Origin of the sequence: Tessaracoccus caeni (assembly GCF_029211185.1) — a bacterium.
In the GTDB taxonomy this organism is placed as follows: Bacteria; Actinomycetota; Actinomycetes; order Propionibacteriales; family Propionibacteriaceae; genus Arachnia; species Arachnia caeni.
In genome coordinates this window covers 264146-321816 of record NZ_JARGDO010000001.1, presented here as the reverse complement: position 1 = coordinate 321816, position 57671 = coordinate 264146, and the positions used below count along the sequence as shown (strand labels likewise).

The window sequence follows — 57671 nt, the reverse complement described above, 5'->3', positions numbered from 1 at the left end:
GGGGTGACGCTGGTGCCCGAGGTGAACCTCGTCGGCGTGACGCTCTAGTCGCGGCATTCTCAAGGCGGTCGTGATCATGACTGGAGTTTTTCCGCTGCGCCCTGTCCTCAAGGACTACCACTGGGGATCGATCTCCGCGATCCCGGGGCTGCTCGGCATCGAGCCTCCCGGGCTGCCGCTGGCCGAGCTGTGGCTCGGTGCGCACGGCAACTCGCCGTCCCTGATCGGCGACGGCCTCCCGCTCGACGAGTACCTCGCCGGCGGCAAGGCTGAGGGGGGACGCTACGCCGGACAGCTGCCCTTCCTGATGAAGATCCTCGCGGCCGCATCGCCGGTGTCCATCCAGGTGCATCCCAACCGGACCCAGGCGGCCGAGGGGTTCGCCAGGGAGGCGGGCGGGGGGCTGTCCCCGAAGGATCCGGCCCGCAACTACCGGGATCCGCACCACAAGCCCGAGATCCTCGTCGCGCTCACGCCGTTCAGCGCGCTCTGCGGGCTGCGCGAGGCCTCCGATAGCGCGCTCCTGCTGCGCGACCTGCTCGGCGCTCGCGCGGGCCGTGGGGTGGCCGCGAGGCTATTGGCCCACCTCGACGACGGTGACCTGAGCGGTGCCGTCGACCTGCTGCTCTCGGGTGATCCCGCCGTGCCCGGACTCGCGTCGCTGATGGCCCGGCTGGCCGACGAGCGACCCGGGCCGCTGACCGACACGCTCACCTATACCTCGAGCCATCACGGCGCCGATCCGGGGGTCGTGGTGGGGGCGCTGCTGAACCGCGCCGATCTCGCCCCGGGCGAAGCGGTGTTCGTCGAGGCCGGCCAGTTGCACGCGCACCTGCGCGGCGTAGGCGTGGAGGTGATGGCACCGTCCGATAACGTGTTGCGCGGCGGTCTCACCCGCAAACGCATCGACGCGCCGGAGCTGCGGCGCATCGGGGTGTTCGACGCACACGAGCCGACGATCCTCCGAGGCGACCGGCACGCCGTGCGCGGGCTCACCGTGACCAGCTATCGGCCGCACGTCGAGGAGTTCGAGGTGCATCGGCTGGAGGTCGCCGGTCCGGGTGCCTGCCTGGCGTTGGGAGGATTCGGTTTGGCGATCGCCACCAAGGGCTCGGTGCGGTTCTCCAGCGGGCAGGATCAGCTGACCGTGCCGATGGGCGGCTGCGTCTTCCTCGACACCTCCGACGAGGTGAGCGTCGACGGCTCTGGCGAGGCCTATCTGACCACCTCCCCAGGGCTCTCGGTTCGCGAAACCAGCTCAAACCGCCTATAGTTTCTTCGTACCGGTTGAAACTCGGCAATGTCGAGCCGCGCCCTCGGGGCGGAGAAATCGGTGAAGGGTAGTAGCTCAACTGGCAGAGCAGCGGTCTCCAAAACCGCAGGTTGGGGGTTCGAGTCCCTCCTGCCCTGCTCTACAGCCCTCCGGGCTGTCGGTGCCTTCCGGTCCTTCTGGGGAGGCGTTTTTGTTGTTAGGCGAAGGGAAGAAGAGCGTGAGCGACGAGTCGCCCGACTCTGACAAGAGCACCGGCGAGGGCCAGCAGCCCGCGACGGGGGATCCCATCGTCCGCAGGACAGCGAAGGCGCCGGTGAAGAAGAGCGCCCCCACCCGGACTCGTGCAGAAGCTGAGCGGGAGCGGGAAGAGGTCGATCCGTACAAGGCGGCCAACCCCGCGGAGTTCGTGAGGCAGAGCGCGGGAGAGCTCAAGCAGGTCGTCTGGCCCACCTGGCCAGAGCTCACCACCTACTTCCTCGCGGTGCTGATCTTCGTGCTGTTCGTCATCACGTTCGTCGGCCTGCTCGACACGGGCTTCGGCTGGGGCCTTCTGCAGCTACTCGGACTACTAGGCTAGGGACGAACTGATGACTGAGAACTTCGACCAGAACGAGGGTCAGGAATTCGAGATCGATCTCGGGCCCATCGAGGATCTTGCTGCTGGCGACGAGGTCGAGATCGACTTCGGCGCCGGCGATGACACCGTCGACGCCGACGACGAGGATGTGCTCGTCGTCCTCGACGACGATGAGGACGAGGCCGACGAAGCCACCGCTCAGGACGACGACGCGGTGTCCGCGGCCGTCCAGTCCCTGCGTGAGGATCTGGAGTCCAAGTGGGGCGAGTGGTACGTGATCCACACCTACTCGGGCATGGAGAACCGGGTCAAGCAGAACCTCGACTCCCGCGTGCAGTCCCTCAACATGGAGGACTTCATCTTCGAGACCGTCGTGCCCACCGAAGAGGTGGTCGAGGTGCGCAACAACACCCGCAAGACGGTCACCCGCTGCGTGCTGCCCGGCTACGTGCTGGTGCGCATGGAGCTGAACGACGAGTCGTGGGCGGCCGTCCGTCACACCCCGTCGGTCACCGGCTTCGTCGGACACGGCCAGCAGCCCGTCGCCTTGTCCATCGACGAGGTCGTCAAGATGCTCACCCCTTCCATCGTGTCGAAGGTCGCGGCCGAATTGGCCGGCGCCAGCGCGCAGCGGAAGCGGAAGGTCGAGGTCGTCGACTTCCAGGTCGGCGACTCCGTCATGGTCAGCGACGGCCCCTTCGCCGGGGTGCACGCCACCATCACCGAAATCAACGCCAACACCCAGCGCCTGCGTGCGCTCGTTGAGATCCTGGGCCGGGAGACCCCCGTCGACCTGGAATTCAAGCAAGTCACGCGAGTCGGCTAGGATTGTGCGTCGCGCCGGTTCGCCGGCGCATCCAGTTAACAGATAGGTAAAGGACCCACCCATGCCTCCCAAGAAGAAGGTAGCTGCCCTCGTTAAGGTCGCCCTTAACGCCGGCGCTGCTACGCCTGCCCCTCCGGTCGGTACCGCGCTCGGTCCGCACGGCGTCAACATCATGGAGTTCGTCAAGGCGTACAACGCCCAGACGGAGTCCCAGCGCGGCAACGTCATCCCCGTCGAGATCACCATCTACGAGGACCGCACGTTCACCTTCATCACGAAGACGCCGCCGGCCTCCGAGCTGATCAAGAAGGCCGCGGGCCTCACGTCGGGCTCCGACAACCCGTTGAAGAATAAGGTCGGCAAGCTGACCAAGGATCAGGTGCGCGAGATCGCCACCACCAAGCTGCCCGACCTCAACGCCAACGACGTCGAGGCCGCCATGAAGATCATCGAGGGCACCGCGCGCTCGATGGGCGTCACCACCGAATAACTCATCACCCTCTGGGAGGGGACTGTTGCTCCCCGCACCAGAACTGGTCGACCGGCCCCGCGCCGGCCAAACAACAAGGAACCAGCATGAAGCACAGCAAGGTCTACCGGAACGCCGCCGAGAAGCGCGACGCCGGCCAGGCATACACCCCCGAGGAAGCCGTTCGCCTGATCAAGGAGATGGCCTCCGCCAAGTTCGACGAGACGATCGACGTGTCCTTCCGTCTCGGCGTCGACCCCCGCAAGGCCGATCAGATGGTCCGCGGCACGGTCAACCTTCCCCACGGCACTGGCAAGACGGCACGGGTCCTCGTCTTCGCCTCCGGTGAGAAGGCTGAGGCCGCGCTCGCGGCCGGCGCCGACGAAGTGGGCACCGACGATCTGATCGAGAAGATCCAGGGCGGCTACCTCGACTTCGACGCCGTCGTCGCCACGCCCGACATGATGGGCAAGGTCGGCCGTCTGGGTCGCGTCCTCGGCCCCCGTGGCCTGATGCCGAACCCCAAGACCGGCACCGTCACCATGGACACCGCCAAGGCCGTCTCCGACATCAAGGGCGGCAAGATCGAGTTCCGCGTCGATCGCCACGCCAACCTGCAGTTCATCATCGGCAAGGCCTCGTTCTCCGACGAGCAGCTGCTCGGCAACTACTACGCCGCCATCGAGGAGATCCTGCGTCTCAAGCCGTCCTCCTCGAAGGGCCGCTACCTGCGCAAGATCGCCGTCTCCGCGACGATGAGCCCCAGCCTGCTCGTCGACACCTCGGTGACCAAGCCCGCCGTCTGATCGGCACCAGCTGACGCTGAGAGGGCCCCTGCTCGGATCTCCGAGCAGGGGCCCTCTTGCTGCTTCTCGACTCGTTCCTCGACCGCCTCCACCTCACTCCCAATCCCTACTCCCCGCCCTCCCACCCCGCACCTCCATCCCCGCACCTCCATCCCCGCCCTCCCACCGCCCCAATCCAGGAAAATCGGCCAATGGCCGATTTTTCGGTGTCTAATGCCGAGAATCGGCCACTACCCCTGGGTTCGTGGGTTGAGCTGCCCGTCAGCACCTGTGGATTTCGATTGAGTGGGCAACTCGTCCTGTGGAAAGCGGGAAATCCGGCTTGTCGCCGCCAATAAAGAGACATGAAGAGACGGACTCCAGTGCCGACGTCGCTCCAGTTGGTTGCTCGAACACAGGGCGGCGCATTCACGCGTTCCCAGGTGCTCGCTCATGGCGGCACACAGGCGGTGATCGACCGGCGTCTGGACACGGGCGACTGGGTGCGCCTCGGGCAGGGTGTGTACACGGCTAGTCAGCGCCCGAGCTTCCGGACGCGCTGCTGGGCCGGACTGCTGCTCGCCGAAGGCCCTGCGTGTGTAGGTGGCTTGGCTGCTGCTCACCTCTACGGGATCGTCGACGAACCATCGTCGATCACCATCTGGGGCGATCGTTCGCGAGCTCAAGGGCCCTGGCGGTTCCGCCGAGGTGATAGAGCTGGAGTGGGTGAACTCGCGCGATTGAGAATCGAGGATGCGGTCCTCGACGCGTGCTCCGAGAGTGACGGTGACGACGTCATCGAGGTGCTTGCGAGCTGCCTTCGGAATCGGCTGACCACTCCCGAAAGGCTGCGCTCCCGCGCTCTCGACCTTGAGACGTTACGGCACCGCCGAGTGATCCTCGGACTCCTGCCCGACTTGGGGACCGGCGTCGAAAGCACTCTCGAGAGCTACTTCCTGCATAACGTCATTCGTCCTCATGGTCTGCCAGAAGGCATACGGCAGATCTCGGTCTCCGATGGCACCCGCAGCGATGTCGTATTCGATGACTTCACCACCATCATCGAGTTGGATGGTCGACGCGGGCATGAGGGGGAAGGGAGGTGGCGCGATGCGCGACGTGACAATCGGCACCTTCTCCTGGGCTACGTGACGCTCCGATTCGGGTGGCATGACGTGGTGCTACGTCCGTGCGTGGTGGCATCGGTTGTCGCTGCTTTGCTTCGTAAGCGAGGCTGGAAAGGAGCCGGCAAACGTCCCGTGGGACGGTGTGGGCGACGCTGCGCGGTTGAGGAGCTACCGGCTGTCTCTCCCGTACAGGTGGTATGACAGGGGCGCGGTGATCGAGCTGGCTTCTATGGGCCGGTAGGCGGCCGGTCGTTATCCGTGTACGTCCCGATGACCGTGGATGCTGCTGCTGTTCTTGGATGTGTTCGAGAGGGTGAAGAGGCCTTCATGCTACGGATCCGCGGCATCCTGGAGCTCGAAGGAGGGCCATCGCGAGCATGCCCAGGCATGCCACGACGGAAAGCCGGCTGGAGCCGTGTCCAGCGGACCGCCTTCTGACAATTCGTCGGCGGACGGGATCTCGAACACGGTCGCCTGGCGGAGGATGTCGTCGTCAGACATCCAGTAGGTGTCTAGTGGATGACTGGCGTAGCGGGCCTCGATACGTCTGCGTCGCTCGCTTTCCTCGATCTCGAGGTAGTGAACGACGCAAGCGAAATCGGCATCGGCGGCAAGCGCACGCAAAGCGGTCCGTTCATCGCGCGCCCATAAGCCGAAGTCCACGATCACGTCGACGCCGGCGCGGAGCACGTCGAATCCCAAGGCGAGAAGGCGCCCCTCCAACACGTCATGCTCTTGGTCTGTGTAGGTGCTTCCGAAGAGGGGGAGCATCCACTCGTCGGGGCTCAACAACACCGCGCGACGTTCCGTCAGGAGACTGTGCGCGAGGGTGGTCTTGCCAGAGCCGGGCAGGCCGACCAACAGATGGAGCGTGGCTCTTGTCACCATCGCATTTTAGGAGGCTGGTTCGGCGTCGTCGCTGACTGTGACCCCGACCTGGACTGTGGCCGATTTTCCTGGATTGGAAGTGGTGTTCTGCTACTCAGGACGGGGGAGGGCGCGAGTTCGGGCAATGGCGGCGTACAGTTCCTCTGGAGTCGACCCGGTCTCGGCGAGGATCGCGGCGGCGTCGGAGCTGAACGATGCGGGGGCATCACGTAGACGACTCACGCCGGGCAGGAGACCCTTCTCATTGATCGCCCACGCACCGCACACGGCGTGCCAGCTATGTGCGAGCAGCATCACGGCATTCGTGATGCACAGACAGACGTAGGCGGTGTCGCCCGCGCCCGCTGCCTTGGCGGCACCGTCGAGGTGAAAGTCCACCTGCCAGAGGTTGTTCACTAAAGCACGGCTCAGGGCCTCAGGATATGGCGTGATCGACGCGGCGAGGCGAGCGTGCACCGCCTCGTCGTCGACGAGCGGGATGCTCAGCGCGACCTCGCCGGCGTAGGCGATGTCAAGGAAGCCCAGCGGGTGGCCGGGTTGATGGTGGAACGCAAACTCTCCGCGCGTCGCCCGGGCGCATTGCTCGGCAACACGAGCGACATCGCGCAGGATGAGATCCACCGCAGTGTCGGCGATCGTGATCCACGCGCCGCTGTCCACCCAAGGGCCCCACGAACCGGCATCGCCGATCTCAACTGTGGAACCATGCCACCGCTTTGCCACGCCTGAGAGGGCGGGCCTGTCGACATCGGCAGTTACATACAGGCCGAGGTCGACGTCGGAATCGGGGTGGTGCGTGCCGCGTGCACGACTGCCTCCGAGAACGACGGCGCACACCCCGGGAACGGCGGCAAGCTCGTCGGCCAGCCGTCGCAGTGTTGCTTCCGAGATCATCGCTCGACCCTACTCTCACCCTCCTAGTGACGCCACTGTCCCTCGTCGGGCAGGGTGTTGGCCGATTCTCGGCATCAGACGCCGCAAAATTGACCATTGGCCGATTTTCCTGGGTTGATTTGGGGGAGGTGGGGCGGGGAAAGCGGGAGTGGACCAGGATGGGGGCATGGGTGAGGTTCTCTTGGAACGGCGTGGCGCCATCGCGATAGTGACGCTGTCGCGGCCGGACAAGCACAACTCGATGACGGCGGCGATGTGGGACGCCGTTCCCAAGGTGTTCGCAGACATCGATCGCGACGACGACGTGCTCGTCACGGTGCTGCGCGGGGCGGGTGATTCCTTCTGCGCCGGCTCCGACATCAGCGCTCTGGAGGGAAACGCGCATGCATCCCAGCCCATCCGGGCCGAGCTGGCCATCGCCGCCAGCCCGAAGCCCGTCGTCGCCGCTATCGAGGGGCACTGCCACGGCGGCGGCTGTGAACTTGCCTTGGCCGCAGACATTCGTGTGGCAGGGGAGGGAGCGACGTTCTCCGTTCCGCCGGCGCGGCTGGGCATCGTCTATCCGGTCTCGGCGACGCAGCGGATGATCGATCTGATGGGGCCGGCGATCACCAAGGAGCTGTTGTTCACGGCGCGCCGGATCGACGCCGCCCGCGCGGTCACCGTCGGAATGGTTAACGAGATGGTGCCTAGTGGAACGGCCTTCGACGCGGCCATCGCCCTTGCCGAGCAGATGACCCGGCTGAGCCAACTCACGCTGCGGGCGTCGAAGGACATCGTCGACCGTCTCACGGCGCGCGATCTGGACGCGGAGACCGCGATCAGCTGGGTGCAGGAGGCCGCCGAGGGCCCGGACCTGCAGGAAGGCATCGCAGCCTTCGCTGAGCGACGCCGCCCGCAGTTCCAGTGGCGATCGGGCGCCGCACGATAGCGAGCGACCGAGAACGAGGAGACAGTGGCCGATTCTCGGCATCAGACACCGGAAAATCGGCCAATGGCCGATTTTCCGGGATGGGCGATGGCGGTAGGGGGACCGGGAGCGGGTAGCTGTGTGATGGGCACAAACGGCGGGCTAGGGTCTGTTGCGGAAGTGGTGGCCGTAGCGAGCGGCGTCATGGTGCGTCAGATGCAAGGCGCAGGAGGAAAACGCTAGCGGGCCCTAACGTTGACGAGTGCAACGAAGCAGATGGCGTGCCAGGGCGTCGCGTAGTAGGCCATTTCCACTTTCGTAACAGGCCCTAGAGCACCTTGGCGAAGAAGTTCTTGGTGCGGGGCTCCTGCGGGTTGTCGATCACTTCGGCTGGGGTTCCCGCCTCGACGATCACTCCGTCGTCCATGAACACCACCTTGTCGGCCACTTCGCGGGCGAAGCCCACCTCGTGGGTGACCACGATCATCGTCATGCCCGACTCGGCGAGGTTCTTCATCACCTGGAGCACCTCGCCGACCAGCTCGGGGTCGAGAGCCGAGGTGGGCTCGTCGAAGAGCATCAGCTGCGGATCCATCGCCAGCGCCCGTGCGATGGCGACGCGCTGCTGTTGACCGCCGGAGAGCTGCGCGGGGTAGTGGCTCATCCGGTCGCCGAGGCCGACCTTGGTGAGCTCCTGCCGGGCGCGCGTCTCCGCCTCCGACTTGGAACGGCCCAAGACCTGGCGCTGGGCCTCCATCACGTTGCCGAGGGCCGTCATGTGGGGGAAGAGGTTGAAGCGTTGGAACACCATGCCCACGGAGCGGCGCTGGCGGGCGATCTCCTTGTCGGGGAGTCGGTGCAGGATCGTCCTGCCGTTCTTTGTCGCCTCGCGCAGCCCCATCAGCTCGCCGCCCACGAAGATCCGGCCCGCACTGATCTGCTCCAGCTCGTTGATGCAGCGGATCAGCGTCGACTTGCCCGAACCCGACGGGCCGAGCACGACGCACACCTCGCCACGGCCCACCGTCAGGTCGACCCCCTTCAGCACGTGCAGGTCGTCGAAGAGCTTGTGCACGCCGCGCACGTCAACCATCGGCTTCACGGGGTCACATCCAGGTTCGGGTCGCTGTGGACGGTGTGGGCGGAGAGGATCGCCTGCTGGCGCTTCGACATGCCGCGCGGCTTCTTACCGGGGTTGTCCTCGTCGAAACCCTTGCCGTAGTAGGCCTCGAGGCGCGCCTGCCCCACCATGAGGATCGACGTGATCACGAGGTACCAGATCGCGGCGACGAGCAGCAGCGGGATGGGGAGGAAGGCCTTGTTGCCGATAGCGTTGCTGACGAACGTCAACTCCAGCGAGAACGGCACCGCCAGCACCAAGGAGGTGGTCTTCAACATCGAGATGGTCTCGTTGCCCGTCGGAGGCACGATCACCCGCATCGCTTGAGGAATGACGATCCGTCGCAGCGTCGTTGAGCGCTTCATGCCGAGCGCCGTCGAGGCCTCCCACTGGCCCTTGTCCACGGAGTTCAGGCCCGAGCGCACGATCTCAGAGAGGTAAGCGCCCTCGTTGAGCCCCAGGCCGAGCACGGCCGCCACGCCGGCGTTGAACACGTCGAAGGTGCTGAACTCGAAGAGCTCGGGCCCGAAGGGGATGCCGAGGCTGAGCTTCGGATAGAGGACTCCGAGCAGGCCCCAGAACGTGAGCTGGGTGTATACCGGGGTGCCCCGGAAGAACCAGATGTAGGCCCACGAGACGCCCCGCAGGATGGGGTTGGTGCCCATCCGCATGATCGCCATGGTGACGGCCATCACGATGCCGAGCAGCATCGCCGCGACGGTCAGCAGCAGCGTCCAGCCGATGCTCTTGATAATCCGTGGGTCGAAGAGATGCTCGGCGACGACGTCCCACCGATAGTTCGGGTTGGTGAGCAACCCGTGGACGAACATCGCCGCCAACACCAGGACGATGCCCGCCCAGATCCAGACGCTGGGCCTGGGGACTGGGCGAGCTTGGATCAGTTCGATCCGCTCGGTCATGGCGAGCTTAGGCGGACGGGTTCAGCTCGGCCGTGGTGAGCGCGCCCTCCACGCCCCACTGGCCGAGGATCGCGGCCCAGGTGCCGTCGTCCATGAGGTGCTGCATCGCCTTCTGAACGGCTTCCGTCAGCGCCTGGTCATCCTTGGAGACGACGATGCCCTGCGGAGCCGAGTCGCGGACACCACCGACTACCTCGAGCTGGCCACCGGTCAGCGCAGCCGCATATCCGGCGACGGGGGAGTCGGCATAGAAGGCCGCGGCCTTGCCGCCGACCACGTTGGTAGTGGCGTCGGACTGGCGGCCGTAGGACAGGATCTCGACGGCATCCTTACCTGCCGCGGTGCACTCGCCGGAAAGCTCGCCGAGGATGGTCTCCTGATCGGTCCCGGTCTGGACGGCGATCGACGCGCCGCAGACGTCATCCGGATTGAAGCCGTGCGGGTTTCCGGTCTGGACGGCGAAGCTGGAGCCCACGTTGATGTATGAAATCATGTTGGCCTGAGCGATACGGTCCTCGCGGATGGTGAACGACGAGATGCCGATGTCGGTCTTGGAGCCGATGGCGGGGATCAACGACGCGAACTCGGCGTCCTCGACCTGAGCCTCGAGACCCAGGACGTTGCCCAGCGCGCGGCCCAGGTCGACGTCGTAGCCGATGTAGCTGTTGAGATCCTCGGCGCGGAACTCGGCGGGGGCGTAGTCGGCGGAGGCGCCGATCAGCAGCGTGCCGCGCTCGGCGATCTTCTTGGGTACGAGGGCTGCGATCTCGTCGACCTTGGCGACGCCGGAGGTATCGAAGGTGCGGTCGGTCTGCTCCTCGGCGGCTGGGGTGCTGCTGGTGCCACCACTGGTGGGCGAGCCCGGATCGGGCTCAGCAGCGTTTCCACCGCAGGCGGTGAGTGAGAGGGCGGCGATGATTCCGACGGCGTACAGGCGGCGCACTTCAGGCCTCTTTTCAGAGATGGGTTTCGGGTGTCAAACGCTCACAGACTAACGCAACGCGCCCGGGCCACCTCGCGGGGGAGGGGGCTCCGAGCGCGCTGCCGCGAAGATGTAACCCAATCGTGACGCGACGACCTGGATTTGGTGCCGTGCGAGGGAGCGGGTAATGTTCTCCGAGCCGAAGACCGCAGGTGACCGCAAGGTCATAACATCCAGCAATGGAGGCCCGCGCAGGTGATCGCTAGAGCAACATGCATGCGCATGCCGCCCCGCGCCCACCGGCACGGGGCTTTTTTGTTGGGCTCGGGTCCGAGGCCCTGGGTTCGCCCCCGATGGGCGGGTTCAGGTTGATGAACCGGAAGGAGACCCAATGGCGAGGCCGGAAAAGGCTGCGAAGGTCGCGGAGCTGTCTGACAAGTTCAGCACCTCGGCTGCTGCAGTGCTCACCGAGTACCGCGGTCTCACCGTGAAGGACCTGCAGAACCTGCGTCGGTCCCTCGGTGAGGACGCCACCTACGCCGTTGCGAAGAACACCCTGACCGCGCTGGCCGCGAAGGACGCCGGAATCGAGGGCCTCGACGAGACCCTCACCGGCCCCACCGCCATCGCGTTCATCTCGGGTGACGTTGCCGCTGTTACCAAGGGGCTGCGTGACTTCGCAAAGGCCAATCCGTCTCTGGCCATCAAGGGCGGCGTCATGGATGGCAAGATCCTCGACGCCCAGACCGTGCTGAAGCTGGCCGACCTCGAATCTCGCGAGGTGCTGCTGGCCAAGCTGGCAGGTGCGCTCAAGGCGAACCTGTCCAAGGCTGCTTACGCCTTCGCCGCTCCGGCTTCGAAGCTCGCCCGCGTCATGGGTGCGCTCGAGGCCAAGGCGCAGGACGATCCCGCCCTCATCGGTGGTGCCGGCTCCGCGCCGGCCCCCGTGGCTGAAGAGACCCCCGCCGCGGAAGCGGCCCCCGAAGCAGCAGACGCTGCGCAGTGATCCGTCGCAGCGTGTGCTGCAGCGAAATTTGAGAAAGGACGCCAAACATGGCGAAGCTCACCAACGAAGAGCTCCTTGAGGCTTTCAAGGAGATGACCCTGATCGAACTGTCCGAGTTCGTGAAGGTGTTCGAAGAGACCTTCGATGTCACCGCCGCCGCCCCGGTTGCGGTTGCCGCTGCTGCCGCTCCCGCGGCCGCCGAGGCTGTTGAGGAGGAGGCTGGCTCCGACAAGGTCGACGTCATCCTGACCTCCGGTGGCGCCAAGAAGATCGCGGTCATCAAGGAGGTGCGTGTCCTCAACCCCGGCCTCGGTCTGAAGGAGGCCAAGGATCTCGTTGAGAGCGCCCCGAAGCCCGTGCTCGAGCAGGTCGACAAGGACACCGCGGCCAAGGCCAAGGAGGCCCTCGAGGCCGCCGGCGCCACCGTCGAGGTCAAGTGACTCTTGCCTGACCGATCGCCCTGGCGATCGTGAAGGAGCCGCAGCTCGTTCCCCTCGGGGAGCGAGCTGCGGCCTTTTTCGTCTCGGATGTCGGCTCGATTACTCGAGGCGCCGAGCTGGCCGGTGTCGCCGTCGCTATCGTGAGTCTTTGAGTCCGGCACGCTATGCAGTGCCATGCCCGCGCCGTCTGAAGGGATCCTCATGCTCACTGTCTCAGGCCGTCATTTCGAGCGCGATGGCAAGCGCCATCTGATCGTTTCGGGTGCCATCCATTACGCGCGGGTGCATCCGGGGCACTGGGCCGATCGGCTGCGTCGCCTTCGTGCGATGGGTGCGAACACGGTGGAGACCTATATTCCCTGGAACTGGCACGCGCCGGCCCGCGGTGTCGTCGATTTCACGGGTTCCCGGGATCTCGGTCGATTCCTCGACCTCGCCGCGGAAGCGGATCTCGACGTCATCGTTCGGCCAGGGCCCTACATCTGCGCCGAATGGGAGGGCGGGGGCTTCCCGGGCTGGCTGCTGGAGGACCGCTCCATTCGGTTGCGCTGCAGCGACCCTGCCTATCTGCGCGAGGTCGACCGCTGGTTCGACGTGCTGATCCCCGTCGTCGCGGCCCGCCAGGTCCGCAACGGTGGGCGCGTGATCATGGTTCAGGTGGAGAACGAGTACGGCAGCTATGGCGAGGACAAGGCCTACCTGGCCCACCTCCGTGACGGTCTCCTGAGGCGGGGGATCTCCGCCATGCTGGTCACCAGCGACGGGCCCAGCGTCGGCTACCTCGCGGGTGGCGCGATCGATGGAGCGCTGCCGATGGTGAACTTCGGTTCCGGCCACCAACAGGCGCTGGAGCTGTTGGAGCAGGAGTACGGCGATCAGCCCGCCATGTGCATGGAGTTCTGGAACGGCTGGTTCGACCATTGGGGTGAGCCGCACCACTCTCGCGGTTTCGACGACGCGGCCAAGGAACTCGACGGCATGCTCGGGCGGGGGATGAGCGTCAACGTCTATATGGCCCATGGCGGAACCAACTTCGGGCTCTGGAACGGATCGAACTACGACCGACGCCTTCAGCCCACCGTGACCAGCTACGACTATGACGCCCCGATCGCCGAGAACGGTGCCCTCACGCCCAAATTCTGGGCATTCCGCGACGTGATCCGTCGTCATGTCGAGGTGCCCGAGATCCCGGCCGACCTCCACACCGATCCACCCGTGCTGCCTGCGGGCGAGCTGCGTCCGGTGGCCTCCACCCATTGGGGGCCCGACCAGCTGAGGGCGTTGTCGCGGGCTGCCCTGGCGGTCGTGCCCGGGCTGCGTGCGCAGGAGGAGCCGGTGCCGTTTCCCCCGGCCTTCGAGGATCTGGGTCTGGAGCGCGGCCTGCTGGTCCTGAGCACCACCTTCGAACACGCCGGGGGAGAGCCGCCGCTTCGTCTGTTCGGACTGCACGACCGAGCGCACGTCTACTGCGACGGTGAACTCGTCGGGATCGCGGGTCGGGACGAAAGGGAACCGGAGGCCGTGACGCTTTCGGCCGAGCGAGGCCTTCACCGCCTGGACGTCGTGGTGGAGTCGCTGGGGCGGATCAACTTCGGCCCGCTGCTCGGCGAGCGGAAGGGCCTTCTGGGCGGCTCCTGGCTGGAGACCCGGTATCTGATGGGCTGGCAGGCCTGGCCGGTGCCGCTGGACGTGATCGGCGGGGAGATCCTCGCCCAGGCAGGGGAGCCCGACGAGGGCCGTGGCTTCGTCGTGCGCCAGTACGAGCTCGTGGTTGCGCCGGACGACGCGGGACGCGACGCTTTCCTCGACACCGCCGAGGTGGGGCGGGGCTTCGTCCTGGTGGGCGAGGAGATGATCGGCCGGTGCTGGTCGGTCGGACCGCAGCGCACCCTCTACGTTCCGGGGCCGCTGCTGAAGGCCGGCTCCAACCTGATCACGGTGATCGCGACCGACGGCGCGCCCGGCGTCCTCCGGACCGTGGGCGCACCGATCCTCGACGGCGCCACGCCCGACGAGGGGGTTGCGCGGCCCTGAGGTCGCGGTATCATCGTCGGCGAGATCATCGTTGATCGGGGACGAGATTCCACGAGCCCGGGAGGCCGGGGAGCGGGACGTTTGCCCTGCGGGCAGGTTTGCTCTATAGTGCTTATTTGCCCTGCCATGCGTTGTGCCCGTTTCATTTGACACGGGTCCTTCGTCATGCAGAGAAGAAGCTTCAAGCGTTCTTGGAAGGACCGAATCTTGGCCGCCTCGCGCTCTGCGTTGAAGAACACCAATGTCATCTCGCCCACCGGGCGGATCTCCTTTGCGAAGATCCATGAGCCGCTCGAGGTGCCCAACCTCCTCGACCTGCAGATTGACTCTTACAACTGGCTGATCGGGAATCAGACGTGGAAGGACCAGGTTGCCGAGAAGCTCGCGGCTGGTCGCACCGACGTCAACACCCGCTCAGGCCTGGAGGAGATCTTCGCCGAGATCTCCCCGATCGAAGACTTCAACGAGACGATGTCGCTGTCGTTCCGCGACCATCGCTTCGAGGAGCCTAAGTACAGCATCGAGGAGTGCAAGGACCGCGACGTCACCTACGCCGCGCCGCTCTTCGTGACCGCCGAGTTCGTCAACAACGACACGGGTGAGATCAAGTCCCAGACCGTCTTCATCGGCGACTTCCCGCTGATGACGGACAAGGGCACGTTCATCATCAACGGCACCGAGCGTGTCGTCGTGTCGCAGCTGGTGCGTTCGCCGGGCGTCTACTTCGAGCAGACCCCCGACAAGACCTCCGACAAGGACATCTTCTCCTGCAAGGTGATCCCGTCGCGCGGCGCGTGGCTGGAGTTCGAGATCGACAAGCGCGATCTGGTCTCCGTGCGCCTCGACCGCAAGCGCAAGCAGAACGCCACCGTGCTGCTCAAGGCCCTCGGCTGGACCGAGGACCGGATCATGGAGGAGTTCGGCGACTTCGAGTCGATGCGGATGACCCTGGAGAAGGACACCGTCAAGACCCAGGACGAGGCCCTGCTCGACATCTACCGCAAGCTGCGTCCGGGTGAACCCCCGGCGCGCGACGCCGCGCAGGCGCTGCTGGAGAACTACTACTTCCAGTCCCGTCGCTACGACCTTGCCAAGGTCGGCCGCTACAAGATCAACAAGAAGCTCGGCGTCGGGCTTCCGTTCGATCAGCAGGTGCTGACCACCGACGACATCGTCGCGGCGATCAAGTACATCTGCGCGCTGCACGAGCACCGCGAGGAGATCGATGGCGTGCCCGTCGAGGCCGATGACATCGACCACTTCGGCAACCGTCGTCTGCGCACCGTGGGCGAGCTGATCCAGAACCAGCTGCGCACCGGCCTCGGCCGCATGGAGCGCGTCGTCCGCGACCGGATGACCACCCAGGACATCGAGGCGATCACGCCGCAGACCCTGATCAACATCCGCCCGGTGACCGCAGCGCTGAAGGAGTTCTTCGGCACCTCGCAGCTGTCGCAGTTCATGGACCAGAACAACCCGCTGGCCGGCCTGACGCACAAGCGTCGCCTCTCGGCCCTCGGCCCCGGTGGTCTGTCCCGCGACCGCGCCGGCATGGAGGTCCGCGACGTGCACCCGTCGCACTACGGCCGCATGTGCCCCATCGAGACCCCTGAAGGCCCCAACATCGGCCTCATCGGCTCGCTGGCGTCCTTCGCCCGGGTGAACCCGTTCGGTTTCATCGAGACCCCGTACCGCAAGGTCGTCGACGGCAAGGTCACCGACCAGATCGACTACCTCACCGCCGACGAGGAAGACCGCTACACGATCGCGCAGGCCAACGCCCACGTCGATCAGGACGGCACCCTCACCGACGAGCGCGTTCTCGTGCGCATCAAGCACGGCGACGCCGACGAGGTTCCGGTCTCCGAGGTGGAGTACATGGACGTGTCGCCGCGTCAGATGGTCTCCATCGCCACCGCGCTGATCCCGTTCCTCGAGCACGACGACGCGTCGCGTGCCTTGATGGGCGCCAACATGCAGCGCCAGGCGGTTCCGCTGATCCGCAACGAGGCCCCCTTCGTCGGCACCGGCATGGAGTACCGTGCCGCCGTCGACGTGGGCGACGTCACCCTGGCCAAGAAGCCCGGTGTGGTCACCTCGGTCTCCGGCGACATCCTCGAGATCGCCAACGACGACGGCACCTACTCCTCCTACAAGCTGGAGAAGTTCGTGCGTTCCAACGCGGGCACCTGCATCAACCAGCGCCCGCTGGTGAACACCGGCGATCGCGTCGAGGTGGGCACCCCGCTGGCCGACGGTCCCTGCACCGACCAGGGCGAACTGGCCCTTGGCAAGAACCTGCTCGTGGCCTTCATGCCCTGGGAGGGCCTGAACTACGAGGACGCCATCATCCTCAGCCAGCGCATCGTCCAGGACGACGTCCTCACCTCGATCCACATCGAGGAGCATGAGGTCGACGCCCGCGACACCAAGCTGGGCGCCGAGGAGATCACCCGCGACATCCCCAACGTCTCCGACGAGATGCTGGCGGATCTCGATGAGCGCGGCATCGTACGCATCGGCGCCGAGGTCGGCGCGGGCGACATCCTCGTCGGCAAGGTGACCCCCAAGGGCGAGACCGAGCTGACCCCCGAAGAGCGCCTGCTGCGCGCCATCTTCGGCGAGAAGGCCCGCGAGGTGCGCGACACCTCGCTGAAGGTGCCCCACGGCGAGTCCGGCACCGTCATCGGCGTGCGCGTGTTCAACCGCGAGGACGACGACGAGCTGCCCCCCGGCGTGAACCAGCTGGTGCGCGTGCACGTCGCCCAGAAGCGCAAGATCTCCGACGGCGACAAGCTCGCCGGACGCCACGGCAACAAGGGCGTCATCTCGAAGATCCTGCCGGTGGAGGACATGCCGTTCCTCGAGGACGGCACCCCCGTCGACATCGTGCTGAACCCGCTGGGCGTGCCGTCGCGAATGAACGTCGGCCAGGTGCTGGAGAACCACCTCGGGTGGATCGCCAAGACCGGTTGGGACATCACCGAGATCCAGACCGACTGGGCTGAGCGCCTGCGCGATGTCGGCCTCGGTCGCGTCGAGGCCGATTCCCGCGTCGCCACCCCCGTCTTCGACGGTGCGGACGAGCGCGAGATCGCAGGCCTGCTGGAGAACTCGCTGGTCACCCGCGACGGCGATCGCCTGATCGACGCCTCCGGCAAGGCGCGCCTCTTCGACGGCCGCTCCGGCGAGCCGTACCCGGAGAAGATCGGCGTGGGCTACATGTACATGCTGAAGCTGCACCACCTGGTGGACGACAAGATCCACGCGCGTTCCACCGGCCCGTACTCGATGATCACCCAGCAGCCGCTGGGCGGCAAGGCGCAGTTCGGCGGTCAGCGCTTCGGTGAGATGGAAGTGTGGGCCCTTGAGGCCTACGGCGCGGCCTGGGCTCTCCAGGAGCTGCTCACCATCAAGTCCGACGACGTCCCCGGCCGCGTGAAGGTCTACGAGGCCATCGTCAAGGGCGAGAACATCCCCGAGCCGGGCATCCCGGAGTCGTTCAAGGTTCTCGTCAAGGAGATGAAGTCCCTCTGCTTGAACGTCGAGGTGCTCACCGGCGACGGCAAGATCATCGACCTGCGGGAGTCGGAGGACGACATCCGCTCCGCTGAAGATTTCGGCATCGACCTCGGGCGTCGTCCCGGTGGCGACCGTTTCATGGACGTCGGCGAAGTCTGAGTCAGCGTCGGCCTTCGGGCCGGCACTCAGTCATCAAGGAACAAACTCAGACGAAACCATCACCTACAGATCAGTAGGGGAAAGAGAAGCAACGTGCTGGACGTGAACTTCTACGACGAGCTGCGCATCGGCCTGGCGAGCGCCGAGCAGATTCGTGAATGGTCCTTTGGCGAGGTCAAGAAGCCGGAGACCATCAACTACCGCACGCTCAAGCCCGAGCGCGACGGCCTCTTCTGCGAGAAGATCTTCGGTCCCACCCGGGATTGGGAGTGCTACTGCGGCAAGTACAAGCGGGTGCGCTTCAAGGGCATCATCTGCGAGCGCTGTGGCGTCGAGGTGACCCGCAGCAACGTGCGCCGCGAGCGCATGGGCCACATCGAGCTGGCCGCTCCTGTGACCCACATCTGGTACTTCAAGGGCGTGCCGAGCCGGCTGGGCTACCTGCTGGACGTCGCCCCGAAGGATCTCGAGAAGGTCATCTACTTCGCCGCGCACATGATCACCGCGGTCGACGACGAGGCCCGCCACCGCGACCTGTCTTCGCTGCAGGCCCGTCACGAGGTGGAGACCAAGCAGGTCGCCGCCCGTCGCGACGCCGACATCGAGGCGCGCATGCACAAGCTGGAAGAGGATCTCGCCCAGCTCGAGGAAGAGGGCGCCAAGGCCGACGTGAAGCGCAAGGTGCGCGAGGCCGCCGAGAAGGAGACCGGCCTCATTCGCACCCGCACGCAGCGTCAGCTGGATCGCATCGACGAGGTGTGGCAGCGTTTCAAGACCCTCAAGGTCCAGGATCTCGAGGGCGACGAGATGCTCTACCGCGAGATGAAGAAGCGCTACGGCAAGTACTTCGAGGGCTACATGGGCGCCGAGGCGATCCAGAAGCGCCTCCAGACCTTCGACCTCGACGCCGAAGAGCAGAACCTGCGCGAGATCATCGAGACCGGCAAGGGCCAGCGCAAGACGCGCGCGCTCAAGCGGCTCAAGGTGGTCAACGCGTTCCGCAGCGGCGACAACCATCCCGCCGCCATGGTGCTCGACGCCGTTCCCGTCATCCCGCCGGATCTCCGCCCCATGGTGCAGCTCGACGGTGGCCGCTTCGCGACCTCCGACCTGAACGACCTGTACCGTCGCGTGATCAACCGCAACAACCGCCTGAAGCGCCTGCTGGATCTCGGCGCCCCCGAGATCATCGTGAACAACGAGAAGCGCATGCTGCAGGAGGCCGTCGACTCGCTGTTCGACAACGGCCGTCGCGGTCGCCCCGTCACGGGCCCCGGCAACCGTCCGCTGAAGTCCATCTCGGACATGCTGAAGGGCAAGCAGGGCCGGTTCCGTCAGAACCTGCTGGGCAAGCGCGTCGACTACTCGGGCCGCTCGGTCATCGTGGTGGGCCCGCAGCTCAAGCTGCACCAGTGCGGTCTGCCCAAGGCCATGGCGCTCGAGCTGTTCAAGCCGTTCGTCATGAAGCGCCTCGACGATCTCAACCACGCCCAGAACATCAAGGCCGCCAAGCGCATGGTCGAGCGCCAGCGCCCGGTGGTGTGGGATGTGCTGGAAGAGGTCATCGCGGAGCACCCCGTGCTGCTGAACCGTGCACCAACCCTGCACCGCCTCGGCATCCAGGCCTTCGAGCCGCAGCTGATCGAGGGCAAAGCCATCCAGATCCACCCGCTCGTCTGCACCGCCTTCAACGCGGACTTCGACGGTGACCAGATGGCCGTGCACCTGCCGCTGTCCGCTGAGGCTCAGGCCGAGGCCCGCGTGCTGATGCTGTCGACCAACAACATCCTGAAGCCCGCCGACGGTCGTCCCGTGACCATGCCCACCCAGGACATGATCATCGGCCACTACTTCCTCACGCTGGAGCGCGAGGGAGCCGGTGCCGGTCGGGTGTTCTCCTCGCTGGCCGAGGCGATCATGGCTCACGATCAGGGTGAGCTGGCGATCGGTTCCAAGGTGCGGATCGCGCTGCGCGACGTCGTCGTGCCGGGCGTGCCGCAGCGTGCCGATGGCTCCTACCTTGTGGAGACCACGCTCGGTCGTGCGCTCTTCAACGAGGCGCTGCCGGAGGACTTCGGCTACGTGAACGAGGTCGTGGGCAAGAAGGTGCTCGGCGGCATCGTCAACCAGTTGGCCGAGGAGTACCCGAAGGTCGTCGTGGCCTCCACGCTGGACAACCTGAAGGACATGGGCTTCCGCTGGGCCTCGCGTTCCGGTGTCACCGTGTCGATCTCCGACGTGCAGACCCCGCCGCAGAAGCCCGAGATCCTGGCCTCGTACGAGAAGCGTGCCGCCAAGATGGACCGCCAGTACGAGCTGGGCGTGGTGACCGACGACGAGCGTCGCCAGGAGCTCATCGAGATCTGGACGGCCGCCACCACGGAGCTGACCGAGGCCATGAAGGAGAACTTCACCTCCGACAACCCGATCTTCATGATGGTGGACTCGGGTGCCCGAGGAAACATGACCCAGATGCGCCAGATCGCGGCCATGCGAGGCCTGGTGGCCAACCCGAAGGGCGACATCATCGCCCGGCCCATCAAGTCGAACTTCCGCGAGGGCCTCTCCGTGCTCGAGTACTTCATCTCGACGCACGGTGGTCGTAAGGGACAGGCCGACACCGCTCTGCGCACCGCAGACTCCGGTTACCTGACCCGTCGTCTGGTGGACGTGTCTCAGGACGTGATCATCCGCGAGGAGGATTGCGGCACCGAGCGCGGCCTCGCCAAGACCATCGCGACCGTCGTCGACGGACGCGCGGAGATGGTGGACAACGTCGAGACCTCGGTCTACGCCCGTGCGCTGGCCGTGGACGTCACCGACGCCAACGGCGAGCTGCTGGTCGCGGCCGGCATCGATCTGGGCGACGCTGAGATCGACACTCTGGTCAAGGCCGGCGTGACCTCCGTCAAGGTGCGCTCCGTGCTCACCTGTGAGGCCGCCACCGGCACCTGCGCCATGTGCTACGGCCGCTCGCTGGCCACCGGCAAGACGGTGGACGTCGGCGAGGCCGTCGGTATCGTCGCGGCCCAGTCGATCGGCGAGCCCGGCACCCAGCTCACGATGCGTACCTTCCACACCGGTGGTGTGGCCGGCGACGACATCACGCAGGGTCTGCCGCGTGTGGTCGAGCTGTTCGAGGCCCGCCAGCCCAAGGGCAAGGCCCCGATCGCCGAGGCCAACGGCGTGGTCAAGATCGTCGACGGCGATCGCAGCCGCAAGCTGGTGATCGTGCGCGACGACGGCGGCGAGGATCTGGAGTACCCGATCGCCCGTCGTACCCGTCTGGAGTTCGACGACCACAACGGTGACCGCGTGCAGATCGCCGACGGCGTGCGCGTCGAGATCGGCCAGCAGCTGACCGCCGGTCAGGTGGACCCGCAGGACGTGCTTCGCGTGCGCGGTCTCCGCAAGGTGCAGGAGCACCTGGTGGAGGAAGTGCAGCGCGTGTACGCCACCCAGGGCGCGCCGATCCACGACAAGCACATCGAGATCATCATCCGTCAGATGCTTCGCCGGATCACGGTGATCAACTCGGGTGACACCGCGATGATGCCGGGCGAGCTGGTGGACCGTCAGGTCTACGAGGCGCACAACCGCAAGGCGATCGCCGAGGGCGGCCGTCCGGGCGAGGGTCGTCCCGTGCTGATGGGCATCACGAAGGCCTCGCTGGCTACCGACTCGTGGCTGTCCGCGGCCTCCTTCCAGGAGACCACCAAGGTGCTCACCGACGCCGCCATCCAGGGCAAGTCGGACTCGCTGGTGGGCCTGAAGGAGAACGTGATCCTCGGCAAGCTGATCCCCGCCGGCACCGGCCTCGATCGGTACCGTCACATGCGGGTGGAGCCCACCGAGGAGGCCAAGGCCTCGTCGTACACCTCGAGCCTCGATCCGTACGATTACACGTTCGGTTCCGAGACCACCGGCCCGGCCATCCCGCTGGACGATCTGGACTTCGATGAGCTCCGCTGAGTTCTGAGATCCTGTAAGACAGGGCACCTGCGCGATGCAGGTGCCCTGTTTTGCTTATCACTGGAAATTGACCTAGTCTAGATCGGCGTGCTCGGTTGCTCGGGCACGGTTGTGCGTGCCCAGCGCGAATATCAGGTCCTCGCCGTTGCAGGGGGAACCGGATGCCGTGGCAGCGGCCGCACAGCAGCTATTCCTCGTATGAAACCCCGGGAAACGGTGACCCCGGCTTCAGGCGAGGGGAGTTGCACGCCAGGGATACCCATCCACTCAGCAAAACGAAAGTGATGCCTACAGGTGCCAACTATTCAGCAGCTGGTCCGCAAGGGCCGGACCGACAAGGTCTCCAGCAATAAGACCCCCGCGCTCAAGGGTTCTCCTCAGCGCCGGGGCGTGTGCACGCGTGTGTACACCACCACTCCCAAGAAGCCCAACTCGGCGCTGCGTAAGGTTGCGCGTGTTCGCCTGAGCTCGGGCGTCGAAGTCACCGCTTACATCCCGGGCGTCGGCCACAACCTGCAGGAGCACTCGATGGTGCTCGTGCGTGGCGGTCGTGTGAAGGATCTCCCCGGCGTTCGTTACAAGATCATCCGTGGCTCCCTCGACACCCAGGGTGTCAAGGGTCGCAAGCAGGCTCGTAGCCGCTACGGCGCCAAGAAGGAGAAGTAATGCCTCGCAAGGGTCCGGCGCCGAAGCGCCCCGTTATCGCTGATCCCGTTTACGGCTCGCAGCTGGTCTCCCAGCTCGTCAGCAAGATCCTGCTCGACGGCAAGAAGACCGTCGCTCAGGGCATCGTCTACAACGCTCTCGAGGGCACCCGCGAGAAGACCGGCAACGATCCCGTGCAGACGCTCAAGCGCGCCATCGAGAACGTGAAGCCGTCCATCGAGGTCAAGTCGCGTCGCGTCGGCGGCGCCACCTACCAGGTGCCGATCGAGGTCAAGCCCGCCCGCCAGACCACGCTCGCCCTGCGCTGGCTGGTCAGCTTCTCCCGCGCTCGTCGTGAGAAGACCATGACCGAGCGTCTCATGAACGAGATTCTCGACGCCTCCAATGGCCTGGGCGCTTCCGTGAAGCGTCGTGAGGACACGCACAAGATGGCCGAGGCCAACCGGGCCTTCGCGCACTATCGCTGGTGATGTAGCGCCCCCGCGCCCTGCCAAGGGCCGGGGGCTCTCACCTGTCTATTGCAAAAAGACTTCAAAAGGACTGCACAGTGACCGACCTGAACAAGGTTCGCAACATCGGCATCATGGCGCACATCGATGCCGGCAAGACCACCACCACCGAGCGCATCTTGTTCTACACGGGCAAGAGCTACAAGATCGGTGAGGTCCACGACGGCGCCGCCACGATGGACTGGATGGAGCAGGAGCAGGAGCGTGGTATCACCATCACGTCGGCCGCTACCACCTGCTTCTGGCACGACACCCTGATCAACATCATCGACACCCCGGGACACGTCGACTTCACCGTCGAGGTGGAGCGCTCGCTGCGCGTGCTCGACGGTGCCGTCGCCGTGTTCGACGGCGTGGCAGGCGTGGAGCCCCAGTCGATGACGGTGTGGCGTCAGGCCACCAAGTACGGCGTGCCGCGCATCTGCTACGTGAACAAGCTGGACCGCACCGGTGCCTCCTTCGATCACGTGGTCAAGACCATCCGTGAGCGCCTGAACACCGACCCGGTGCTGCTGCAGCTTCCGATCGGCGCCGAGGGCGACTTCCTCGGTGTCGTCGACCTGGTCGAGATGCGTGCGCTCACCTGGCGCGGCGAGACCAAGATGGGCGAGGACTACGAGGTCGAGGAGATCCCGGCCGAGCTCCAGGAGGCCGCTGAGGCCGCCCACATGACCCTGATCGAGCGCGTCGCCGATGTCGACGACGAGATCATGGAGATGTACCTGGAAGGCGAGGAGCCCTCGGCCGAGCAGATCAAGGCCGCCGTCCGCAAGGGCGTCATCAGCAACACCTTCACCGCGGTGGTCTGCGGCACCTCGTTCAAGAACAAGGGCGTCCAGCCCCTGCTCGACGCGGTGGTCGCCTACCTGCCGTCGCCGCTCGACGTGCCCGCCATCGAGGGCTTCAAGCCCGGCGACGAGTCGGTGGAGCTCACCCGCAAGCCGTCCGACGACGAGCCGCTCTCGATCCTGGCCTTCAAGGTGGCCGCGGATCCGCACCTCGGCAAGCTGACCTTCGTGCGCGTCTACTCCGGCGTGCTGCAGGCCGGCTCGCAGGTGCTCAACGCCACCAAGGGTCGCAAGGAGCGCATCGGCAAGATCTACCAGATGCATGCCAACAAGCGCGAGGAGATCCCCTCGATCGGCGCCGGCATGATCTGCGCGGTGATGGGCCTCAAGGACACCACCACCGGTGAGACCCTGTGCGATCCCAGCAACCCGATCGTGCTCGAGTCGATGACCTTCCCGGCCCCCGTGATCGAGCAGGCCATCGAGCCCAAGACCAAGTCCGACCAGGAGAAGCTGTCCAACGCGATCCAGCGCCTGGCGGAGGAGGATCCCACCTTCCGCGTCCACACCGACGAGGAGACCGGCCAGACCATCATCGCCGGCATGGGCGAGCTGCACCTGGACGTGCTCATCGACCGCATGCGCCGTGAGTTCAAGGTCGTCGCCAACATCGGCAAGCCCCAGGTGGCCTACCGCGAGACCCTGCGCCGCCCGGTGCAGAAGGTCGAGTACACGCACAAGAAGCAGACCGGTGGTTCCGGTCAGTTCGCCCGCGTCATCATCGACCTGGAGCCCACCGAGCCGGGCTCGGGCTACGAGTTCGTCAACGCCGTCACCGGTGGCCGCATCCCCCGCGAGTACATCCCTGCGGTGGACCACGGCATCAAGGAGGCCATGCAGTTCGGCGTGCTCGCCGGCTACCCGGTCGAGAACATCAAGGTGACCCTCACCGACGGCGCCTACCACGACGTCGACTCCTCCGAGCTGGCCTTCAAGCTGGCCGGCGCGCAGGCCTTCAAGGAGGCCGCTCGCAAGGCCGACCCGGCCATCCTGGAGCCGATGATGGCCGTCGAGGTCACCACACCCGAGGATTACCTCGGCACCGTGATCGGCGACCTGAACTCCCGTCGTGGTCAGATCCAGGCGATGGACGAGCAGCACGGCAACCGCGTCGTGCGGGCCCTCGTGCCGCTGTCCGAGATGTTCGGCTACGTGGGCGATCTTCGCTCGAAGACCTCGGGTCAGGCGTCGTACTCCATGGAGTTCGACTCCTACGCCGAGACGCCGCGCAACATCATGGACGAGATCGTCGCCAAGGCCCAGGGCCGCGACTGATCTCTCGCCGTGATCGCTGAGTGAGGGGCCGGGTGGACATTCCACCCGGCCCCTCACTCTTTGTCCCCGGTTGTCCCCAGATCGCCCGTTCTCGAATTGACTCGTGGGGCGTGGGGGGTAGAGTTGGTGGGGCTTGCGCTTGTGCAGTAAAATCAGGCGCTGTACCCGCGCGTCTTGTGCGGGAAGACCCGAAGCACGCCTCGCAATCCCGCGTGGCGAGATCCTAGAAGGAGCCCTCGTGGCAAAGGCCAAGTTTGAGCGGACCAAGCCGCACGTAAACATCGGCACCATCGGACACGTCGACCACGGCAAGACCACTCTGACCGCGGCGATCACGAAGGTGCTGCACGACCGCTACCCGGAGTGGAACGCTGTCTCGGCGTTCGACCAGATCGATAAGGCGCCCGAAGAGCGTCAGCGCGGCATCACCATCTCGATCGCGCACGTCGAGTACCAGACCGAGGCGCGCCACTACGCGCACGTTGACTGCCCCGGCCACGCCGACTACGTCAAGAACATGATCACCGGTGCGGCCCAGATGGACGGTGCGATCCTCGTTGTCGCCGCCACCGACGGCCCGATGGCTCAGACCCACGAGCACATCCTCCTGGCTCGCCAGGTGGGCGTGCCCGCGATCGTCGTCGCCCTCAACAAGTGCGACATGATCGACGAAGAGGACGCCGACCTGATCGACCTGGTCGAGATGGAGCTGCGCGAGATCCTCTCCGCTCAGGAGTTCGACGGCGACGAGCTGCCGATCGTGCGCGTTGCGGCCTTCCCGGCCCTGAACGGCGACGAGAAGTGGGCCGACTCGATCATGGAGCTCATGACCGCTGTCGACGAGTACATCCCGCAGCCGGCGCGTGACACCGAGAAGCCCTTCCTGATGCCCGTTGAGGACGTCTTCACGATCACCGGTCGTGGCACCGTCATCACCGGTCGTATCGAGCGCGGCATCGTCAAGACCGGCGAGGTCGTCGACATCATCGGCATCCGCGAGCAGAAGCAGTCCAGCACCGTCACCGGTGTTGAGATGTTCCGCAAGATCCTCGACGAGGGTCGCGCTGGCGAGAACGTCGGCCTGCTGCTCCGTGGCACCAAGAAGGAAGACGTGGAGCGCGGCATGGTCGTCATCAAGCCGGGTTCGACCACCCCGCACACCGACTTCGAGGCCAACGTCTACGTGCTGAACAAGGAGGAGGGTGGCCGTCACAAGCCGTTCTTCTCGAACTACTCGCCCCAGTTCTACTTCCGTACCACGGACGTGACCGGCGTCGTTCAGCTGCCCGAGGGCACCGACATGGTGATGCCCGGTGACAACACCGAGATGACCGTCCACCTCAACAAGCCGATCGCAATGGAGGAGAACCTCAAGTTCGCCATCCGTGAGGGCGGCCGCACCGTGGGCGCCGGCAACGTCACCAAGATCATCAAGTGATCTGACTGAGCTGACAAGCTGAAAGAGGGCCAGGTGGGATTTCCCACCTGGCCCTCGCTCTTTGAGGTGCGGAGGCTCCGGGCGAGTGGTTGCTGAGGTGTGAGCGAAGCGAACCTCGAAGTACGAGCCCCGAAGCCGTAGCCTCGAAGAGAGCGACGGTGCCTAGGGGCTTTGGTCAGGACTGTTCCTCGGCCACCGGTCGCTTCGAGGCTCCTTCGTCGCACCTCAACGACCGGAGCGCTTCTGGATGGCGGCCCATTCGTCGCGGAGGCCGACGGTGCGGTGGAAGAGCGATGGGGTGCGGGTGTCGGCGGCGAAGTAGCCGAGGCGCTCGAACTGCACCACGTCGCCGGGCTCGGCCTCGGCCAGGATCGGCTCGGCGTAGCAGCGCTCCAGCGACTCCACGGAGTGGGGGTTGAGGTCGTCGTCGGCGTTCCCGGTTGCGGCTCCCGGCAGTTCCGTGGAGTACAACCGGTCATACAGCGCGGCAGAGACCTCCACCGCGTGCGGGCGCGAGACCCAGTGCATCGTCGACTTCACCTTGCGGCCGTCGGGGGAGTTGCCGCCCTTGGACTCGGGATCGTAGGTGGCCAGTACCTCGACGACGTTGCCGTCCTCGTCCTTGACCACGTCGGTGGCGGTGACGAAGTAGGCGCCGCGCAGGCGGACCTCGCGGCCGGGGGACAGGCGGAAGTACTTGGGGGCGGGAACCTCCATGAAGTCTTCCTGCTCGATCCACAGCTCGCCGGTGAAGGGCACCAGACGAGTGCCGTCGTCGGCGTTCTCCGGGTTGTTCGCCACCTCGAAATGGTCGACGACCGGCGCGCCGCTGTCGTACGTCGGCCAATTGGTCAGCGTGAGCTTGAGCGGCTTCAGCACGGCCATCCGGCGCAGCGCCGTCTTGTTCAGCTCGCGTCGCACGTAGGACTCGAGCGCCTCGATGGCCTGGCGGGTGTTGGTGCGGGTGGTGCCGATCTCGCGGCAGAAGGCGCGCAGGGCGGCCGCCGGATAGCCGCGTCGACGCATGCCGCGCAGGGTGGGCATCCGGGGGTCGTCCCAGCCGTCCACGACGCCGTCGGCGACCAGCTTGGCCAGCCGACGCTTGGAGGTGACCGTATGCGTCAGCTCCAGCCGGGCGAACTCGATCTGGCGCGGGGCGTCATCCACCTCGAGCTGAGCCAAGAACCAGTCGTAGAGCGGGCGGTGCGAGTCGAACTCGAGGGTGCACACCGAGTGCGTGGTGCCCTCGATGGCGTCGGACTGGCCGTGCGCCCAGTCGTAGGTGGGGTAGATCAGCCACTCGTCGCCGGTCTGATGGTGATGCAGGCGGCGGATCCGGTACATCACCGGGTCGCGCATCTGCATGTTCTCGTGGGCCATGTCGATCTTGGCGCGCAGCACGCGGGAGCCGTCGTCGAACTCCCCGGCGCGCATTCGGCGGAAGAGGTCGAGGTTCTCCTCGATGGAACGGTCGCGGTACGGGCTGTTGGTGCCGGCCTCGGAGAAGCTGCCGCGGGTGGCGGAGATCTCCTCGCCGGTCTGGTCGTCGACGTAGGCGAGGCCCTTGCCGATCAGGAGCTCGGCCCACTCATACAGCTTCTGGAAGTAGCCCGAGGCGTAGCGCACCTCCGACGGGGTGTAGCCGAGCCAGGCGATGTCCTCGAGGATGGCAGCCACGAACTCCTCGTCCTCGGCGGCCGGGTTGGTGTCGTCGAAGCGCAGCACGCAAGTGCCGCCCAGATCCTCGGCGATGCCGAAGTCCATCACGATGGCCTTGGCGTGGCCGATGTGCAGGTAGCCGTTGGGCTCCGGTGGGAACCGGGTCTGCAGCCGCTGGTAGCGCCCGTCGTTCAGATCGGCGCGCACAGCGTCGTAGATGAAGTTGGAGGGCATAACGGCTTCGGTCATGGCGACATGTTAGCGGGGTTCCGGGGCTCAGCCATTTCGGGGCAACCCGACTAGAGTTGGGGCCACTATGACTGAAGCGCTCACCCCTGCTCGTACCCGTGTTGCCCCGTCGCCGACCGGAGATCCGCACGTCGGAACCGCGTTCATGGCGCTGTTCGATCTGGCCTGGGCCAGGAAGACCGGCGGGAAGTTCGTGCTGCGGATCGAGGACACCGATCAGGCTCGCCTGGTCCAGGGCTCCGAGCAACAGATCTACGACTCGCTGGCCTGGCTGGGGCTCAACCCCGACGAGGGGCCGCACGTCGGGGGCCCGTACGAGCCGTACCGCCAGTCGGAGCGGGTGGACACCTACCGCCCATACGTCGAGCAGCTGATCGAGGCGGGCCACGCCTACTACTGCTGGTGCTCCTCCGAGCGCCTCGCGGAGCTGCGAGCCGAACAGAACGCGCAGAAGCTGTCGGTCACCGGCTACGACCGGCTGTGCGTCGGCAAGACCCGGGAGGAGCGCGAGGCGCTGCCCGGCTTCACCGACCGCCCGGTCGTGCGGATGCTGATCCCCGACGATGCCCCGCTCACCTTCGACGACATCATCCGCGGCGAGGTCAAGGCGCCCCGTCCCGACGATCAGGTGATCCTGAAGGCTGATGGCTTCCCGACCTACCACATGGCGGTCGTCGTCGACGATCACCTGATGGGCATCAACACCGTCGTGCGCGGTGAGGAGTGGATCAGCTCGACGCCCAAGCACGTGCTGCTCTATCAGTGGCTCGGCTGGGAGGCGCCGGCGTTCGCGCACATGCCGCTGCTGCGCAACACCGACAAGTCGAAGATCTCCAAGCGCAAGAACCCCGCCGCCCGGCTGATGTGGTTCAAGGAGGAGGGCTACCTGCCCGAGGCCGTGGTGAACTTCCTTCAGCTGCTGGGCTACGCCGGCGACGAGGAGCACGAGGTCTCCAGCTTCGACGAGTTCGTCGAGCGCTTCTCGTGGTCGAAGGTGAACACCGTCGGCCCGATCTTCGACCTCAAGAAGCTGGACTGGTTGAACGGGCACTATATCCGCACCTTGTCGGCCGACGAACTGGCCGCGCGGATCGCAACCTTCGCGTCGGACACCGGCCAATGGAGCGATCCGTCCGAGCGCGATCTCGACGTGCTACGCCAGGCTGTGCCGATCATCCAGGAGCGCCTGGTGGTGCTGAAGGACGCGCTGCCGCAGCTGGACTACCTGTTCGCTGCCGACGCGGATCTCGTCCTGGATCCGGCCGCCGTCGAGGCGCTGGCCGACAATGCCGCCGAGGTGCTCGACGCCGCCATCGCCGTGACCGAGTCGGTCGCCCTGGATGCTGCCTCCATCCAGACGGGTCTGCGGGAGCGCATCGTCGAGGGCCTGGGCATCAAGCCCAAGTTCGCCTTCGCCCCGATCCGGGTGGCCATCTCCGGCCGTCGGGTGTCGCCGCCGTTGTTCGAGTCGATGGAGATCCTGGGCCGCGAGTCTTCGCTCGCCCGTCTCAAGGCCCTGCGCGAGCGTCTATAACGCCAACTGAGATTTTTCGACGGTAACTGCCGCTTATTGGCCGAGCTCGGCCAATAAGCGGCAGTTACCGTCGATTCCTCTCACTCCTCCGGCAGCTCGTCCTCGATGATCAGCTCGGGGTAGACCGGACGCCACATGGCGTCGAAGACTTGATCGACGGGGTTGGTCAGCGGCTGCTCGGCCACGCCGTCGCGGGCGGCTGCTTCGGCGACGGCGATGGCCACGGTGGCGGATACGTGACGGAGATCCTTGATGGCGGGCAGCAGCGACTGGCCGGGCTTGTTCACCTTCACGAGCGAAGCGACGGCTTCGGCGGAGGCGGCGATCATGGCGTCGGTCACCCGGTTGGCCCGGCACACCGCGACGCCCAAACCGATGCCGGGGAAGACCAGCGCGTTGTTGGCCTGCGCGATCTGGTAGGTCACCTCGTCGCGGGTGACTGGGGCGAACGGCGAGCCGGTGGCGATCAGTGCGCGTCCGTCGGTCCAGTCGAGCAGATCGCTGGGGGTGGCCTCCGCGAGGGAGGTGGGATTGGACAGCGGCATGATGATCGGCGACACGACGTGTGAGGCCATGTCTCGGACGATCGCTTCGGTGAAGGAGCCCGGCTGGCCCGAGGTGCCGATCAAGACCGTGGGATGCACGTTGCGCACGATGTCGGCCAGCTTGTAGCCGCCCGGCGCGTCGGTGGACCAGCCTGCCAGCTCGTCCATCGGGTGCGCGTAGGGCAACTGGAACTCGCGGAATCGCATCGCGGGATCGTCGGTGACGAGACCCCGGCTGCCGGTCACCCAGAAGAGGCGGCGAGCCTGCTCATGGCTGAGGCCGGACTCCTTGACCACGAGATCGACGAGCAGGTCGGCCACGCCGATGCCTGCGGTGCCGCCGCCGTGGATCACGAAGCGCTGGTCCGCCAGGCGTTCGTTCTTCGAGTGCACGGCGGACAGCACGGCGCTGGCGACGACGGCCGCGGTGCCCTGGATGTCGTCGTTGAAGGTGCAGATCTCGTCGCGATAGCGGGAGAGCAGCCGGTGCGCGTTGTCGGCCCCGAAGTCCTCCCAGTGGATCATCGCGCGGGGGAAGAGCGACGTCGCGGCCTTCACGAACGCGTCGACGAAGGCGTCATAACGGTCGCCCCTGACCCGGCCATGGCGGGCGCCGAGGTAGAGGTCGTCGTTGAGCAGGCGCAGGTTGTCGGTGCCCACGTCGAGCACCACCGTGAGCATGCGATCGGGATCGAGTCCGCCGGCCGCCGTATACAGCGACTTCTTGCCCAGACAGATCTGGATGCCGCCCACGCCCTGATCGCCGATGCCCAGGATGCCTTCGGAATCGGTGACGACGATGATGTCGACGTCCTCCGGGCCGAGGCCGGATGAGCGCAGCGACTGCTCGACGAGGTCGGGGCGGTCGATGTTGAGGAAAGTGCCGCTCATCCGCTGGTACCACATGCTGAACTCGGTGATCGCCTCCCCGATGGTGGGGGTGTAGACGATCGGCATGAGCTCCTCGATGTGCTCGCTCAGCAGCCGGTAGAACAAGACGGTGTTGCGTTCGCGGAGTGCCTGCAGGTAGGCGAACCGCTCCAGAGGGGTGTGCTCGCCCTGCAGTCGCGCCCAGCCGCGCTGAAGTTGGGCGGAGAGCGGGGTGACATTGCTGGGAAGCAGGCCCACCAGGCCGAGCTTCTCCCGCTCCTCATGGGTGAAGGCCGTGCCTCTATTGATCCTGGGATGGCGCAGGATGTCCTTGCCTCGCGCGTTGATCCTGACCTTCGATCCGTGGCTGCCCCGTAGCACCTCGTATTCGCGTTTCGCCATGCACGTCAGAGTAGTGGTCGTCTTTTCCGCCCAGAGTCGGGGGCCTCCGTAGCTCGGCAGCCGGGCGTCGACGAGGAAAAGGCCGGCGGCGGTCGGGGCCAGAAGCCCCGGCCGCCACCGTGATGATATGCCTCTGCTAGGTGACCTTTGCGGTCGCCTTGGAGGTCTTGGTGACCTTCGAGTAGCCGGACTTGGCGCCGGTCACCTTGAGGGTGACCTTCTTGCCCTTGACCGAGCTGGACAAGGTGAGGGTCTTGCCGGTCTTGCCCTTCAGGGCCTTGCCGTTGGCGTACCACTGGTAGGACAGTGTGGTGCCCTTGGTCCAGGTGCCGGCCTTGGCGGTGAGCTTCTTGCCGACCTTCGCGGTGCCGCTGATCTTCGGCGTGGCCGAGGTCAGGGTTCCGGTGGCGACCTTCGCGGTGGCCTTGGAGGTCTTGGCGACGGTGGTGTAGCCGGAGAGCTTGCCGGTGACGGTGACGGTGATCTTCTTCTTCAGATCGCCGGCCGTCAGGGTGTAGCTCGACTTCGTCGCACCCTTGATGGACTTGCCGTCTCGCTTCCACTGGTAGGTGAGCTTGGTGCTCTTGGTCCAGGTTCCTGCTTTGGCGGTGAGCTTCTTGCCGACCTTCGCGGTGCCGCTGATCTTCGGCGTGGCCGAGGTCAGCGCGCCCTTGGTGACCTTCACCGACGACGACGTGGCGCTCGCGGCGGTGTAGCCCGACTTGGTGCCGGTGACGGTCACGCTGATCTGCGCGCCCGAGTCGCTGGAGGTCGCCAGGTAGCTGGACTTGGTGGCGCCCTTGATGGCCTTGCCGTCGCGGTTCCACTGGTAGCTCACCGCGTCGGGGGAAGGCTGCCATGAGCCCTTCGCGGTGAGGGTCTTGCCGACCTTCGCGCTTCCGGTGATCGTCACGGACGCGACCGTGAAGGTGGACTGCGGCGCCACGACCACTGACGTGGCCGCCACGTTGGTGCCGTCGCTCGCCAGCGCGCGGAATGTCCCGGCGCTGGAGGGAGCGGTCACCGAACCGGACACCGCGCCGGACGCGTCGGCTCGTAGAGTGCCGGCCGAATGCGAGCCCAAGGTGACCTGCACGTCGGCGTTCGCGGTGAAACCGGAACCCACGACGGCGATCGAGCTGCCGACCGAACCTTCCGCGACGCTGATGGCGGGAGCTGTGTCGCTCACCGTCAAGGTCGGGGCGATGCGGGAGATGGGCTGGTCGTTGATCACGCCGGTCGGCGGGAGCAGGCAGGACAGGCCCACGTTGAACCCGACCGTGACGGCGTCGGCGATGGTCGTCGGCAGCGTCACCGTGCCGCTGGCCGCGCCCTTCGCGTCGGTCTGGATGCAGGCGAGCACCTGCTCGCTGACCACGACGGCCACCTTCTGCGCGGCGCCGCCCACGCCGATGTATCCCGTCAAGTCGTAGGCGATGGTGCCGCCGGGGCGCACCACGGAGGTCACGACGGTGGCGGTGGGCGGTGCGACGACGGTGAAGGGGACGCTGACGGCCTCTCCACCCGTGCCGATGCGCAGGACCTGGGCGCCGAGCGCGATGTCGGCCGGGAGTGCGAGACGTGCCGACGCGGGCAGGCTGCCCTCGGCGTCCGTCGTGACCGTCGTGCTGATGGATGTACCCACGACGGCGACCTCAAGCGCCTGGTTCGGGGCGAAGTCCTCGCCGCGCAGAGTGACCTGCGCTCCGGGCCGGAAGATCGTCCCTGCCTGGAAGACGTTGGTCGGGCTGGTGAGGCCGAGCTCCGCCTTCCGCTGGGCGACCGTGAACGGCACCTGGAAGGTGATCGGGTTGGTGAGCCGGTCGCCCGTCGACGTGAAGAAGGCGCCGGACAGAATGCGGAGCCAGTGCTGCCCGTTGCCGAGCGGTCCTGCGGCCGTCAAGCCGGAGGGGGCCGTGAGCGTGCCGCTGAACGTGCCGGTCTCGTGGTGCGTGACGAACCAGTACTTGGCCTCGCTGGCGGGCGGCACACTCGGGTTCGCGGGGAAATGGGCGTCCGTGCCGCCGACGGTCCAGGCGGGCCCGTTGTCGAAGTCGTAGGGGCGCACCGCGACCAGCGGGTCGCCGGTGCTGCCCTGGATCGGCGTGAAGCCGGTGCCCGAGATCTGGATGGTCTCGCCGGGCTTGATCTTCGTCGAGCTCAGCGTGATCGTGGCTCCGGAGACCGCGTCGGTGATGGTGACGGGGCCCGCAGCATGCACAGGGGCGGCCCCGAGAACGAGGCCGCCCATGGCGAGGGCTGCGGCGACGAGCGCCGCAACCCCCACCCGGAGTGATCGGGTTGTCACTTGGTGACCTTCAGCTTGGCCGACGCCGAGGACGCCGCCACCTCGGAGCTACCGCCGTAGTTCACCTTGATGGTGTGCGTCTTGACGGAGAGCTTCGGCAGCTTCACCTTGACGGTGCCCTTGTCGGACGCCTTCACCTTCACGGTGGCGACCTTCTTGGAGCCGTCGTAGACGGTGACGGTGCCGGTGGGGGCGTAGCCCTTCGGCGCGCCGCTCGCGGCCAGCTTCACGGTGACGGTGGCCTGCTGCGACTTCTTGACGGTCGACTTCGAGAGCTTGACCGACGTCTTCGAGGCAGCCTTGGCAACCTTCACCTTCGCGGTAGCCGAGGAACCGGACACGGAGGAATTGCCGGCGTAGGTGGCTTTGATGGTGTGGGTCTTGGCGGAGAGCTTGGGCAGCTTGACCTTGACGGTGCCCTTGTCGGCCGCCTTCAGAGTGGCGGTGGCGATCTTCTTGGAACCGTCGTACACGGTGACGGCGCCGGTGGGCACGAAGCCCGACGGCGTGCCGGGAGCGGCGACCTTGATCGTCGCCGTCGCCTGCTGGACAGCAGATGCCTTCGAGACCGAGACGGTGGACGAGGTGGACGCCTTGGTGACGGTGAAGCTGCTGCTTCCCTCCGAGCCCTTGACACCCACGCCATCGGCGACCTTGGCGGTCAGGGTGTGCGAACCCGGCTTCAGGTCGCGCGGCAGGTCGACGGTTGCGGTGCCGGAGGCGCCGACCGAGACGGACGACAGCGCCGCACCGTCAAGGGCCACATCGACGGTTCCCGCCGCCGCCTCGCCGGCCACAGCGAGGGTGATCGATGCGGTGTTGGCAGCGCCGAACGGCGCGCTCGCCGCGCCCGCCTGCACGGCGACCGCGGACGCGGCGGGCGTGAAGTCGAGGGTGACGAGCTGGGCGTCGCCGTTGCCATAGCCGGCGGCGACCACCTGGTAGCCGTTGCCGATGGTGGTGATGCCCCACAGGTAGTCGTCGGCGCCGCCGAAGTCGATCGCCTTAGCGGTACCCGGCGTGCCGTCGGGGAGCGTCAGCGTGACGAGCGCGTCGGACGTTCCGCTGGTGCCGCCGATGCCGACGATGCGGCCGTCGGGCAGGATGGTGTGGTCGCGATGGCGGTCGCCGCTGTTGTTGCCGTCCTCACCCATGTGGTAGCCGACGAAGCCACGATCGCCCCATGCGGTGTTCAGGGAGCCGTTGGGCTTGAGGCTGAACAAGACGGCGTCGACGCTGTTGCCGGCGGCGGCGCCGGTGCGCCCGCCCTGGTAGCCGTAGGCGCTGACGATGTAGTTGCCGTTGGCGTCCTTGTGCAGGCCGTAGGCCTCGGCGAACCCGCCCTTGCCGCCGGGGTAGGCGGTGGCGAGCCCGTCGTTGCCCCATGAGGCGTCAGGGGTGCCGTCGGGCGTGAACTTCTGGATGAAGGGCTGGTTGTTCATGCCGACGTTCGCGTAGGAGCCGGTGAAGAACGAGCCGTCGTCATCGAGAAAGCCGCGGCGGAGGTTGTCGCTGAACGGGGTCTCGATGCTGGCGACGCCGCCGTCGCCGAAGGAGGTGTCGAGCTTGCCCGCGGAGGTGAACTGGATGGCGGCCGCGTCGCGCCCGGTCCGCGTGCCAGCGGAGTCGGTGCCGATCGAGGCCGCGATGATCGCCTTCTGGTTGGGCCGGACGAAGATGTCCCACCCGGCCGCGTCCGGGATGGCGTTCCCGCCCGCGGGGTTCACGCCGTCGCCGAACGAGATCCGGGTCCAGCCGCCGGTGCCGTAGCTGCGGTCCAGCGCGCCGCTGGGGTGCACGCGGGCGACGAAGATGTCGGTGTCGACGGCGCTCGCGGCGGTCGACTGATCGCCCTCGATCTCGCCGACGATGAGCAGGCGGTCGAGATTGTCGACAGCCACGCCCTTCACCGTCTCCTTGCCGCCGGGGTTGGTGGTGACGGCCTCGTGGAACTCGCTGACGAGGTCGATCACAGCGCGACCGTCGGTGCCGAAGCTGGTGTCCAGCGTGCCGTCGGCATTGGCCTTGGTGATCAGAAGCGCGCGGTTGGTGCCGGAGACCACCTGGTAGCCGACGTTGTAGGTGCCGCCGTCGGGGGCAGCGACGATGCCGTTATAGGCGTCCGCGACGTCGGAGGCACCGTGGTTCGTGATGATCGGGGTGATGTCGGGGCCGGCGGCCGAGGCGCTCAGGGGCGAGGCGGTCAGGGCCAGGCAGCCGAAGGTGGCGGCAGCAGCGGCCAGGCCCTTCGAACGCCGTGACGTTCCGGTACGCGTCATGTCTCTCCTTGAATGAGGTAAGGCTTGCCTAAACAGGCTCTAGGAAGGCTAGGGAACGAGGCGCTCCGGGGCGATCCCCAAATTTAGGGACGTCTCCGTTGTGTAATCCGTTCGCGAGGTATGCCTAGCGGCGGCCATGCCTCTCCAGGTGTCCGCCATGACGCTTTATGCAGTTATGGAACCCAAGATTATTGGATTAACCCTACGCAATGTAGTATCAAGCCAGGCGCCGGCGACATCGCAGGGCAACGTGGGTCGATGGGGAACGTCGGGAGTTCCTCAGCGAAGCGTCGTCAACAGCGGTGCACTTGTGCAGCCGAGCAGGAGATCTTTCTATTTAGGAGCACGATGACCGCCTCGTTCCTCACCCGCGACGACACCCTCCGTGAAGACCCCTGGGAAGGCTTTGCCCCCGGCGAGTGGCAGGAGAGGGTCGATGTCCGCGAGTTCATCCTCGCCAACTTCACCCCCTACACCGGCGACGCCGGCTTTCTCGAGGGCCCGACGGCCAAGACCCTCACCGTGTGGGACACGCTGCAGCGCGAGTTCCTGAGCGTCGAGCGGGCCAAGCGGGTCTACGACGTCGAGACCCACATCCCGGGCGACATCGACGCCTTCCCCGCCGGCTACATCTGCGAGGACGACAACGTGATCGTCGGCCTGCAGACCGATGTGCCGCTGAAGCGCGCGATGATCCCTGCCGGCGGCTGGCGCATGGTCGAGACCGCGATCCGCGAGGCCGGACTGGAGCCCGACGAGCGGGTCAAGGAGATCTTCACCAAGTACCGCAAGACGCACAACGAGGCGGTCTTCGATATCTACACCCCGCGCATCCGCGCCGCTCGCAGCTCGCACATCATCACCGGCCTTCCCGACGCCTATGGCCGTGGGCGCATCATCGGCGACTACCGTCGCGTCGCGCTCTACGGCGTCGACCGGCTGATCCAGGCCAAGCAGGCCGACAAGGACGCCGTCAACGAGCTGCCGTTCAGCGAGGAATGGGCGCTGTACCGCGAGGAGCACGCCGAGCAGATCAAGGCGCTGAAGAAGCTGAAGAACCTCGGCACCAGCTACGGCTTCGATCTGGGCCGCCCGGCCCGTAACTTCATCGAGGCGGTCCAGTGGACCTACTTCGCCTACCTCGCCGCCGTGAAGAGCCAGGACGGCGCCGCCATGAGCATCGGCCGCCTCTCGGGCTTCTTCGACATCTACGCCGAGCGTGACATGGCCGCCGGCCTGCTCACCGAGGCCGAGGCGCAGGAGGCCATCGACGCGATGGTCACCAAGCTGCGCATCGTGCGGTTCCTGCGCACCATCGACTACGACCAGATCTTCTCCGGGGATCCCTACTGGGCCACCTGGTCCGACGGCGGCTTCGCCGAGGACGGCCGCACGCTGGTCACCAAGACCTCGTTCCGGCTGCTGCAGACCCTGCGCAACCTCGGCCCCGCGCCCGAGCCCAACATCACCATCTACTGGGATCCCGCGCTGCCCGAGGGCTACAAGGAGTTCTGCTCGCTGATCTCCATCGAGACCTCAGCCATCCAGTACGAGTCCGACGCCGCGATCCGCGCCCACTGGGGCGACGATACGGGCATCGCCTGCTGCGTCTCGCCCATGGCGATCGGCCGTCAGATGCAGTTCTTCGGCGCGCGTCTGAACAGCGCGAAGGCCCTGCTTTACGCCATCAACGGCGGTCGCGACGAGATGACCGGCAAGCAGATCGTCCAGGGCTATGAGCCCATCACCGGCGACGGCCCGCTCGAGTTCGACACCGTCTGGGCGAAGTACGACGCCATGCTCGACTGGGTGGTCGGCACCTACGTCGAGGCGCTCAACATCATCCACTACTGCCACGACCGCTACGCCTACGAGGCCATCGAGATGGCGCTGCACGATGACTTCATCGTGCGCACCCTCGGCTGCGGCATCGCCGGCCTGTCGATCGTCGCCGACTCGCTATCGGCCATCAAGTACGCCACCGTCACCCCGGTGCGCGACGATTCCGGCCTGGTGATCGACTACATCACCGAGGGCGAGTTCCCCCGCTACGGCAACGACGACGACCGCGCGGACGAGATCGCCAAGCGGGTGGTCAAGACCGTCATGGACAAGATCCGCAAGCTCAAGCTGTACCGCGACGCGATCCCCACCCAGTCGGTGCTGACGATCACCTCCAACGTGGTCTACGGCAAGAACACCGGCTCGTTCCCGTCGGGGCATCGCGCCGGCACCCCGTTCGCCCCGGGTGCCAACCCGGAGAACGGCGCTGATACGCACGGCATGATCGCCTCCATGATGAGCGTCGGAAAGCTGGAGTACGACGACGCCCTCGACGGCATCTCGCTCACCAACACCATCACGCCGCCGGCGCTCGGCCGCACGGAGCAGGAGCGGATCACCAACCTCGTCGGCATCCTCGACGCCGGAATGGGGGAGGGGCTCTACCACGCGAACATCAACGTGCTGAACCGCGATACCCTGCTCGACGCGATGGACAATCCCGAGAAGTACCCGCAGCTGACCATCCGCGTCTCCGGCTACGCGGTGAACTTCGTCAAGCTGACGCGGGAGCAGCAGCTCGACGTGCTGTCGCGGACGTTCCACGAGTCCGTCTGACGTGACGAGCAGCCTCACAGACGCCCCGGCTCAGACCGGGGCGTCTGCCACATCGGCCCGGATGCTCGGTGGCATCCCCGTCATGGAGGACGCCGACCGGCACGCCCTGCTGATGGGTACCCGCACTGGTGAGATCGGCCTGGTGCATTCCTGGGAGCTGGTGACCGCCGTCGACGGTCCCGGCACCCGGATGACCACCTTCTTCGCCGGCTGTCCGCTGCGTTGCCTGTACTGCCACAACCCCGACACCATGAGCGCCCGGCGCGGTGTTCCGGTGCGGGCGACCGACCTGCTGGCGCGGATCTACCGCTACAGGGGCGTGTTCCGGGCTACGCGCGGCGGCATCACGCTGTCCGGGGGAGAGGTGCTGCAGCAGCCGGCCTTCGCCGCGCGGATCCTGCGGGGCGCCAAGGAGTTCGGCATTCACACGGCGCTGGACACCTCGGGCTTCCTCGGCAAGAACGCCACCGACGCGCTGCTGGCCGACGTCGACCTGGTGCTGCTGGACGTGAAGGCCGGCGACGAGGAGACCTACAAGCGGGTCACCGGGCGTACCCTCCAGCCGACTCTCGATTTCGGACGTCGCCTCGATGCGCTGGAGCGCGAGATCTGGGTGCGCTACGTGCTGGTTCCCGGCCTCACCGACGATCTGGACAGCGTCGCGCGCGTGGCCGACTACGCCGCGTCGCTGTGCCACGTCTCGCGCGTCGAGGTGCTGCCGTTCCACCAGATGGGGCGCGACAAGTGGGCCGAGATCGGCATGACCTACCAACTCGGCGACACCCAGCCGCCGTCGATCGAGCTGACCAAGCACGTGCGCGACATCTTCGCCGCCCGGGGGCTGACCGTCTACTGACGCCGCACCGGCGCCGGTATCCACCCCGGCGACTACGACGACCGGGTACGGTCGGTACATGAGAGTGGTGCGTCTGGCCCCCTTGGCCTTGGTCTTGATGGTGGTGTCCTGCTCCAGTCCGCTTGAGCCGACACCCACCGACAGCCGGACACCCAGCGCGTCCCCGTCGCCTGCGACGACGCCCCCGAGTCTCCCGTCGCCGACCCCGAGCGTGACGGAGACCGAGGTCGTGCCGCCGGAGGAGGGCGGCACCCACGAGTTCGTCGTCACCGAGCACGGGACCTTCGACGAACCGTGGGCGATGACCTTCCTGCCCGGCACGGAGACCCTCGCGATCACGGAGCGCCCGGGCCGGATCAAGCTGCGCGATGCCAGCGGTGACGTGCGCGAGGTCTCCGGGGTGCCCGACGTCGTCGACCGCGGCCAGGGTGGGCTGGCCGACCTCATTCCGGGCCCGACCTTCCTCGCCGACGGTGCTGTGTACGTGAGCTGGGTGGAGGCCGACGGGTCGGGCGAGACCGGGGGTGTCGTCGGAAAGGCGACCCTCGACGTGGACGCCGCAGCGTTGACGAACCTCGAACGGATCTGGGAGCAGACCCCCAAGCTGAGCGGCAACGGCCACTTCTCGCTGCGTCTGCTCATCGACGGCGAGCACCTGTTCGTCAGTTCGGGGGAGCGGCAGGAGATGGACCCGGCGCAGGATCCCTCCAGCAATCTCGGTGCCATCGTGCGGCTGACCCTGGACGGCGAGCCGGCGCCCGACAACCCCTTCGGTAGCGCGCCGGTGACCGACCAGCTCTACACCATGGGGCACCGCAACCCGCTGGGCTTGGCGCTCGACGCGGAGGGCCGGCTGTGGTCGTCGGAGATGGGACCGCAGGGTGGCGACGAGCTGAATCTCATCCTGCCGGGGCGCAACTACGGTTGGCCGGAGGCCTCGAATGGATCCCACTACGGTGGCGGCGAGATTCCCGACCACGAGGAGGGTGACGGCTTCGAGGCGCCCAAGGCGTTCTGGAACCCGAGCGTCTCGCCTGGTTCGCTGATGATCTATTCCGGTGAACTCTTCCCGAACTGGCGCGGTGACGCCTTCCTCGGTGCGCTGTCCGGCGAGGCGCTGATCCGCGTCGACCTGGACAGCGAGGACGCCGTCGACGAGGAGATCTGGCCGATGGACAACCGCATCCGCGCCGTCGCCCAGGCCCCGGATGGCGCGATCTGGCTCCTCGAGGACGGCTCCGACGCCCGCCTCCTGGAGTTACGACCGGAGTAGAATCAGGCTATGAGCGCGGTATCCCAAAGCACTCGGCTGTCCGGGCCGATCGGTCGAGTTGTTGCCGCGCGTCGCGATGAAGTGCTGCGCGTGTTGGCCGAGTACGGCGTCACGAACGTCCGCCTCTTCGGCAGCGTCGCTCGAGGAGAAGACGTGGAGAGCAGCGACGTCGACCTTCTCGTTGATCTTCCGTCGCGAATCGGCTTGTTGACGCTTGGGCGAGTCGTGGACGATCTGCAGGAGGTCTTGGGGACGGAGGTTGACCTTGTACCTGAGGCCGACTTGCGTCCGGCGATCCGCGCTGCGCTCGAACCCGAGTTGGTACCGTTGTGACCAGGCGCGATGTCGCTCGGCTGGACGGCATTTCTGAAGCGATCGCTGCTATTCGATCGCATGTTACCCGGGGGCCGCTCACTGATGAGCTCGTCCTCGACGCGGTTCGAATGCGCCTCATCGAGATCGGCGAGGCGGTAAAGACGCTCTCCCTGAATTGACTGCGACGGAGCCACAGGTGCCGTGGCGACAGGTTGCTCGAATGCGCGATCATCTCGCGCATCGCTACTTCACTTCTTCCCTGTCTGTCATCCAGGCGACAGTGGAGGACGACCTCGATCCGCTAGAGGCAGCCATCCAACGCATGCGACTGCGTGTCTGATATGGGCCTGTGGCCGGGGCGGGCACAGGGTTGTTCAACCTGTAGAGTACCTCGGTACGCCAGGCGGTGACACCGCCTGAGCTACTCGGCCGAGTCAACGCCGCCGTGAAGGCGGTGTCCTTCGCGTCGATGTCGCCAACGGGAGATCGTTGGGACGACAGATCATCGTGTGGGTCAGCGTGCTTCAGAGAACACGCGAGATGGGTCGTCGAGGACGGCTCCGACGCCCGCCTACTGGAACTCCGCCCGGAGTAGCAGGCGAAAGGGCACTTGCTGGGAGGGCCTGACAGGCCCTCCCAGTGCCACGCTCGGGTGCTGTTGTATGGGACGCGGTGAACGTGGAGAAGAGAAGAGCGCCGCATGAATAGCAAGAGACTTCTGACGACAGTCGTCCTCGGCTCCGTACTCGGGCTTTCTTTGTCGGGTTGTGCAAAGCCATCAATGCCGACGGAGCCCGCGGAGCCGTTGGGAAGCGGCATTCCCAGCCCGGCCCCTCAGCCCACCGAAGAGACGAGCAGCCCGAAGGAGAGCACGCCCGTGAATCCCAGCCCCCAGCGCAACGGAGACGACAGAAACACCCACTGATGACGGGTTGCAGACTGCTACCTACGACCTGAACGGCGTGGAGTTCACCATGATCCTGGTGGAAGGCGGCACCTTCACCATGGGCGATGACGAGCGCGCGGCTGGTGGTGGAACGCAGGTGGCCAATCAGGCGGGAGAGCATGAGGTGACGCTGTCGCCGTACCTGATCGGCCAGACGGAGGTGACGATCGCGCTGTGGGACGAAGTGATGGATGGCAGCCACGATGAGGGGGACCTTTCGTATCCGGTAGCTAGCATCACGGTGCCTGACAGCCGTGAGTTCGTCGAGCGTCTCAACGAGAAGGCCCACGAGGCCGGCATCATTCCAGCCGATCGCAACTTCCACATGCTCACCGAGGCCCAGTGGGAGTTCGCGGCCAAGGGCGGCAACCAGAGTCAGGGCTTCACCTATGCGGGTAGCGACACGTTGTCGGAGGTGGGGTGGACCAGCGACGACGGCGACAGCGTGCACAAGGTGATGGAGAAGAAGCCCAACGAGCTGGGCCTCTATGACATGAGCGGCAACGTGTACGAGTGGGTCTCCGACTATGCGGCGCCGTACCCGAGCGAGGCGCAGACCGATCCCGAGAACACGACGCCCAGCGACAACTACATCAAGCGGGGCGGCAGCTTCTACTACAACGACGACTACCGCTTCACCACCACTTATCGCTACTTCTATGCGTCGACCGACTACACCATCGGCCTACGCATCGGTCTCTCCTGAGCGGGAGGTGGAGTTGCAGGGCACCTGATCTGCGGCCCAAGCAGCTAGAAACCCCAGTTTTTTGGCTGAAGGGCTGCCGTCCTCGGCGGTGTAGGTGAGGATCTGAAGGCCAGGCTCGCCGGGCATCTCGAGGTTCTCGAAGTGCAGGTCGAGTTCGCCGACGGCGGGATGGTTGTAGCCCTTGCTGCCGGTGCGGTGTTCGTGGACGTCCTGGTCGGCCCAGTCACGACGGAATTGTGGGCTGCGGGTGGACAGCTCACCGATGAGAGCGGTGAGTTCCTCGTTCAGGGGATCTTTTCCCACCTCGAAGCGGAGCGTCGCAGCGGTGAGGCTGCACGCCATCGGCCAGTCCTTGTAGAAGCGTGGTGCTCGTGAATCGAGGAAGGCGAAGCGCGCCATGTTCGGTCGCTCGGACTCGAACAGTGGTGCGAACAGTGCCCGGCCGAGCATGTTCGAGGCAATGATCTCCTGAGTGATGTCGTAAACCACGGCGGGCGTGGTGAACGAGTCGAGCAGACGCTGGATGGCCGGGCGCACACGCCGAGGCATTGTCCGCGGTGGAGATGTGACAGGGCGGGCGAGCCGGAAGAGATGCTCACGTTCCACATCGGTGAGCCGGAGCGCTCGGGCGATGGCTTCCAGCACACTGTCTGAGGCGCCCCGGATGTTGCCGCGTTCGAGCCGCGTGTAGTAGTCGGTGCTCACACCCGCGAGCTGCGCGACTTCTTCGCGACGCAGTCCCGGCACGCGCCGGTCGTCGTCGTATCGGGTGAGCCCCGCTTGCTCTGGGGTCACGCTCGCCCTCCGGGCGACCAGAAACTCCCGTACCTCGTCCTTCATCTCCACCCCTCTTGAGTAGACAACCAGTATCCCGGCTAGACCTGTTCGCTGTAGACGGGGAACTGGCTGGCATCGCCGTAGTTCTCGATGGGGGTGACATTCTTCAGATCCTCGAGGTCCTCTGCGGAGATCGTGAAGCCCACCTGCGCGTTGGTGCGCATGTGATCGGGATTGGCGGTCTTGGGCAGGGGCAGCATGCCGAGTTCGAGGCAATAACGGATGCACAGCTGCGCCACCGTGACGCCGTAGCGCTGAGCCATCTCGACGATGGTGGGGTTGTGCAGGATCTCGCCGTGTCCCATGGGGGAGTAGGCCTCTACCAGGATGCCGTTGTCCTGGCAGAAGCCGATCACGTCGAATGGGGTGTTGCTGATGTGCGCCAGGATCTGGTTGACCGTGGGTTTGACGCTGCCGTTGGCCAACAGGTTCTCCAGATCGATCTGCTCGAAGTTGGACACGCCGATCGCACGGATCTTCCCGGCCTGATGTGCCTCCTCGAGGGCTTTCCAGGCTTGGAGATTGCCCTCGAAGTAGTGGTCGTCGGCACGGAAGTGTGCCCAGGGCTGGGGGGCGTGGATGATCATCAGGTCGATGTAATCGATGTCCAAATCGCGCAGCGATCCTTCGATCCCGGCTTTGGCTTCGGCGTAGGTCTTGTAGTCGGCCTCAAGTTTGGTGGTGACGAACACCTCATCGCGGGGCAGGCCGCAGGAGCGGATACCCTCGCCGACGCCCTGCTCGTTGCCGTAGCCCTCGGCAGTGTCGAAGTGGCGGTAACCGATCTCGGCCGCCGCACGGACTGCACCAGCAGCCTGGTCGTTGTCGATCATCCAGGTGCCTAGCCCCAGCTTCGGGATAGTCACACGATTGTTCAGCGTGTAGGCCTGGTCTAGAACCACTTTCTCGTCTCCTTACGTGCGCATGTCGAGTGGACGACTTCTATGCCGCGCTTGTCGTCGTACCTCAAGACAACTCCAGAGCTACCGGCGGCTGGGAGGTTCTGACAGGCCCTCCCATTTTTGGGGTTGTTCCAGGTAAGGCGGGACGGTCAATCCGTTCCAAAAGACACCCGAGGGTGGTCGTAGAGGCGCGCCGGCAGCTCAAGATCGACCGGATCCGTCCGCGTCCTGGCGTGGAGTTCGATAAGTGCGTTCGAGTAGGTGGGCTCGGTCTCGACGCCGTGGTCTGGGCCTTGTGGTGTCTCTGGCTTCATCGCTGTCCACCTCCTTGGCAGAGCGTAACATCGCCAATCCGCGAGGTTTCGATATGATGAATCCATCATGCCGCTAAGTAACTCACAGCGTCCGCTGTACGAAGTCAAGGCCGGCCTCTTCAAAGGCCTCGCGCATCCCATCCGCATCCACATCCTTGAACTGCTCTGCGACGGCCGGGAGCACACCGTCGCCGACATTCAGGAGCACACCGGCTTGGAGGCCTCGCACCTCTCCCAGCACCTCGCTGTGCTGCGCCGACACGGCGTGGTGGTCTCCGATCGACGCGCGAGCCACGTCTACTACAAGGTGGCCTCCGACGAGGTGATCGCGTTGCTGGGGTCTGCCCGGCGTTTCCTCGTCGACGTGCTGCACGCGCAGAGCGTGCAGTTGTCTGAGGTGGCCGAGCTTCCGACGCTTCCGCGGAAGGTCGGCTGATGAGCGCTCTGCCCCACCTACGCGGCCTGCTTCCGCGCCGATCCGACTATGCAGAGCTGTCCCGATCTTGGCGGGCCGACCTGATGGCGGGCCTCACCGTCGGCATCGTCGCGCTGCCGTTGGCGCTGGGGTTCGGCATCTCCTCCGGGGCTGGTGCCGAGGCCGGCATCGTCACTGCCGTCGTGGCAGGTTTCGTTGCCGCGGTCTTCGGCGGTTCGCACATCCAGGTCTCCGGGCCGACGGGCGCCATGGTGGTCGTGCTCGCTCCCATCGTCGCCGCCCATGGCATCGGGGCCGTCGCCCTGCTCAGTCTGATGGCCGGCCTCATCCTGCTTATCACCGGCATCGCGCGGATGGGGCGCGCGGTGGCGCTGATCCCCTGGCCGGTGATCGAGGGCTTCACGCTCGGCATCGCGGCCATCATCTTCTTGCAGCAGGTTCCCGCCCTCACCGGGGCGGAGGGCGAGCTCTCGACGAACGTGATCGTCGCCGCCCTGCAGTCGGTGACCCGGCTCGAGCTCGACTACGCGCTATGGGCCCTCCTCTGCGTGGCGATCGTGGTGGCGTGCATGCTGGGCCTTCCTAGGATTCATCGGAGCATCCCTGCCTCGCTCGTCGGGATCATCGTGGCCACGACCGTCACTACCTTGGCGGGTGCGCCGCTGGCGGTCATCGGCGAACTGCCCCATTCCCTGCCCGCTCCGGTGCTTCCGTCGGTCAGCCTCGGCCTGCTGGGCGAGTTGGCGCTGCCGGCGCTCACCGTCGCGGCGCTGGCCGGCATCGAGTCGCTGCTGTCCGTGCGGGTCGCGGCGTCGATGTCGTCCAAGGGTCGCTACGAGGCCGATCGGGAACTGGTCGGCCAAGGCCTGGCATCGATCGGAGCCGGCCTCTTCGGCGGCATGCCGGCGACGGGCGCCATCGCCCGCACCGCCGTGAACCTACGGGCCGGTGCGCGCACGCGCGTCGCGGCGGGTTTTCATTCCGTGGTGCTGCTCGCCATCATTCTGTTCGCCGCAGCGCCCGTGGGGATGGTGCCGCTGGCCGCTCTCGCGGGAGTGCTGATGATGACCGCGCTACGGATGGTGCAGCGCCGAACCGCGATGAGCATCCTGCGTTCCACCAAGCCCGACGCCCTGGCCTTCGTCGTGACCGCCGTCGTCACCATCTCCGTCGATCTGATCTTCGCCGTCATCATCGGGGTGGTCGTGGCCGGCTTCTTTGCGGTGAGGTCGCTCGCTCGCGCCGCCGGAGTGCGGCGAGAGGAACTACCCGGCGAGCCCGTCGACGGCGACGACAAGATCGCGCTGCTGCGGATCAAGGGGCCTTTGATGTTCGCTGCGGCTGACCGCGTCTCCGAGGCGGTCACCGGGCAGCAGGGAGTCTCCGTCGTGATCCTTGCGATGTCGCAATTGCAGGTGGTCGACGCGACGGGCGCGCACACGCTCGGCGAGATGGTCACCGCCCTGGAGCGACGCGGCGTGACCGTGCTTATCAAGGGAGTACTGCCCAGTCACAAGGGCCTGTTCGAGCGGCTCGGGGTGATGAAGGCGCTGCGGCATCAAAAGCACCTGTTCCCGCACCTGGCGCCGGCCCTGGAGCACGCCCGTTCGCATGTGGCGCGCGAACGCGACGCCGCGATGGCCGTCAGCCGATAGGAGGCGCGCCCCCGCCGAGTCCTTCGGCGCGGGCGCGCACGATCGCGGCGGCTCGGTCGCGTAGCGATAGCTTCGCCAACACGGTGGCCAGGGTGTTGCGCACTGTCTTAGGGCTCACCGCGAGGCGGTGGGCGATGGTCGCGTTGTCCAGGCCGTGGGCCACCAGGTCCAGCACCTCGCGTTCCCGCGTCGTCAACTCCGGAAACGGAACCCTGGCCGTGCGGTGGCCGCCGAGCAGATAGGACATCGCACGCTCCGCGACGGCGGGGGAGAGGATCATCTCTCCCGCGGCCACCGCGCGAACCGCACGCTCGACGGCCTCGGGTGGCGACGACTTCACCAGAAAGCCGCGGGCACCCGCGCGCACGGCGGCCACCACGGCGTCGTCGTCCTCGTGCATCGTCACGACGAGGATCTTGCAGTCCGGGCGACGAGCCAGGAGATCCCGTGCGACGTCGATTCCGGAACCGTCGCCGAGGTCGAGATCCAGCAGGACGACGTCGGTGGCGTGCTCGGCATCGAACAAGGCGCGGGCCGCGGCGGCGCTGTCGGCCTGGGCGACCACCACGATCCCGGGCAGCGAGTTCAGCAGCGCGGTCATGCCGATCCGGAAGACCGGGTGGTCGTCGATCAGCGTGATCTGAATCGGAATGTCATTCATCGGGGGACTCCGGCTGAGGTGAGGGGCAACTCGGCGCGCACCGTGGTGCCGCCGCCTGGGCCCGATTGTATGAGGACAAAGCCACCCAGTTCCTCCGTGCGTTCCCGCATCGATCGGGTGCCGATGCCGTCGGCGGCGTCGGGCGAACGGCCGGCCCCGTCGTCGCGGCAGATGATGATGAGGCGCGGCCCGTCATCGTCGAGCAGCCCCAGCTCGGTGACGGCCTCCGGGGCGCCCGAGTGCCGTGCGGCGTTGAGCGTGGACTCCGAGATCACCGCGTAGGCCGCCGCGGCGACCCGGGCATCCAGCTTCGCCAGCAGATGAGGGGTCCGGGCCAGCTCGCTGCTCACGGCCACGGTCATCGTGAAGCCCGTTTCAGCGTGACGTGCCGCCAACTCGGCCAAGGCGGCCTCCAGTCCCCGTTCCTCGAGCACGGGAGGAAGCAGGCTGCGCGATAGAAGACGGACATCGTGAACCCGCTGGGCCACCTCGTCCTGCAGCGCCTGGAGTACGACGTCGGCGGTGGCGGGGTCGGTGTGCAGCGTGTTGCGGGCGCCTTGAAGGCCCAGGCGCAGGCCTGACAGCCAGGGTCCGATCCCGTCGTGCAGCTCGCGGCGGATGAGGCGACGCTCCTCCAGTCGAGCCCGGGTTGCGGCGTCGCGGGCGCGCATCAGGTCGAGGCCGACGGCGAGCACCGGCTGCAGGTGCTCGAGGGCGTCGAGGCTGCGGCGGTCCAGCCGCTCGCCCGGTCGTGCCGTCAGGGCGAGCCATCCAAGAGCTGAGCCATCGGCCCGATGGACCGAGCGTTCGATCGGGGCGCTCGTCGGCCTGCCCCAGGTGCCCGCGGACTCGGCCGGGCCGGGCAACGTCAGACGGACCGACTCGAGACGAAGGGCATCGCCGACGGCGGCGGCCAGCCGGTCGAGGAGTTCCTCGCCACCCGCAACGGCAGACAGCGAGGCGCCGATGCTCAACGCCGCGCGCCCGGGCGAAGCGGCCTCACCCCACACCAGCCGCCGCACGCGCTGCTCCAGCCACCGTCGGATGGGCTGCACGGCGAGCACCACGCCGATCGCGGCCACGGCCTGCGCCACGACCGAGCTTCCGACCAGCACCGACGCGAGCCAAGCGAGGCTCGCATAGACGGCGACCAGGCCGAGGGTCAGCAGCCCGGCGATCACGGCCCTGCTCACGGCGAGGTCGATTCCCCAGAGCCGATTGCGCAGCATCGTCACCAGCAGCGCACCAGGAAACACCGCCTGGCATGCGAGGTGGGAGATCGGCACGAGCAGCAGCACCGACTCTTCGGTGTAGGGAATGAGCACGAGGGGCAGAAAGGACAGGGCCATCACGGCGGTGCCGATCGCGAGCAGGCCGAGGCCTGCGCGTTCGCCGACCGGGCCGCGTCGATGGCGCCAGGCTACGGCGACGGCGGTGGCGAGTCCGACCAGGACGACCGCGACGATCAGAGGGGAGTTGTCCGACATCGGGAAGAGCAAGCGCTGGACGCTGAAGATCAAGGCGGTCGCCGCGCCGATGACGACGCCGCCCCACGCCCCGGGGGTCAGTGGATGGTCGCGTACCAACCAAGGCACGACGAGGAACAGCGACAGCGTCCCCGGAACCCATGCGGTGCCGAAGAGGCTGAATGCCAGGGCCGGATCCGGGGCGGTCGGGTGGGTCATCGCGAACGATGCCCAGCCCCCTCCGAACGCGGCGACGCCTGCCCCGACCGCTGCCAGTGCGACGAGCCACGCCACCGGATGGCTGCGCCGACTGAGAATCACCGCGCTCACGGTGCCGTAGACCAGGCCGACCATCACGTCGACTACCAGGAAAAGGACGTCCGGGGTGATCGGCGTCCGGCTGGCGGCCTGCAATGCCCCGCCCGCGATGGCAGGGAGGAACGCGCACACCGCTACCCCGATCGCCGCGCGAGGTCGACCGGGGTAGCGGTGGGACGTGTCCTTCATGGATGCACCCTATTGCTCGTCGTTGCTCATCGACGGTCGCCCAGGGCGAAGCCGAGCGAGGCCAGCAACACCCACACCGGGCCGATGAAACCGGCAAGGTACTGGAGGGGCGACGCCCCGGAGACGATGATGAGCAGGCCGAAGACCAGCGACAGCACGCCGATCCAGCGTGGGGCCGTGCCGTGGCGCAGCGACGCGGCCGAGACGGCGAGCGCCGGAAGACCCATGCCCAGCCACACCCAGGGGATGGTGGCGACCCAGTCGGTGTAGAAGGCGGCCGACTCAGGCACGTAGAACGACGGGTCCGACAGGCCGAGGGCGAACTGCGTGTCCAGGCCACTGCCGAGCAGCAGCGCGCAGGCGGTCAGCAACGTCCCGGCCAGCGCCACCTGGCCGTGCAGCGTCCCAGACGGGCCGCGGGCGGCGAGGCGTCGTTCCAGGCCGGCGCCGAAGACGGGCAGCAAGAGCAGGGTCAGCGATGCCAGCACGTGGAAGACGATGTAGGTGATCTGCTTCGTCGCAGCATCGGCCATCATCTTCTCGGCGTCTCCCGCCGTCGTCTCCCAGTTCACGGATCCGGCCATCGACGCCTGGATCGTCGCGATGCCCAGTGCGCCTGCCGCGACCCCCGCCCATGCCCACAGCCGTGGGGAGCGAGTGGGGGCGTCGGCCGTCGGTGCTGCCTCGGCGTCGGAAAGATAGGTGGACATGTGGTCTCCTCCGGTGTGAGTCCACCGGCTCTCGGTGGATCGACTGGTCCTCATCTTTCGGCGGGCGCCGTCCCGGGCACCAGGGCGGTACGCCCGGATGGCCGGGCGGGTTGTGGCCGCTTTTCGGCACTGGACGCCGCAAAATCGGCCACTGGCCGATTTTCCGGGGCAGGGGGTCGGGGGGAGGAGGGCGATATGGGGCCGGATTTGGATCACTGGAACAGACGTGACAAGATAGTCAGGTTGCTCCGCGGGGGTGGCTGTGATGCGTCGTCGTCGCGGCAGGCCCCCAAACGAGGTCGAGCAAGTGCCCAAGCGCGAGGTCCGGCCACTCAGGGAGATCCTGGGAGGCGGCTCAAGTACGCGGCATAGGCGCGACACTCCCGACCTCGGGGGTCGGAGTGACAAGGGGTTTTACCCCTCTGGAACTTCCAGGTAAATAGGGACGAGAAGAAGGAACAACTGTGGCGGGACAAAAGATCCGCATCAGGCTGCGGGCGTATGACCATGAGGTCATCGACAGCTCGGCGCGCAAGATCGTCGATACTGTGACTCGCACCGGTGCAAAGGTGGCTGGCCCCGTGCCGCTGCCCACCGAGAAGAACGTGTTCTGTGTCATCCGTTCGCCCCACAAGTACAAGGACAGCCGCGAGCACTTCGAGATGCGCACGCACAAGCGTCTCATCGACATTCTCGACCCCACGCCTAAGACGGTCGACTCGCTCATGCGTCTGGACCTTCCTGCGGGCGTCGATATCGAGATCAAGCTTCCGTGAGGTCTGAGAACATGAGTGAACGTAATGTGAAGGGCATCCTGGGCACCAAGCTCGGCATGACCCAGCTTTGGGATGAGAACAACCGTCTGGTTCCGGTCACCGTGATCCAGGCCGGACCCTGTGTCGTGACCCAGGTCCGCACCCCCGAGACCGACGGCTACAACGCCGTGCAGCTCGGCTTCGGTGCGATCAAGGCCAAGAAGGTCACCAAGCCCGCCGCCGGCCATTTCGCCAAGGCAGATGTGACCCCCCGCAAGAACCTCGTCGAGCTGCGTACCGCCAACGCCTCCGAGTTCGAGCTGGGCCAGGAGCTGACCGCCGAGATCTTCGAAGGCGGCGAGATCGTCGACGTGACCGGCACCTCCAAGGGCAAGGGCACCGCCGGCGTCATGAAGCGCCACGGCTTCAAGGGCCTGCGCGCCTCGCACGGTGTGCACCGCAAGCACCGCTCGCCGGGCTCCATCGGTGGCTGCGCGACCCCCGGTCGCGTGTTCAAGGGCCTGCGCATGGCCGGCCGCATGGGCAACGCCAAGGTGACCGTGCAGAACCTCAAGATCCACGCCGTCGACGCTGAGCGCGGCCTGCTGCTGGTCCGCGGTGCGGTCCCCGGCAACGCCGGTTCGCTGGTCGTCGTGCGTACCGCGGCCAAGAAGGGTGGCGCAGCATGAGCGAGAATCTCTCCGTCGACGTGATCGACGCCAAGGGCAAGAAGGCCGGCAAGGTCGACCTTCCCGCCGAGGTGTTCGACGCGCAGACCAACATCCCCCTGATCCATCAGGTCGTCGTGGCTCAGCTCGCGGCCGCTCGTCAGGGCACTCACTCCACCAAGACCCGCGGCGAGGTCCGCGGCGGTGGCGCCAAGCCCTGGCGTCAGAAGGGCACCGGCCGCGCTCGTCACGGCTCCCGTCGCGCTCCCCAGTGGACCGGTGGCGGCGTGGTGCACGGCCCCAAGCCGCGTGACTACTCGCAGCGCACCCCCAAGAAGATGGTGGCCGCCGCCCTGCGTGGCGCACTGTCCGACCGGGCTCGCGACGGCCAGATCTACGTGCTCAAGGCGCTCGTGGCGGGGGAGACCCCTTCCACCAAGCAGGCCCTGAGCGCGCTGAACGCCATCGGCGACGTCACCAAGGTGCTGGTCGTGCTCGACCGCTCCGAGGACGTGGCCTGGCTGTCGGTGCGCAACCTCGCCGAGGTGCACGCGCTCGCCGTCGATCAGCTGAACGCCTACGACGTGCTGGTCAACGACAAGGTCGTGTTCACGGAGGCCGCGCTGGCCGCCTTCCTCGCCGGCCCCAACAACTCTGAGGAGAAGGACAAGTGACCGCGCCGCTGAAGATTCGCGATCCTCGCGACATCATCCTGCGTCCCGTCGTGAGCGAGAAGACGTACAACCTCCTCGACGAGAACAAGTACACCTTCGTCGTCGCTCCGCAGGCGAACAAGACCGAGATCAAGATCGCCATCGAGCAGATCTTCAAGGTCAAGGTCGTCTCCGTCAACACCCTCAACCGCCGCGGCAAGACGCGTCGCACCCGGTTCGGCCTCGGCAAGAAGGTCGACACCAAGCGTGCAATCGTCACGGTGGCCGAGGGCGACCGCATCGACATCTTCTCCGGACCGGTCGACTGACCGCGCTGGCTGAGGAAGGAAGCTAAACCTCATGGGTATCCGTAAGTACAAGCCCACGACGCCCGGTCGCCGCGGCTCCAGTGTCTCGGACTTCGCCGAGATCACTCGTTCGACGCCGGAGAAGTCGCTGCTGGTCCCCAAGCCGAAGACCGGCGGCCGGAACAACACCGGCCGCATCACCACCCGCCACATCGGCGGCGGTCACAAGCAGGCGTACCGCATCATCGACTTCAAGCGTTACGACAAGGACGGCGTGCCGGCCAAGGTCGCTCACATCGAGTATGACCCCAACCGCACCGCCCGTATCGCGCTGCTGCACTACTTCGATGGTGAGAAGCGCTACATCATCGCCCCGAACAACCTGGCTCAGGGCACCGTCATCTCCTCCGGTGAGGGCTCGGACATCAAGCCGGGCAACAACCTGGAGCTGCGTCAGATCCCCGTCGGCACCACGGTGCACTGCGTGGAGCTGCGTCCCGGTGGCGGCGCAAAGCTCGGTCGTTCCGCCGGCACCTCCATCCAGCTGGTCGCCCGCGAGGGCAAGTACGCCACCCTGCGCATGCCCTCGGGCGAAATGCGCATGGTCGACGTGCGCTGCCGCGCCACGATCGGCACGGTGGGCAACGCCGAGCAGTCGAACATCAACTGGGGCAAGGCCGGCCGCAACCGCTGGAAGGGCATCCGCCCGACCGTCCGCGGTGTCGTGATGAACCCCGTCGACCACCCGCACGGTGGTGGCGAGGGTCGCACCTCCGGTGGCCGTCACCCGGTGTCGCCGTGGGGCAAGCCCGAGGGCCGCACCCGCGACAAGAACAAGGCCAGCAACCGCCTGATCGTGCGTCGTCGCAAGACCGGCAAGAAGCGCTGATAGGGAGAGTCAGGAACAATGCCACGCAGCCTTAAGAAGGGTCCCTTCGTCGACGACCACCTGATCAAGAAGGTGGACGCCCAGAACGAAAAGGGCACCAAGAACGTGATCAAGACGTGGTCGCGTCGTTCGATGATCGTGCCGGACATGCTGGGTCACACCATCGCCGTGCACGACGGTCGCAAGCACGTCCCGGTGTTCATCACCGAGTCCATGATCGGTCACAAGCTGGGCGAGTTCGCTCCCACGCGCACCTTCAAGGGGCACGTGAAGGACGACAAGAAGTCGCGTCGCCGCTGAGGCAACGAGAAAAGGAATTGATTCAACAATGAGCAACGAGAACGGCAACAGCCGTCGTCGCGAGACCCTGCTCGGGGATCGTCCTGGCTCGTACGCCATCGCGCGCCACGTCCGGATGAGCCCCACCAAGGTCCGCCGGGTCATCGACCTGGTCCGCGGCATGGACGTCAAGGACGCCCTGGTGGCCTTGAAGTTCGCCCCGCAGGCGGCCTCCGAGCCCGCCTACAAGGTGGTGGCCTCCGCTGTGGCCAACGCCGAGTCGGCTGAGGGCCTGCGCGCCGAGGATCTCTACATCTCCAAGGCGTTCGTCGACGAGGGTGTCACCCTGCGTCGGATCCGCCCCCGCGCCAAGGGTTCCGCCAGCCGGATCCTCAAGCGTGGGTCGCACATCACCGTTGTCGTCGAACCCCGCGAGACGAAGGGAGCCTGACATGGGCCAAAAGATCAACCCGAACGGCTTCCGTCTCGGCATCACCACCGACCACGTGACCCGTTGGTACGCCGAGAAGAACTACGCCGAGTACGTGGGCGAAGACGTCAAGATCCGTGAGTACCTCACCAAGACGCTTGAGCGCGCCGGCCTCTCGACCATCGAGATCGAGCGCCGCTCCGAGCGGGTCACCATCTTCCTGCACGCCGCCCGTCCGGGCATCGTCATCGGCCGCAACGGCGCCGAGGCGGAGCGCGTCCGCGGCGAGCTGGAGAAGCTGACCGGCAAGCAGGTGCAGCTGAACATCCTCGAGGTGAAGAACCCCGAGATCGACGCTCAGCTGGTGGCTCAGGGCATCGCCGAGCAGCTCGGCGCCCGCGTGGCCTTCCGCCGCGCGATGCGCAAGGCTCAGCAGACCGCCATGCGCGCCGGTGCCAAGGGCATCCGGATCAAGTGCTCCGGTCGTCTGGGTGGCGCCGAAATGTCCCGCTCCGAGGGCTACCGCGAGGGTCGCGTCCCGCTGCACACGCTGCGCGCCGACATCGACTACGGCTTCTACGAGGCCCGCACCACCTTCGGTCGCATCGGCGTCAAGGTCTGGATCTACAAGGGCGACGTCACCGGCACCCGCGCCGAGCGTGCCGCCCAGAAGGCCGCCCGTAACGCCGCGCCGTCCGGTCGCCAGCGTCCGGGCCGTCGTCCCGGCCGCGGCGAGGGCCGCGGTGATCGTCCCGAGCGCGGCGGACGCCGTCGCGCCGAGGCAGCTCAGGCTGAGGCCCCGGCTGCCGCCGCCACTGAGAACGCAGGAGCATAAGTCATGCTGATTCCTCGTCGCGTTAAGTTCCGTAAGCAGCACCATCCCAAGCGTGACGGTGCGGCCAAGGGCGGCACCAAGCTGGCCTTCGGCGAGTACGGCATCCAGGCGCTCGAGTCCTCCTACCTGACCAACCGTCAGATCGAGGCGGCTCGTATCGCCATGACCCGTCACATCAAGCGTGGCGGCAAGGTGTGGATCAACGTCTACCCGGATCGCCCGTTGACCAAGAAGCCCGCCGAGACCCGCATGGGCTCCGGCAAGGGCTCCCCCGAGTGGTGGGTGGCCAACATCAAGCCGGGTCGCGTGCTGTTCGAGCTCTCCGGCGTGCCGGAGGAGGTGGCTCGCGAGGCCATGCGGCTCGCCATCCACAAGCTCCCGTTCAAGGCGCGCTTCATCAAGCGCGAAGCAGGTGATATCTGATGAGCAAGGCACTGAAGGCTCACGAGCTGCGCGGCCTGTCTCGTGACCAGCTCAACGCGAAGGTCGTTGAGCTGAAGGAGGAACTGTTCGGTCTCCGCTTCCAGGCGGCTACCGGCCAGCTCGAGTCGCACGGGCGGCTGCGCGAGGTCCGCAAGGACATCGCCCGCGTCTACACCGTGCTGCAGGAGCGCAACCTCCACATCGAGGATGAGCCCGTCACGGAGGAGAACTGACCATGAGTGAAACCCAGACCGAGCGCGGGCGCCGTAAGGTGCTCCAGGGCGTCGTCGTGTCCGACAAGATGGACAAGACGATCGTCGTCCTCGTCGAGGATCGGGTCAAGCACCCGCTCTACGGCAAGGTCATGACTAAGTCGTCGCGTCTCAAGGCCCACGACGAGCAGAACGAGGCCGGCATCGGCGACCGCGTGCGCGTCATGGAGACCCGCCCGCTGTCCGCGCAGAAGCGCTGGCGCCTGGTGGAGATCGTCGAGCGCGCCAAGTGATCTCGGCGTAAGCCAAGACAAGACGAGGACCGTCCCGCGATGCGGGGCGGTCCTCGTCGTATGTTCCCTGTCGATGGTTTCCCCTGAGGGAGCGGAGGCTGTGGGTAATTTGTTGTCGAATCGATACCTTCAGCTACTGCCAGGAGGTGGGCCCGCACGCTAGCGTTGGCAGTAGATCCCGGGGGCTGCGGCAACGGAGCCACGGCCCCCGCGTTACACGCTTCAGCTTCGTCGTGCGCGCATGTTATTCCCGCCCGGAGTCAGCTCGTTTGATACAACGTCGTATGCTGGCAGGCGCTGCAGCGAAACCGGGATGAGCCGGTTCAGAAAGATCCCGAATGCTTGAACTCAGAGATGTCCGCAAGTCGTACACCACCGGCGATTTCACCCAGGTCGCCCTCAACGATGTCTCCATCGCCTTTCGGGACAACGAGTTCGTGGCGATCCTCGGGCCGTCGGGCTCCGGCAAGACGACGCTGCTCAACATCGTCGGCGGCCTCGACCACTACGACTCCGGCAACCTCATCATCGACGGTATCGCGACGGAGCGCTACCGCGATCGTGACTGGGATACCTACCGCAACAACCGCATCGGCTTCGTCTTCCAGAGCTATAACCTGATTCCGCACCAGAGCGTGCTGGCGAACGTCGAGTTGGCGCTCACGTTGGCGGGCGTCTCCCGCGCGGAGCGCCGCGAGCGCGCCAAGGCGGCGCTGGATGAGGTTGGCCTCGGTGACCACGTCCATAAGCGGCCCAATCAGCTCTCCGGCGGCCAGATGCAGCGGGTGGCGATCGCTCGCGCCCTGGTCAACGATCCGGAGATCCTGCTCGCCGACGAGCCGACCGGTGCGCTGGACTCCAAGACCAGCGTTCAGATCATGGCGCTGCTCACCAGCATCGCCAAGGACCGCCTAGTGATCATGGTCACCCACAACCCGGAGCTCGCGGCGGAGTACGCGACCCGCATCGTGCACCTGAGCGACGGCGTCATCTCCGACGACAGCCATCCTTACTATCCGCATGCCAGCGACGAGCGCGACGGGCGGCCGGCACGTCGCACCAGCATGTCCTTCCTCACCGCCATCGCGCTCTCCTTCAACAACCTGATGACGAAGAAGGGCCGCACCTTGATGACGGCCTTCGCCGGCAGCATCGGGATCATCGGCATCGCGGCGATCCTTGCCCTGGCCAACGGCGTCAACTCATACATCAAGGGTGTGGAAGAGGACACGCTCTCGCTCTATCCGCTGAGCATCCAACGCCAGGGCATGGACATGACCGCCATGCTCGCCTCGTC

General features: G+C 66.4%; 52 protein-coding genes and 1 tRNA gene (2 of these 53 running past the window's edge). 38 read left to right on the top strand and 15 right to left on the bottom strand.

From position 1 onward, the window contains the following. The 7 genes from P0D62_RS01490 to rplA all read left to right on the top strand — a co-directional run. A protein-coding gene (locus P0D62_RS01490) for a UDP-N-acetylmuramate dehydrogenase (protein WP_406708209.1) crosses the window boundary here: on the top strand, positions 1-48 show its 3' portion. 1053 nt of this gene lie to the left of the window's left edge; only the last 48 of its 1101 coding nucleotides appear in the window; its start codon lies beyond the left edge, outside the window; the stop codon is at positions 46-48. 28 nt (positions 49-76) lie between these two features. Next, positions 77-1273, top strand: a complete 1197-nt coding sequence (manA, locus tag P0D62_RS01485; protein WP_275700837.1) for a mannose-6-phosphate isomerase, class I — start codon at positions 77-79, stop codon at positions 1271-1273. A gap of 64 nt (positions 1274-1337) precedes the next feature. Next, positions 1338-1410, top strand: a tRNA-Trp gene (locus P0D62_RS01480). An 80-nt stretch (positions 1411-1490) separates the two neighbouring features. Next, the gene (secE, locus tag P0D62_RS01475; protein ID WP_275700836.1) at positions 1491-1850 is read left to right on the top strand and encodes a preprotein translocase subunit SecE; all 360 of its coding nucleotides are present in this window, start codon (positions 1491-1493) and stop codon (positions 1848-1850) included. 10 nt (positions 1851-1860) lie between these two features. After that, positions 1861-2676, top strand: coding sequence for a transcription termination/antitermination protein NusG (gene nusG, locus P0D62_RS01470; protein WP_275700835.1), 816 nt, complete (start codon positions 1861-1863; stop codon positions 2674-2676). 61 nt (positions 2677-2737) lie between these two features. Next, complete coding sequence (gene rplK, locus P0D62_RS01465) at positions 2738-3166, top strand: 50S ribosomal protein L11 (protein WP_275700834.1); 429 nt, start codon at positions 2738-2740, stop codon at positions 3164-3166. Between the two features lie 86 nt (positions 3167-3252). After that, positions 3253-3951, top strand: coding sequence for a 50S ribosomal protein L1 (rplA, locus tag P0D62_RS01460; RefSeq protein ID WP_275700833.1), 699 nt, complete (start codon positions 3253-3255; stop codon positions 3949-3951). Between the two features lie 857 nt (positions 3952-4808). On the opposite strand, the gene P0D62_RS01455 is transcribed toward rplA, so the two are convergent. The 3 genes from P0D62_RS01455 to P0D62_RS01445 all read right to left on the bottom strand — a co-directional run bounded on the left by P0D62_RS01455 (position 4809) and on the right by P0D62_RS01445 (position 6839). Further along, positions 4809-5102: a hypothetical protein gene (locus P0D62_RS01455; RefSeq protein ID WP_275700832.1), complete on the bottom strand. Its 294-nt coding sequence runs from the start codon at positions 5100-5102 to the stop codon at positions 4809-4811. A 285-nt stretch (positions 5103-5387) separates the two neighbouring features. Next, positions 5388-5918 (bottom strand): AAA family ATPase, encoded by a 531-nt coding sequence (locus tag P0D62_RS01450; RefSeq protein WP_275700831.1) that lies wholly within the window; start codon positions 5916-5918, stop codon positions 5388-5390. A 117-nt stretch (positions 5919-6035) separates the two neighbouring features. Beyond that, positions 6036-6839, bottom strand: a complete 804-nt coding sequence (locus P0D62_RS01445) for a nucleotidyltransferase domain-containing protein (protein WP_275700830.1) — start codon at positions 6837-6839, stop codon at positions 6036-6038. Positions 6840-7005: 166 nt separating this feature from the next. Between P0D62_RS01445 and P0D62_RS01440 the strand changes: the two genes are divergently transcribed. Next, positions 7006-7770 carry an enoyl-CoA hydratase/isomerase family protein gene (locus P0D62_RS01440; protein WP_275700829.1) on the top strand — a complete coding sequence of 255 codons (765 nt, stop codon included), beginning with the start codon at positions 7006-7008 and terminating at the stop codon, positions 7768-7770. A gap of 307 nt (positions 7771-8077) precedes the next feature. Here P0D62_RS01440 and P0D62_RS01435 read toward each other — a convergent pair whose 3' ends face one another. The 3 genes from P0D62_RS01435 to P0D62_RS01425 form a co-directional block, all read right to left on the bottom strand. Continuing rightward, positions 8078-8842: an amino acid ABC transporter ATP-binding protein gene (locus P0D62_RS01435; RefSeq protein ID WP_275700986.1), complete on the bottom strand. Its 765-nt coding sequence runs from the start codon at positions 8840-8842 to the stop codon at positions 8078-8080. A 5-nt stretch (positions 8843-8847) separates the two neighbouring features. Then, a complete protein-coding gene (locus P0D62_RS01430; RefSeq protein WP_275700985.1) occupies positions 8848-9534 on the bottom strand; it encodes an amino acid ABC transporter permease in 687 nt (228 codons plus the stop codon). Between the two features lie 262 nt (positions 9535-9796). Further along, positions 9797-10732, bottom strand: a complete 936-nt coding sequence (locus P0D62_RS01425; protein WP_275700828.1) for an ABC transporter substrate-binding protein — start codon at positions 10730-10732, stop codon at positions 9797-9799. 370 nt (positions 10733-11102) lie between these two features. On the opposite strand from P0D62_RS01425, the gene rplJ reads away from it, so the two are divergent. From rplJ to tuf, 9 genes are all read left to right on the top strand, one after another. Continuing rightward, complete coding sequence (gene rplJ, locus P0D62_RS01420; protein ID WP_275700827.1) at positions 11103-11717, top strand: 50S ribosomal protein L10; 615 nt, start codon at positions 11103-11105, stop codon at positions 11715-11717. A 47-nt stretch (positions 11718-11764) separates the two neighbouring features. After that, entirely contained in the window at positions 11765-12157 is a 393-nt protein-coding gene (gene rplL, locus P0D62_RS01415; protein WP_275700826.1) for a 50S ribosomal protein L7/L12, read from the top strand. Between the two features lie 201 nt (positions 12158-12358). After that, positions 12359-14191 (top strand): glycoside hydrolase family 35 protein, encoded by a 1833-nt coding sequence (locus P0D62_RS01410; RefSeq protein WP_275700825.1) that lies wholly within the window; start codon positions 12359-12361, stop codon positions 14189-14191. Positions 14192-14398: 207 nt separating this feature from the next. After that, a complete protein-coding gene (gene rpoB, locus P0D62_RS01405) occupies positions 14399-17872 on the top strand; it encodes a DNA-directed RNA polymerase subunit beta (RefSeq protein WP_275700824.1) in 3474 nt (1157 codons plus the stop codon). Between the two features lie 93 nt (positions 17873-17965). Further along, entirely contained in the window at positions 17966-21844 is a 3879-nt protein-coding gene (locus tag P0D62_RS01400) for a DNA-directed RNA polymerase subunit beta' (RefSeq protein ID WP_275700823.1), read from the top strand. 294 nt (positions 21845-22138) lie between these two features. Further along, positions 22139-22510 (top strand): 30S ribosomal protein S12, encoded by a 372-nt coding sequence (rpsL, locus tag P0D62_RS01395; protein ID WP_275700822.1) that lies wholly within the window; start codon positions 22139-22141, stop codon positions 22508-22510. After that, positions 22510-22980 (top strand): 30S ribosomal protein S7, encoded by a 471-nt coding sequence (rpsG, locus tag P0D62_RS01390; protein ID WP_275700821.1) that lies wholly within the window; start codon positions 22510-22512, stop codon positions 22978-22980. The genes rpsL and rpsG overlap by 1 nt, the downstream gene beginning before the upstream one ends. A 113-nt stretch (positions 22981-23093) precedes the next feature. Continuing rightward, positions 23094-25142 (top strand): elongation factor G, encoded by a 2049-nt coding sequence (fusA, locus tag P0D62_RS01385; protein ID WP_406708208.1) that lies wholly within the window; start codon positions 23094-23096, stop codon positions 25140-25142. Between the two features lie 238 nt (positions 25143-25380). Next, entirely contained in the window at positions 25381-26580 is a 1200-nt protein-coding gene (gene tuf, locus P0D62_RS01380) for an elongation factor Tu (RefSeq protein WP_275700819.1), read from the top strand. A gap of 225 nt (positions 26581-26805) precedes the next feature. Here tuf and P0D62_RS01375 read toward each other — a convergent pair whose 3' ends face one another. Then, positions 26806-28488 (bottom strand): glutamine--tRNA ligase/YqeY domain fusion protein, encoded by a 1683-nt coding sequence (locus P0D62_RS01375; RefSeq protein ID WP_275700818.1) that lies wholly within the window; start codon positions 28486-28488, stop codon positions 26806-26808. A 145-nt stretch (positions 28489-28633) separates the two neighbouring features. Here P0D62_RS01375 and gltX point away from each other — a divergent pair, with 145 nt between their 5' ends. After that, positions 28634-30022, top strand: coding sequence for a glutamate--tRNA ligase (gene gltX / locus P0D62_RS01370; protein ID WP_406708207.1), 1389 nt, complete (start codon positions 28634-28636; stop codon positions 30020-30022). Between the two features lie 80 nt (positions 30023-30102). Here gltX and P0D62_RS01365 read toward each other — a convergent pair whose 3' ends face one another. The 3 genes from P0D62_RS01365 to P0D62_RS01355 form a co-directional block, all read right to left on the bottom strand. Continuing rightward, positions 30103-31839, bottom strand: a complete 1737-nt coding sequence (locus tag P0D62_RS01365; RefSeq protein ID WP_275700816.1) for an NAD-dependent malic enzyme — start codon at positions 31837-31839, stop codon at positions 30103-30105. A 136-nt stretch (positions 31840-31975) separates the two neighbouring features. Beyond that, the gene (locus tag P0D62_RS01360) at positions 31976-34147 is read right to left on the bottom strand and encodes a hypothetical protein (protein WP_275700815.1); all 2172 of its coding nucleotides are present in this window, start codon (positions 34145-34147) and stop codon (positions 31976-31978) included. Continuing rightward, on the bottom strand, positions 34144-36426 hold the full coding sequence (locus tag P0D62_RS01355) for an Ig-like domain repeat protein (RefSeq protein WP_275700814.1): 2283 nt from the start codon (positions 36424-36426) through the stop codon (positions 34144-34146). Before P0D62_RS01355 ends, P0D62_RS01360 begins: the two co-directional genes overlap by 4 nt. Before the next feature lie 348 nt (positions 36427-36774). Between P0D62_RS01355 and pflB the strand changes: the two genes are divergently transcribed. The 6 genes from pflB to P0D62_RS01330 all read left to right on the top strand — a co-directional run bounded on the left by pflB (position 36775) and on the right by P0D62_RS01330 (position 43141). Continuing rightward, positions 36775-39045 carry a formate C-acetyltransferase gene (pflB, locus tag P0D62_RS01350; protein WP_275700813.1) on the top strand — a complete coding sequence of 757 codons (2271 nt, stop codon included), beginning with the start codon at positions 36775-36777 and terminating at the stop codon, positions 39043-39045. Between the two features lies 1 nt (position 39046). After that, the gene (pflA, locus tag P0D62_RS01345; protein ID WP_275700812.1) at positions 39047-39901 is read left to right on the top strand and encodes a pyruvate formate-lyase-activating protein; all 855 of its coding nucleotides are present in this window, start codon (positions 39047-39049) and stop codon (positions 39899-39901) included. Between the two features lie 58 nt (positions 39902-39959). Further along, positions 39960-41174, top strand: a complete 1215-nt coding sequence (locus P0D62_RS01340) for a PQQ-dependent sugar dehydrogenase (protein WP_275700811.1) — start codon at positions 39960-39962, stop codon at positions 41172-41174. A 9-nt stretch (positions 41175-41183) separates the two neighbouring features. Beyond that, positions 41184-41507, top strand: coding sequence for a nucleotidyltransferase family protein (locus P0D62_RS01335; RefSeq protein ID WP_275700810.1), 324 nt, complete (start codon positions 41184-41186; stop codon positions 41505-41507). A gap of 157 nt (positions 41508-41664) precedes the next feature. Then, complete coding sequence (locus tag P0D62_RS19135) at positions 41665-41829, top strand: HepT-like ribonuclease domain-containing protein (RefSeq protein ID WP_406708202.1); 165 nt, start codon at positions 41665-41667, stop codon at positions 41827-41829. A gap of 592 nt (positions 41830-42421) precedes the next feature. Beyond that, positions 42422-43141, top strand: a complete 720-nt coding sequence (locus P0D62_RS01330; protein WP_275700809.1) for a formylglycine-generating enzyme family protein — start codon at positions 42422-42424, stop codon at positions 43139-43141. On the opposite strand, the gene P0D62_RS01325 is transcribed toward P0D62_RS01330, so the two are convergent. Together P0D62_RS01325 and P0D62_RS01320 are read right to left on the bottom strand one after the other, a co-directional pair. After that, positions 43121-43981: a helix-turn-helix transcriptional regulator gene (locus P0D62_RS01325; RefSeq protein WP_319946973.1), complete on the bottom strand. Its 861-nt coding sequence runs from the start codon at positions 43979-43981 to the stop codon at positions 43121-43123. The two genes, P0D62_RS01330 and P0D62_RS01325, sit on opposite strands and share 21 nt — an antisense overlap. Before the next feature lie 35 nt (positions 43982-44016). Next, positions 44017-44880 (bottom strand): aldo/keto reductase, encoded by an 864-nt coding sequence (locus P0D62_RS01320; protein WP_275700807.1) that lies wholly within the window; start codon positions 44878-44880, stop codon positions 44017-44019. A gap of 381 nt (positions 44881-45261) precedes the next feature. On the opposite strand from P0D62_RS01320, the gene P0D62_RS01315 reads away from it, so the two are divergent. Both P0D62_RS01315 and P0D62_RS01310 read left to right on the top strand, forming a co-directional pair. Beyond that, positions 45262-45630 carry an ArsR/SmtB family transcription factor gene (locus P0D62_RS01315; protein ID WP_275700806.1) on the top strand — a complete coding sequence of 123 codons (369 nt, stop codon included), beginning with the start codon at positions 45262-45264 and terminating at the stop codon, positions 45628-45630. Next, positions 45630-47285 carry a SulP family inorganic anion transporter gene (locus P0D62_RS01310; RefSeq protein ID WP_275700805.1) on the top strand — a complete coding sequence of 552 codons (1656 nt, stop codon included), beginning with the start codon at positions 45630-45632 and terminating at the stop codon, positions 47283-47285. Before P0D62_RS01315 ends, P0D62_RS01310 begins: the two co-directional genes overlap by 1 nt. On the opposite strand, the gene P0D62_RS01305 is transcribed toward P0D62_RS01310, so the two are convergent. From P0D62_RS01305 to P0D62_RS01295, 3 genes are read right to left on the bottom strand one after another with little or no spacing between them, the layout of a single operon-like run. Continuing rightward, the gene (locus tag P0D62_RS01305) at positions 47275-47946 is read right to left on the bottom strand and encodes a response regulator (protein WP_275700804.1); all 672 of its coding nucleotides are present in this window, start codon (positions 47944-47946) and stop codon (positions 47275-47277) included. The genes P0D62_RS01310 and P0D62_RS01305 overlap by 11 nt on opposite strands. Beyond that, positions 47943-49919: a sensor histidine kinase gene (locus P0D62_RS01300; RefSeq protein ID WP_275700803.1), complete on the bottom strand. Its 1977-nt coding sequence runs from the start codon at positions 49917-49919 to the stop codon at positions 47943-47945. Before P0D62_RS01300 ends, P0D62_RS01305 begins: the two co-directional genes overlap by 4 nt. A 26-nt stretch (positions 49920-49945) precedes the next feature. After that, positions 49946-50629: a hypothetical protein gene (locus P0D62_RS01295; RefSeq protein ID WP_275700802.1), complete on the bottom strand. Its 684-nt coding sequence runs from the start codon at positions 50627-50629 to the stop codon at positions 49946-49948. 464 nt (positions 50630-51093) lie between these two features. On the opposite strand from P0D62_RS01295, the gene rpsJ reads away from it, so the two are divergent. The 12 genes from rpsJ to P0D62_RS01235 all read left to right on the top strand — a co-directional run. After that, positions 51094-51405, top strand: coding sequence for a 30S ribosomal protein S10 (gene rpsJ, locus P0D62_RS01290; protein ID WP_015071250.1), 312 nt, complete (start codon positions 51094-51096; stop codon positions 51403-51405). 11 nt (positions 51406-51416) lie between these two features. Further along, entirely contained in the window at positions 51417-52073 is a 657-nt protein-coding gene (gene rplC / locus P0D62_RS01285; protein ID WP_275700801.1) for a 50S ribosomal protein L3, read from the top strand. Beyond that, positions 52070-52726 carry a 50S ribosomal protein L4 gene (gene rplD, locus P0D62_RS01280; RefSeq protein ID WP_275700800.1) on the top strand — a complete coding sequence of 219 codons (657 nt, stop codon included), beginning with the start codon at positions 52070-52072 and terminating at the stop codon, positions 52724-52726. Before rplC ends, rplD begins: the two co-directional genes overlap by 4 nt. Next, positions 52723-53034: a 50S ribosomal protein L23 gene (rplW, locus tag P0D62_RS01275; RefSeq protein ID WP_275700799.1), complete on the top strand. Its 312-nt coding sequence runs from the start codon at positions 52723-52725 to the stop codon at positions 53032-53034. The genes rplD and rplW overlap by 4 nt, the downstream gene beginning before the upstream one ends. Before the next feature lie 31 nt (positions 53035-53065). Next, positions 53066-53902: a 50S ribosomal protein L2 gene (gene rplB, locus P0D62_RS01270; protein WP_275700798.1), complete on the top strand. Its 837-nt coding sequence runs from the start codon at positions 53066-53068 to the stop codon at positions 53900-53902. A gap of 18 nt (positions 53903-53920) precedes the next feature. Continuing rightward, positions 53921-54202: a 30S ribosomal protein S19 gene (gene rpsS / locus P0D62_RS01265; RefSeq protein WP_275700797.1), complete on the top strand. Its 282-nt coding sequence runs from the start codon at positions 53921-53923 to the stop codon at positions 54200-54202. Positions 54203-54230: 28 nt separating this feature from the next. Then, positions 54231-54632, top strand: coding sequence for a 50S ribosomal protein L22 (rplV, locus tag P0D62_RS01260; protein ID WP_275700796.1), 402 nt, complete (start codon positions 54231-54233; stop codon positions 54630-54632). A 1-nt stretch (position 54633) separates the two neighbouring features. Next, complete coding sequence (gene rpsC / locus P0D62_RS01255) at positions 54634-55446, top strand: 30S ribosomal protein S3 (protein ID WP_275700795.1); 813 nt, start codon at positions 54634-54636, stop codon at positions 55444-55446. Between the two features lie 3 nt (positions 55447-55449). Further along, entirely contained in the window at positions 55450-55869 is a 420-nt protein-coding gene (gene rplP / locus P0D62_RS01250; protein ID WP_275700794.1) for a 50S ribosomal protein L16, read from the top strand. Next, entirely contained in the window at positions 55869-56102 is a 234-nt protein-coding gene (rpmC, locus tag P0D62_RS01245; protein WP_275700793.1) for a 50S ribosomal protein L29, read from the top strand. Before rplP ends, rpmC begins: the two co-directional genes overlap by 1 nt. Positions 56103-56104: 2 nt before the next feature. After that, positions 56105-56374: a 30S ribosomal protein S17 gene (rpsQ, locus tag P0D62_RS01240; protein ID WP_275700792.1), complete on the top strand. Its 270-nt coding sequence runs from the start codon at positions 56105-56107 to the stop codon at positions 56372-56374. Between the two features lie 338 nt (positions 56375-56712). After that, positions 56713-57671: the 5' end (the start) of an ABC transporter ATP-binding protein/permease gene (locus tag P0D62_RS01235; protein WP_275700791.1), read on the top strand. It continues 2548 nt past the right edge of the window; only the first 959 of its 3507 coding nucleotides appear in the window; the start codon lies at positions 56713-56715; the stop codon falls past the right edge of the window.

What these genes read in the sequence shown, in the direction of transcription:
- manA (WP_275700837.1), top strand. Translation starts at nt 77, where the DNA reads ATGACTGGAGTTTTTCCGCTGCGCCCTGTCCTCAAGGACTACCACTGG.
- nusG (WP_275700835.1), top strand. Translation starts at nt 1,861, where the DNA reads ATGACTGAGAACTTCGACCAGAACGAGGGTCAGGAATTCGAGATCGAT.
- rplK (WP_275700834.1), top strand. Translation starts at nt 2,738, where the DNA reads ATGCCTCCCAAGAAGAAGGTAGCTGCCCTCGTTAAGGTCGCCCTTAAC.
- rplA (WP_275700833.1), top strand. Translation starts at nt 3,253, where the DNA reads ATGAAGCACAGCAAGGTCTACCGGAACGCCGCCGAGAAGCGCGACGCC.
- P0D62_RS01455 (WP_275700832.1), bottom strand. Translation starts at nt 5,102, where the DNA reads ATGCCACCCGAATCGGAGCGTCACGTAGCCCAGGAGAAGGTGCCGATT.
- P0D62_RS01445 (WP_275700830.1), bottom strand. Translation starts at nt 6,839, where the DNA reads ATGATCTCGGAAGCAACACTGCGACGGCTGGCCGACGAGCTTGCCGCC.
- P0D62_RS01440 (WP_275700829.1), top strand. Translation starts at nt 7,006, where the DNA reads ATGGGTGAGGTTCTCTTGGAACGGCGTGGCGCCATCGCGATAGTGACG.
- P0D62_RS01435 (WP_275700986.1), bottom strand. Translation starts at nt 8,842, where the DNA reads ATGGTTGACGTGCGCGGCGTGCACAAGCTCTTCGACGACCTGCACGTG.
- P0D62_RS01430 (WP_275700985.1), bottom strand. Translation starts at nt 9,534, where the DNA reads ATGGGCACCAACCCCATCCTGCGGGGCGTCTCGTGGGCCTACATCTGG.
- rplJ (WP_275700827.1), top strand. Translation starts at nt 11,103, where the DNA reads ATGGCGAGGCCGGAAAAGGCTGCGAAGGTCGCGGAGCTGTCTGACAAG.
- rplL (WP_275700826.1), top strand. Translation starts at nt 11,765, where the DNA reads ATGGCGAAGCTCACCAACGAAGAGCTCCTTGAGGCTTTCAAGGAGATG.
- P0D62_RS01410 (WP_275700825.1), top strand. Translation starts at nt 12,359, where the DNA reads ATGCTCACTGTCTCAGGCCGTCATTTCGAGCGCGATGGCAAGCGCCAT.
- rpsG (WP_275700821.1), top strand. Translation starts at nt 22,510, where the DNA reads ATGCCTCGCAAGGGTCCGGCGCCGAAGCGCCCCGTTATCGCTGATCCC.
- fusA (WP_406708208.1), top strand. Translation starts at nt 23,094, where the DNA reads ATGGCGCACATCGATGCCGGCAAGACCACCACCACCGAGCGCATCTTG.
- P0D62_RS01375 (WP_275700818.1), bottom strand. Translation starts at nt 28,488, where the DNA reads ATGACCGAAGCCGTTATGCCCTCCAACTTCATCTACGACGCTGTGCGC.
- gltX (WP_406708207.1), top strand. Translation starts at nt 28,634, where the DNA reads ATGGCGCTGTTCGATCTGGCCTGGGCCAGGAAGACCGGCGGGAAGTTC.
- P0D62_RS01365 (WP_275700816.1), bottom strand. Translation starts at nt 31,839, where the DNA reads ATGGCGAAACGCGAATACGAGGTGCTACGGGGCAGCCACGGATCGAAG.
- P0D62_RS01355 (WP_275700814.1), bottom strand. Translation starts at nt 36,426, where the DNA reads ATGACGCGTACCGGAACGTCACGGCGTTCGAAGGGCCTGGCCGCTGCT.
- pflB (WP_275700813.1), top strand. Translation starts at nt 36,775, where the DNA reads ATGACCGCCTCGTTCCTCACCCGCGACGACACCCTCCGTGAAGACCCC.
- P0D62_RS01340 (WP_275700811.1), top strand. Translation starts at nt 39,960, where the DNA reads ATGAGAGTGGTGCGTCTGGCCCCCTTGGCCTTGGTCTTGATGGTGGTG.
- P0D62_RS01335 (WP_275700810.1), top strand. Translation starts at nt 41,184, where the DNA reads ATGAGCGCGGTATCCCAAAGCACTCGGCTGTCCGGGCCGATCGGTCGA.
- P0D62_RS01325 (WP_319946973.1), bottom strand. Translation starts at nt 43,981, where the DNA reads ATGAAGGACGAGGTACGGGAGTTTCTGGTCGCCCGGAGGGCGAGCGTG.
- P0D62_RS01315 (WP_275700806.1), top strand. Translation starts at nt 45,262, where the DNA reads ATGCCGCTAAGTAACTCACAGCGTCCGCTGTACGAAGTCAAGGCCGGC.
- P0D62_RS01310 (WP_275700805.1), top strand. Translation starts at nt 45,630, where the DNA reads ATGAGCGCTCTGCCCCACCTACGCGGCCTGCTTCCGCGCCGATCCGAC.
- P0D62_RS01305 (WP_275700804.1), bottom strand. Translation starts at nt 47,946, where the DNA reads ATGAATGACATTCCGATTCAGATCACGCTGATCGACGACCACCCGGTC.
- P0D62_RS01300 (WP_275700803.1), bottom strand. Translation starts at nt 49,919, where the DNA reads ATGAAGGACACGTCCCACCGCTACCCCGGTCGACCTCGCGCGGCGATC.
- P0D62_RS01295 (WP_275700802.1), bottom strand. Translation starts at nt 50,629, where the DNA reads ATGTCCACCTATCTTTCCGACGCCGAGGCAGCACCGACGGCCGACGCC.
- rplC (WP_275700801.1), top strand. Translation starts at nt 51,417, where the DNA reads ATGAGTGAACGTAATGTGAAGGGCATCCTGGGCACCAAGCTCGGCATG.
- rplD (WP_275700800.1), top strand. Translation starts at nt 52,070, where the DNA reads ATGAGCGAGAATCTCTCCGTCGACGTGATCGACGCCAAGGGCAAGAAG.
- rplB (WP_275700798.1), top strand. Translation starts at nt 53,066, where the DNA reads ATGGGTATCCGTAAGTACAAGCCCACGACGCCCGGTCGCCGCGGCTCC.
- rpsS (WP_275700797.1), top strand. Translation starts at nt 53,921, where the DNA reads ATGCCACGCAGCCTTAAGAAGGGTCCCTTCGTCGACGACCACCTGATC.
- rplV (WP_275700796.1), top strand. Translation starts at nt 54,231, where the DNA reads ATGAGCAACGAGAACGGCAACAGCCGTCGTCGCGAGACCCTGCTCGGG.
- rpsC (WP_275700795.1), top strand. Translation starts at nt 54,634, where the DNA reads ATGGGCCAAAAGATCAACCCGAACGGCTTCCGTCTCGGCATCACCACC.
- rplP (WP_275700794.1), top strand. Translation starts at nt 55,450, where the DNA reads ATGCTGATTCCTCGTCGCGTTAAGTTCCGTAAGCAGCACCATCCCAAG.
- rpmC (WP_275700793.1), top strand. Translation starts at nt 55,869, where the DNA reads ATGAGCAAGGCACTGAAGGCTCACGAGCTGCGCGGCCTGTCTCGTGAC.
- rpsQ (WP_275700792.1), top strand. Translation starts at nt 56,105, where the DNA reads ATGAGTGAAACCCAGACCGAGCGCGGGCGCCGTAAGGTGCTCCAGGGC.